This is a genomic window from Candidatus Obscuribacterales bacterium, from assembly GCA_019744775.1.
In the GTDB taxonomy this organism is placed as follows: domain Bacteria; phylum Cyanobacteriota; class Vampirovibrionia; order Obscuribacterales; family Obscuribacteraceae; genus SBAT01.
The window spans coordinates 576,715-634,385 of the sequence record JAIETZ010000004.1; the positions used below are offsets into that span (position 1 = coordinate 576,715).

A 57,671-nucleotide genomic window follows, 5' to 3' on the forward strand; every position below is an offset into this window, starting at 1 on the left:
AGCCTTGATGAGAACATTTGCTTCAGGATAGAACATGGCAACAGTGCCTGATCTTATTTGTCCAACAACTACTTCGATGTTGTCCATTTCACCAGCCTCGCCTACGACTTTTATACGCTGGCCATCTTCAATATTTAGTTTCTCTGCGTCTTCTTTCGACATCAATATGCAATAACGGTGCGGCATACCGCGGTAGATATCGTACTCTTCGTAGACAACCGTATTGAACTGTCCTTCGGACCGTAAGGTGATAAGACGAAATTCGTCTTTGCCTTTTACTTTCGGCAAAGGAGTTTCATGCATAATTGCCTTACCATTTACCGTGTTGAACTGTGGTGTGTGAAAGAGTCTACCAGCGACAGTGAATTCTTTCTTTGTTGAATCCATCGTGGCAATTTCTTGCCAGCCTGGAACAACTTCGGCAATCAACTTTCTAATTTCGCTATGCGAGACAAAGCGCGACCAATCAACGGGATGTTTGTCCAATACACGGCTTGCCAGATCGCAGATTACTTGCGATTCGGCGCGCATCATGCCTTTTACATTCGGCTGTCCACCCTCGGACATGCGAACATAATTGAACATTGATTCTTGGGTTGTCGGTTGCGGTTCTTCATCGCGAGCCAACACAGGTAGAATTAGTGTTGTCTTGCCGCGTCCATGAAAGTGACCTGGATTCAACTTAGTTGAAAGATAAACAGTCGTGCCAATGTTCTGCATGGACTTAGTCGCCCAAGAAAGATTCGGATTTGATCCCCACAAATTACCGCCCAGGCAAATCAAAGTGGAAAGCTCTCCACGCTCAGCGGCTTCAATCATGCCATGAGTGTCATAGCCCACCGAATCAGGTGTCTTCATATTGTAGGCACGTTCCAACGCCTGCCGCATGCCTTCTTGCAGACCCGGTGTAAATCCAACTGAACCGACACCTTGCACATTTGAATGTCCGCGCAAAGGCAAAAGTCCGGCACCAGGGCGACCAACTTGTCCACATGCCAAAGCCAAATTACACAGAGCAAGAACATTATCCACGCCTGATTCGTGATGCGTTAGTCCCATTGCCCAGGCAAACATGGCTGATTTTGCTTGCGACAGCATTGAAGCGGTCTTTTCAATATATCTCTTTTCCACACCACTGCCATCAACAATTTCTTGCCAGGTCGTTGCGCGCGCCTGATTGAGAACAGTTTCAGATCCTTGTGTGTATTCGGCAAGATATTCTCTATTTACACAACCGCTTTCATCCAATGCCTTTAGAACACCGACCAGATAATGCACATCGCCACCGGCGTGTGGTTGAACATACAGACTGGCAATTTCTGAACCCAATAGAAATGATCGTACTTGCGAAGGGACATGGAATTTCTTGAGTCCTGTTTCGACAATGGGATTCACAACAACAATATGACCGCCGCGCTTACGCAAGTCCGACAATTGCGTCATGATACGCGGATGGTTGGAAGCTGGGTTGGAGCCGATAATCATAATGAAGTCAGCTTTGCTCACATCATCGAGACTAACTGTGGCCGTGCCTGTTCCAAAAGACATCTTTAATGCCACGCCGGAGGCTTGATGACAATAGAAAGAACAGTTCATTACGTGGTTGGTACCATAAGCACGCGCGAATGATTGCAAAAGGAAAGCTGCTTCGTTAGATGATCTGCCTGAGGCATAAAATGCTGTTTCGTTCGGCTTACTTTGTTTCAATGCTTGAGCAGCAATAGACATTGCCGTATCCCAATGCACCGGTTTGAAATGAGTAGCGCCTGGCTCAAGCAAAACAGGATAAATTAAACGTCCGGCATCCTCTGCTTGTTTGGGCGTGAGATTTTCCAGGTAGTGAATATCGTGTTTGTCAAAATAATCGGCATCAATTGCACCGATCATATCTGCGGCTTGCGCCTGCAGGCTCTTCTTGCAGACTTCAGGAAAATGTCCAGACTCATTTACCATACCGCCAAGTTGTCCGCCCATACCGACAGCACAAGTCTTACACGCATTGCGTGAGGTCATGCGTTTCCAGAGACGCCAGGGTCCAACTTGAATGGCTTTTTCGATACTGTATGCGACTGCCTGCCAGCCACCGCCGGCTTTTATCTTGCGAGGAGTCTTAACTACTTGAGTCATTAGCTTTTTTGGTTGGCCAAACGCCAAGCGTCCTTTTGAAGTTCTTTCAATTTCTTCAAATCATCATAGATTGGCAAAAGCTGCTTGCCGATATCCAAATTTACGTAGGTCGGTCCTTGAGTAACTGGAATTAATTTTTGATAGTGCGCGGTAATGTCATTGCTAAGCGCTTTCATTTGGCGCCACTTCGGGGCAAGCAAAGTCTTTTTGTCAGCGGGAATTTGCGTCGCATCAATCTCAGCGGCCAACATAGGCACAACTTGACTGAATTGCCACATGTACAACTTAACCCATTTTGCACGCGGCGGCAAAAGCGGACCAACATTCATACCACCAGTCGGCATTGGTATGGCAGGCACCACAATCGGACCAATAACATCAGGCTCTGCAACGGTTACATATTGCTGGCGTTCTATTTCGTTGATCATGTCGGTTGTTACACGATTCAATTCGTTGGTTACCTGATGCATGGCATGCAAGGCTGTCGAAACCGTCAAGGTAGAAGTCGCAACTTGTCCTGATAAAGCCGGCTTCGAACTGACCGCCTTTTGAGTCTTGCTAGGGACATCTGCGGCAAAAGCACTTGTCTGTGCCAATAGTAAAGCTGCCAATGCAACGCGAAACTTAGTCATGCTATACCTCTTGAGTCACTCGCCGAAAGCAAATATATGACTGCTAATTATGTCACATCGGTGTTTCCAAGAAGCGTTTTGTACTTAGTGGGGAATACCAAAAACAAAGTAAATGAGGCACATGACGCCTAAAACAATGGCTCCCGGGTGAAGCTCCTTAGCGCGTCCAGTCAGTATCTTGAGTGCCGGGTAGAGCACTAGTCCGGCAGTCAGACCATTGGCAATATTGTAAGTAAACAACATCATCGCAATTGTCATAAACGCAGGCACAGTCTCGGTCAAATCATCGAGATCAACATTACGCACAGAGGACAGCATAAGCACCCCTACTGCCATCAACGCCGGGCAATACGCGTAGCGCAGGTGCTGCAACGGCTCAATAATCGGCAAGAAAAATAATGACAAGGCAAATAGAAGTGCAATCACTAAAGCGGCAAGTCCGGTGCGAGCACCTTCTTTTATCCCTGCTGCAGACTCAATGTAAGCACCAGATGTCGACGAACCGAGAAGCGCTGAAAAAATGCAAGAACAGGCATCGACTGTCATTGGTTTTTCAATTTCCGGAAAATTACCTTTTTCATCCAGCATTTTTCCAGCGGAACCTACACCAACTAGCGTTCCCAAAGTGTCAAGAAAACCCATAAGAAACAAAGTCAAAAGTATCGGCATAAAGCTGAGCTTTAAAACACCGGCAATATCCAACTTGAGAAAAATAGGACTTAAATCGTAATCCTGCGCAAGAGCCGTCAACGACAAAACTCCCCACTTTTCAGGGATGTATCCTTGCCCACACGCATAACCTAACAAAGCAGTAACAACAATTCCGATTAGAATTGCTCCGTGCACGCGGCGGCTAAGCAACGTAGTCATCAACAAAAATCCAAAGATTGCCAAAAGTACTTGCGGATCATGAAGATTACCAATTTTCAAAGGAGCATCAGGTGCTTTCAACAAACCTGCTGCATCGACTGCCATGGTGGCTGAAGGCATTCCGGTGACAAAACTAGTTACAAGTCCTGTTTCATACATGCCGACTAAAGTAAGAAACAAACCGATGCCGACAGCAAAACTTGCTTTCATGCTTGTTGATATGGAATTAGCGAGCCAGGATCTCAATCCAACCAAGGACATTGTCAAAAACATCAGTCCGCCAATAAAGACGGCGCCAAGTCGCAATTGCCAACCAATACCCAAAGCGGCCATACCAAAGGCAATGAAAGCATTTTCTCCCATGTAGGGAGCAACAGCTATTGGTCTATTGGCGTAAATCCCCATTAGAAAGCAGCCGAAAACAGCAGTGAGAATTGTCGCTACCGTACTTGCTCCCACAGGGATACCGGCAAAGCTCAAGATTGCCGGATTCACCACTATGATGTAGGCCATAGTGACAAATGTTGTCACTCCGCCAAGTATTTCCGTTTGTACATCGCTTCCCCGTTCGCTGATTTTAAAAAAGCGATCGAGAAAACTAGTTGAGGACGCCTTTACTTCAGCCATTGCTTGTCTCTCATATAGTTATTGATGTACGCACCATTCTTTTCACGGAAGCGCACAGACAAATGCACATCCTCCAACGTGCGAGCAACAGCAGATTCAATTGTCGGATTTTTATGTGCGGCAAAGAAAAGACGCAAATCTTTTTCATCAATTGCAGTATCCAACGACCGGCAACCACCGGCAATATGATCAAGAGCCATAGGTGGGCACTTGCTTACAATTTCAGGCCAATGCAATTTGATATAGGACCAAGCAAGACGCTTGGCGCTGTCGTTAGAGAGCATCGTAGACCAGAGGCGCGGTCTATCTTGTGTATGGACTTGGTTTGAATTTGTCAGCACAAGAGTCTTCTGAATCAACTCCGGTTTCTGGAAAAGACCAAGTGTCATCAAGCACATCTCTTCTGACTCTGGAGTTTTGGCCGTTTGCCAGAGCTTCTTCACTTGTTCATATTCAGCAAGCGAACCGTTATACGAAACAATCTTCAAGACTACTCTAACCAGATTTGGAGCAATACTTGTTCTATCTGCTCTGTACTTCGCAAAAAGCGCTTTAGCTTCGGCAATTGTTGGTTGATGTTGTCCATATGTGCCCAGTGCTACTAAAACACTGGCGCGAGCATCTTGAACAAGATCAGATTCTCCTGCTTGCGCCTGCCAACCAAGTCTATCCTTCTGAGGCAATAGCAAATTTTGTACATATTGCTGATAGCTGGGACGTACTTGCGGCGTAATGTAGTTTCGCAAATATGAAATGCGCGATACCAATTGAGGAATAACAAACGGATCATTCTCGTTTTTGCACAAGAGCGTCAAACGCAACGCATCGGACACAGGCTGTCTTAATGACAGTGTCAACGCTGAAGAGTCACTCAGCAAACAGTAGCGCTCATTAGCCGTCAATTCCGTATACAAGGCCGGTTCGACCTTCTTCAATAGTTCAGAACTGTAAGACACGCGAAAGAAGCCTTGCGCATCGGCATTCACAAATACAGGAGCATTACTGCTTGGACAAGCTACATCCTTCTGCATTTGATCAAGCATTTCCATGGAAGTCTTGCCTTCGCTCTGAAGCCACTTGAGGGCAATAGGAACCATCCACTTAGTGACCGGTACTTGCACCGTCGTATCTGTTAGATAACGCTGTTGGCTCAAGTGAAGATCTTTGCCATTGTTTGCGCTAGAAGCCGAAATCAACGGATAACCTGGTTGATAGATCCAAGTGTGCATCATTTCCGGAATAGGCTTAGAAGAAGTTGTGGCAATTGCCCACCAGAGGTCTTCTGTTGTGGCTGTTCTAAAAGCATGGGTCTTCATATAAAGATGAACGCCACGCTGAAAAACATCAGGACCAACGTAACGCTCAAGCATACGCAGAACGGCAGAGCCTTTTACGTAAGTAATGTCATCAAACATTTCGAGTGCCTGCTCAGGACTCTTTACGTTTGCATGTATGGCTCGCGTCGACTTCAAAGCATCCGTCCACAGAGCATTACGACCAAATCCATCCCAGAGACGCCAGTCAGGACGCAAGTAATCCACTGCCTTGGTACCGAACCAAGAAGCAAATGCTTCATTTAGCCAAATATCATCCCACCAGCTTGTTGTAACTAAATCACCAAACCACTGGTGAGCCATTTCATGTGCGATGACCTCAGCTACAACTTGCTTGCCTTGAGTTGATGCGGTTTTTTCATCAACTAACAGAACACTTTCCTTGAAAGTAATGGCGCCAAGGTTTTCCATTGCTCCCGGACCAAAATCCGGAACAGCAATTAGATCCAACTTTTGTGCTGGGTAAGCAACTCCAAAGTACTTGTTCATGTAGGGCAAAAGCTTTGCCGCTATATCCAAGGCATAAGCGCCCATTGCCTCTTTGCCTTTTATAGCCCAGATACGAATAGGAGTATCATCGACTGTTTTTACCTCGGTAGAAGCAAAATTGCCTACAACAAGAGCAACGAGATAAGAAGATATCTTTGGAGTTTTGGCAAAAATAATAGTCTTTTTGTGTTTTACCTGGTCAACTTCTTCTTTGAAAATCGGGCTGTTTGAAATTGCCGTGAGATTTTGATCGATTATCGCAGTTATGTCATAAGTAGCCTTGAGAGCAGGCTCGTCAAAACAAGGAAACATTCGACGGGCATCGGTTGGTTCCATTTGCGTACAAGCAACTGACTGCTTAACGCCTTTGTCGTCCTTGTACGAAGCCAGGAAAAACCCTCTCAACTTGTCGTCGAATTTTCCATTGAAAGACAAATCAAGTTCATATGTTCCAGGCACAAGAATTTCAGCAGCAACCAATTTGACTTGCTCTGCAGCCGGCAAAGAAGTTATACGAACCGCTATAGGCTTTATCTCTCTTCCTTTGCGATGCTCGTGAAACTCTTTAGACTTGCGAATAATGGTGGCACTTTTGATATTTAGACCAGCCGAATTGAGGATAATTTCGCGCCTGGAATCAAGCACATGAATCTGAATCGTTTCAGAGCCTGAAAAAACTCCACCAACCAAATCAGGTTCAACAGTTAACTTGTAGTTATTCGGCACCACACTTTTTGACAGTCTTGTCGTTTGCGCAGGCGCTGGTGTTACAGCTTGTGCACTATCTGCACCGACAACGACCAGAGACGCAACACTTATGACTATGGTCAGCGCAGTTGCGATTGCTTTGTACATGCCAAGACTCTCCTTACAAGTGCGTCTCACTAGAGACCGCCGAAGGTGAATATTCTACTATGCGGTATGCTTTGTACGTGCATTGCATGCGCCCGCAAACCCATTCAATGCGCCCCCACATTTCATACAGGTTCATGAGCTCGGTTGCAAAAGGCACATGTCATGTCAAAAGCATTGAGGCGTTAAGCCTCTATGATGCCGAGCGTGGCAAAGAGATTCAGGCACGTATTTACTACCCGGAAGAAGGTAGTAATTTTCCGGCTATTGTCTTTTCCCATGGCGCCGGCGCTTCCCGCAACGAATACCTGGCTTTAACTCACGCATGGGCAAGTCATGGCTTTGTTGTCATTCAACCGACGCATGAAGACTCGCTTTTACTCAAGGAGAGTCTTGGTCAAACGACAAATTTGCCGGCCATTATCGCCGCAGCCAGAACCGACTATAAAGGATGGATAAGTCGCTGCCGGGATCTATCCTTTTCAATAGACTCCCTCGCGCAGCTTAATGCAGAGCATCCACTTCTCAAAGGAAAAATTGACGCATCCAATATAGGAATAGCCGGGCACTCCTATGGCGCCTACACAGCGATGCTGTTAACCGGCGCCGAACTAACACCTATCGAAGACTATCCATTCGGTAGCTTAGTTGATAAACGCATCAATTCCGCCTTGATATTGTCACCGCCCGGTAGCGGTCAACAAGGTTTGACCAAAGAGTCGTTTAAGTCTCTTAGACTTCCCTCTATGTTCATGACCGGCTCGCGAGACAAGGGACTAAGCGGACAGCCGGCTGAATGGCGAACGGAACCGTTTAATTTATGTGTTCCCGGAGACAAATATTTGGTTTTTATAGAAGGCGCGACTCACTTTACCTTCGCAGCCGGGAGAGCGACTTTGGTAACAAGCACTCCCGGACATAGTGCAACCACATCAGGTGGCACTCACTATCCGCCTCGACTGGTAAGCAAGTTTGATCAAAGAGCCATTTTAGGTCACATCAAGCATGCGAGCTGTGCCTTTTGGGCAGCTTACCTTCAAAAAGATCCCGCTGCCAAAGCTTATCTTGTATCAAACAAGCTTTTCGAAGAAAGCCACCAACTGGCCACAATCAAGTCCCGATAAGGGTTCCAAGCTGAAAACAGCTAGATTAATTCCTCACTTTTTACCAAAACCCGCTAACTAAGCGGTATAGCGGATTCTTGGCAGCAGTGTTAAGATATATGAAGAGAGCTAAATACTCTTAAACAGTGAATCCCATACAAGGTAGCCCTCTTAAAAAGGGCAACAAAGTAAATGAAAAACATCGACCTCATTGCCACAGTTCTCTTGGTAGTAGCCGGGCTCAACATGGGTATGGTTACCTTCTTTAACTACGATATGCTCGCGCAGCTCGTAGGAACAAGCGGAACCATGCATCAGGTCCTCGCTGGCGCAGTAGGGTTATCAGCACTCTATTACGTCGTCAACTGGGCCAAGGCCAAATTCTGCAAGAGCAGCTAGTGAACGAATAACAATCGAGAAAAGGTAGGCAATGGTGCTGCCTAAAGCAGCACCGGAGCTGGTAGCCATTTGCCTCGTCCTGTGTCAGAATCATTGACACGAGATTTCTCATAGGACGATATTCTCATGGGTAAAAGGCACCGAGTTTCACACAAACTCAACTCGGATTTGGAAGGGCGCATAGAACCGGGTGCTCCACCTGGAACGCTAACGCAAGATCCTCACGCTGTAAAAACCAAAATTGATGTCATCGCTTACGGACCAGATCAGTTCTTAGAGCAAGAACTTGACGATCTATCGATTATCGCCAATCTATTAAACAATTACCCGGTTGTCTGGATTAATGTTGACGGACTGTCTGCCATTGACAAGATTCAAGAAATTGCCCACATGTTTCAACTGCATCCACTAGCAGTAGAAGACGTGGTTAATTGCCAGCAACGACCTAAAGTTGAAATTTATGGCAAGAGCCAATTCATCGTTACAAGAATGATTAGCCTAAATGCTCATTTGCAAATCGAACAACTGAGCATGTTCCTTGGCAAGAACTACATCATAAGCTTTCAGGAAATTCCAGGCGATTGCCTAAACCCTTTGCGCGATAGGTTGCGCAAAGGATATGGGCATATGCGCAGCCAGGGCACGGATCAACTAGCTTACGGAATTTTGGATGCAGTCGTTGATGGTTATTTTCCAGTGCTTGAAACTTACGGCGAACGCTTGGAAGATCTCGAAGACGAGATATTAAGCAATCCCAGCCGGCACACCATTAATCTAATGCACGATCTCAAACGCAACTTATTGCTCATTCGTCGAGCGGTTTGGCCAATGCGCGAAACAATAAATGAACTAATTCGCGATGAATCTCCACTAATTACCAACGACACGCGCGTGTACCTACGCGACACCTACGATCACGTAGTCCGGGTGATGGACTTTATCGAAACCTATAGAGAACTTTGCTCCGACTTAATGGATGTCTATTTGTCCAGCGTAAGTAATCGCACAAACGAAGTAATGAAGGTATTAACCATCATTGCAACTATTTTCATTCCCCCTACCTTTATCGCCGGTATTTATGGAATGAACTTTCATACCGAAACTTCACCATGGAATATGCCGGAGTTGAGCTGGTATTTCGGTTATCCATTTTCACTACTTTTGATGTTTTTAGTTACCGTCGCCATGCTGACTTATCTGGTTAAACGCGGCTGGCTGGGACAAGCAATTAAAGCACCAATGGAAGAAGCGAAAGAAAAAGACATTCACCCGGAACATAGCACGTGACCAAAGCATGATCACAGATAAAGATCCTATTGTGGTTGAAAAATATAATTCAGAATGGCCACGACAATACGAATCCGAGGCGACGCTGCTCAAACAAGCGCTCGGCGGCACAATCGTCGACATTCAGCACATAGGTAGCACCGCTGTTCCCGGACTTTCCGCCAATCCTATTATTGACATTCAAATAGCCGTCAGCAGCTCGACTAATGCCAAAGACTATGGCGAAAAACTTACCGCCCTTGGCTATGAAAGGGCATATGATGAACAAAACTCTGCGAACTTTTTTTGTAAAGGCTCTCTCAACGCACATACACATCATTTGTACATAGTCGAGACCGGCAGCGACGAAGAAACAAGAAGGATAGTGCTAAGAGACTACCTACGCGCAAATGAGCGCGGCGCGAAAGAATATGAAACACTAAAAATTGCTATGGCAGAGAAATTCAAAGAAGATCGCAGTGCTTACGTAGATGCCAAAACTGCATTCATTACACTAGCTCTCTGCATGTTTATCAAACAATAGTTAGTCAGGCACAAATTCGTCCAATTGCTTGGCTTCTGCTTCACGCCCCATAAATCTCAGAACTTTGGCATAGTCTTCTAGAAACCTGCGCACTTGCGGGTAAAACTTAAACTTGAATCTGTTTATTAATTGAAACATATAAGAATAGTAGCGCTCAAGGTAAGCCGCCTTGCGTTTGTTAAGCGGCGTCTGCACCGAGAGCAATTCTTGCAGAAGACAAAATTCGTCATAGGCAATATCTCGCGGGCTTGAAGCATCACCGGCAAACGAAGTTGACTGAGGGCGCTTTTCAGCAGTTACGCGCTTTAAGAGATCATAGCCATTTTCCAAATGGTTACTTGTAACCACAAACGATGTACCCGGCGCCTTGAAACGCATAGAGTAGATCTTGCCTAACATGCCAGGATCCGGATCCGCATCGGCAATTGTCTCGTCTACTTCCTGCAATACATCCCACTGAATTTTCCTATCATTGAATTCAACGCCTTCATCACTGACTTTGAAATGCCCCCAGGACCCTTTCCATTCTCTTGGCTCAGTTTTCAATTTCTCTATAAGACGAGACTCTCCTGTAAGTGGATTAATATCGAAGTTGCACCGAGCGGGTATTTTCGAAAACATTGATGCGGTAACAAGAAAGAATCGTTTCGCAACGGCTAAGTCGAGCTTGAAATTAGCATTATTCCTGTCCCGCACAATAAGAACTTTTGCTTGCGGTTCATCCACCTGAGCAATTTCGTCCCATGAGAATTCAACTGGTCGTTTACCCACAGAACAGAACACCACACCCCAATCATTAAGGACTAATGCCGATTTTTCTCCTACTTGCTCAATCACTTGCAATTTTGTTTTGCCTGGAGCGCTTAAGTGTCTGTTCGCGATTGATTGTGCTTTTCGCGAGGATATTTCACCAAAGGCCAAACTACACGCCAGAAAAATCATCAAAAACAATGCAACAGGGACAATCAGCACAAGCATGAAAGGCAGAAGCAAGCCAACAAGCAGGCACGAAAAGAGCATGGCAAACATGCCACCGAGAATAAGATTTTTCAACGAGACTTCAGCAACCGTCTCATAGTGCAAATAATCGGTTAAATTGATGTCCATATCACTCTTACTGAAGATATTGCCACTTCATTGCGGGACTGAGTTTATAGAATTTACCGGCCGTGAGAATAACAGAGCCTGCTCTAAAGCTATCTTTGGGATCTGCACTGCAACCAGAGCACCAACTACCGTCCGGACGAAAGCGGTACTCAACACCGCTAATCTTGACGTAAGTTTCACCGGCAACAGGAAAGCCATTTTTCCTTTTACCGCCAATAACAGCACTGGCACCTGCTCCATGCAACTGTTGAGAAATTTGCGCTGCAAGAGCCTTAGGTACCGGTATCTCATCTTGCCGCGGTGGACCCGGCACTTCTGCCTCCAGAATCTGAGCCCTGTCAGGAATTGGCACAGGAACTGAAACACCCATAATTGGTGCATTTTTATCACCAGACTCCCAATCATGACCGCCAAATTTAAATGTTGCAGGAGGAGCCTTAGGATCAGGCTGAGCAATTTGAGCATCAGCATAAGCAGAAGTCGAGCTGCTGTCTATCGTTACTTGTGCAGGATAGTGTCCTGTAGAGGTGCTAGGCTGAGAGCGACGAGGCACACTCGATGGACTATCTGTAACTTCATCCACGGTATCAACGGTTGCGTCAACAGCTTCTTTAGTAATATGTCCAGCCCCACGCACTGTTTCTTCAACGGCATCTCTCAAGCCGCGAAAAAAGCCTTGAGCAAAAGCCGATTGAGAATTTGCCTGAAATATCAGACATATTAACGCCAATAATGCCAGATTTTTTTGCGCCATTTTTATAGTCTAGCAAATTCTGTCGTTCAAGCGACCACAAAGCGCGCAGAGCTACCGCTGCGTCCAGGGATGACTTCCAGGCGTGCGTCTATTCGTTCCTTTAGTTCAGGAACATGGGAAATAATACCGACAAGTCTGCCACCTTGTTGAAGGTCTATTAGAGCTCGCAGCGCCAGATCAAGAGATTCAGGATCAAGACTGCCAAAGCCTTCATCAACAAATATGGTTTCTAGATAAACACCACCGGCATAAGACTGAACAACATCGGCTAATCCCAACGCCATGGAAAGAGAAGCGATGAAACTTTCTCCACCGGAAAGTGTAGCTACTGGTCTAGTTGTGCCGGTATACGTGTCGTACACTTCTAAATCCAGTCCGCCGGCAGTTCGTTTGTCCGCACGTGTAGTCATTCGCTGCAACTGATAGCGACCTTTACTCATGATTCGCAAACGCTGCGACGAGGCAATTAGGACATCATCCAGCAAAGCGCCCAAAACAAATCTTTGGAAAGTAACACCAAAGGCATTGCGACCTGACGCTACTTCGGCCAAGCGGCCAACAATGCCGTAACGAGATTCAAGTGTTTCAATTTCCTTCAAGACTCTTGATAGTTCATTCAACCAGACCTGAATTTGTTTCAGCTGTTCGCTCAATGACGCTTCTTCACGCACGGCTTTTTCTGTTTCATCTTTTGCGGCTAGGTAGTTAGCTTCAAAGATTTGAATATCAGGACGCTGCAAATTGGCTGCGGACGCCTGTGCTCTCTTAAGACGATCTACGGCTGCTGCTAAATCCGTTTGATATTTTGTCGTCTCACTATCTAGACGTGCAATGTCTTCAGAAGATCTCCTAGCTGCTTTGAATTCTTGCAAGTTCTGGAAACCTGCTTCTTTCATAGCGGACAAGAACTCTTGTTTTTGTACCTGCAGTCGGCTGTCAGCCAATACCTGAGATTCTTTGGATTTCTCCAAAGTTGCCTTTGCCGCCACATAAAACTCGGATGCTCGCTTAGCGCTATCCTGAGCTTTATCAAAATTAGCTTTCAGATTTTCGCAACGTAATTGTGCCTCATGCTTGGCGTTTTGAACTGCCTGAGCATCTGCATATTCATCAGGTATTTGGCTTTGACGCTCCGCTAGAACGGCGCGTGCTTTTTCAAAGGCTGCTTTGCTTTCAAGAAGTAGAGCATCAAGATTGGCAAATTCTGTTTGCTCCTTTTCGAGATCTGCCTTCAGCTTAACCAACTGAGATTGCGTTTGTACTAGTCGAGATTCAGAAGAAGATGCAGACTCGTAAGCTTGTTTTGCTGACTCGAGCTTTTCGACAAGCTGCTGCAAATTGGTGAAGCCCAGGTCTCCCAGGCGTTTATTTAAAGAATCCTTTTCCGCTTCCAATTTCGCAACGACTGCGGATTGCTTTTGATAGTCCGCTGAAACTTCACTAAAAGTGCCTTCCAATTGTTTAATTTCTTCGCGTTTTGCCTTGAGTGAAGACTCAGACAAATTACCTGCTGCCTTAGCAGGATGAGGGTGTTCGATAGAACCACACACAAGGCAAGGCGAGCCATCAATTAACTTCAAAGCAAGCACTGCTGCTTGTCCATTGGTAAATTCGTCTTCGAGAGTTACCAATTCACCCCTTGCTTGCTCAAGACGACTGGTCACAGCCGTCAAACACGAATGGGATTCATCGACATCTTGCTTCTTGGTTTTATACTCCGCCTGAAGTTGTTCGATTCTCTTCTGGTCGGCGTACGACTGCTCGAGATTTTTGAAACTGACTTTTAAAGCGTCAACTTTGACTACTTCAACTTGAAGTCCTAAAACTTGCTGTTGCAGGTTGTCGACCTCGACTTGTAATTCCGATTGCCGTCTTTTACTTACCTGGCGCTTTTCATCTGCCTGCTTATACTGTTTTTCTGTCGTCAGCGCGTTTTGCTTGGCCGATTCCAGGTCCTTGGCTTTGGACACTAGCTCAGTTAGAAAAACAAGCTTTTTGGCCGCCTCATCGCGCTCGCCCTGTTTAGCACTTTCTTTTTCTAGAACCTGGCGCTGTTCTTGAGCACTCCTTTCTGCAACAGTTGCTAATTCTTCTGCCTGCAGCAGTTGGAACTTGGCTTGCTCTAGTTCCTCTGCGCGTTGCTTCAACGTTGTCTCAGCCGAGGTCAATGTCTGGGCGCGACGAGCTTGCGTCAGTTCTGTTTGTTTATCCGTGAATGACTGCTTCTGTTCGTTTAGAAGAGCAAATGCAGTCGCGGCTTGCGCCACCTCATCGAGCTTCTGAAGTGTTTCCCTCGCCTCAATCAGTAATTTTTGAGTTTTACTTTCGTTAGACTTGCATTCAGCTACTCTTGTTTGGATTTGCTCGGCTAGAAGCATCGTTGATTGCTTCTTTTCCTCTACTTGTTCGAGACAGGTTGCCCCGGCTTGTTCAAGTATCAATTCCTGACGAGCCTTTTTATCCTTAATCTGGTCACCAACACCACTAGCCTTTTCCTTTAGGGCTTCTTCAATGCGACGATATATCTCGGTCTTAAACAAAGCTTCCAGAATTGCTTCTCGCTCATTGGAATTTGCCATGATCAGCTGGCGAAACTTACCTTGTGGCAGAAGCACCACCTGACGAAATTGATTGCTCTTAAAACCAAGAAGCTGCTCTATTCTCTCAGTGACATCGCTCGGCTTAGAGGCAAGCACAACAGGTTGTGCACTTAATTTCCACAAGGTAGCCTGACCTTTAGTTGTGACTGTGGCATTGCCTCGACGCGCGGCTCGTTCTTGCTCAGGACTTCTTGTTACCCTATATCTGTCTTGACCGAGCATGAATTCAAAAGTCACTTCGGTCTGAATACTCTGCTCAGCGTGATCACTGCGCATTTGCTTGCTCTTGCGCTCTTCACCACTAGAATCCCCGAACAACGCAAAGCAAATTGCATCGAGAATACTAGTCTTGCCCGCCCCTGTTGGTCCATGAATCAAAAAGAAATTGCGCCCTTTGAGATTTGCAAAGTCCAGCGTCTCTTCACCAGCGTAAGGACCAAAGGCTTTCATGGTGAGGCGAATTGGCTTCATGCAATTACCTCACGATCGCTGCCCATCATTTCTTGTACGACAGACTTATAGGCATTTTGTTCATCCTCTGATAAGTCTTCAGTTGTTACCTGAGAGAAGAAGGAAGCAAACAACTGAGCGTCGTCAATCTTGCGATGATCAGCTTGATTGCCCACCACCTTTCCATCTATCGTGAGCATTGGGCGTTCGATATGCAGAACATTGGGATAAACTTCACGCAGCTTGCCCATCGCATCCAGAATTGCCTGCTTATCGTTAAGAGTAACCATCAGATAGTCGTTCTTACCGCTATCCGATTTTGCCTTCGCAATTATTTCAGAAAGCTCTCCTTCAACACGGCGAACATCTCGACGCGGCAAAAGACTCACCTTCTCAAGCTTAACTTCGCCTCTGTCATCCATCTCGACTATGTTAATTACTTTCTTGTGCTCGGCTTCCGAGAACGAGTACTTCATCAATGAACCAGAATATTGGACATGGTCAAAGCCGGCTTTTTGCGGCCTGTGCAAATGACCTAAAGCTACATAGTTGAAATCGGAAAACAGCGAAGCATCAACCATACCCGTGCCACCCACTGAAAGTGGTCTTTCTGATTCTGATTCTTCGCCGCCAGCTACAAAGGCGTGCGTCATGAGAATTGATCTTCTTCCAGCAGGGTGATGCTTTTTCGTTTCATCTACCAGCAGTTTAAAAATGCCGTTGTGATCTTGCACTTCTTGGTCAAAAACCTGACGAACAACTGGTGGTTCTGCATAAGGCAAGCAATACAAATTCAACGCGCCGTATTTGTCTTCCAGTTGAACTGGTTCAATTCCCTGGCTTAGAGGACCAAAGACATGCAGTCCCCTTTCAGCCATCACACGCGAACCAAAACCAAGACGCTCAGGACTATCGTGATTACCAGCAATCATTACGACAGGCACTTTGAGTTTCAGGGTAATCGACGACAAAACTTCATCAAGTAATGCCACAGCTTCAGGCGGCGGTACAGCTCTGTCATAAATGTCACCAGCAATTAGAACTGCATCGGGCTTTGTATCAGCAACCAAATCCACAAACTGACGCAAGGCATGCTCCTGATCATCTGTCAGGTGCACGCCGTGGAAAATCCGACCGAGATGCCAATCGGAAGTGTGGATAAGGCGCATAAAACAACTTGCCTCCCTGGTAGAAAAGATACCAGAGAGGCTCGTTGATTTATTGAAGCAATTGTTAGGTTAATTACGAACGCCCAACAACTCAACGTCGAAGATTAATGTTGAGTTTGGAGGAATCGCGCCCGGTACGCCTCTGTCACCATAAGCGAGACTTGGCGGAATTATTAGCTTGCGCTTACTGCCGACATGCATGCTGCCGACACCTTCATCCCATCCTTTGATGACTTGTCCAGCACCCAGGCGGAATTCAAATGGCTGACCGCGGTCGACAGAGCTATCAAACTTCTGCCCATCTCTTAACCAACCCGTGTAGTGCACTACGACGGTTTGTCCGCGGCGTGGTTGCTCGCCTTTACCGACTACTAGGTCTTGATACTGAAGTCCTGATTGAGTGGTTGTAGCACCCTGGGGGACTTGGCTTATTTGTTCGTTCAAGTTATTTGGCCTCGCGAAAGTTGCAGCAGTTCCGGAAATTAGTCCGAGCGCTACGGCAATAGTTACAAAAGTTGTAAGTGGACGATTTTTCATGGTTGACTTGCTCGCATTAGTTACGATACTGGGTTCATTATAGCGAAAGGCTTGAAGCATGATCCGACTAATGGTTGTTGACGACCATGAACCAACTCGCCAAGCGGCGGTAAAAGAAATTGCCCTGGAAGGGACAGTTGAAGTCATTGCTCAAGCTGAGACCTCGGACGAGGCTTACAAAGTTGCTCAACAACAATTGCCGGATGTCGTACTTCTAGACCTTCATTTACCCGGGCTTGTGCAAGTCCCCGACCTAATCAAGAGGTTGGTTGCGCTCAAGAATTGTAAAGTGATCATGTTTGCCAGCGAAGGCAAAGCTGCCGAAGTGCAGGATCTTTTAGATTGCGGCGCGGTTGGCTATGTTTTAAAAACAGATCAGCCTGCGCTTATTCGTATGGCAATTATTATGGCGATGCGTGGATCAAAAACAGTAATTTCGCCATCGTTGCCACGGCATATAACGCACTTAACTCACGAGGAACGAGCCATACTTAGGCATCTAACTCTTCATAGTGGATTGAAGAAGGCTGCTCAGAGAATTGGTATAACGCAAGAAGCTTTGGATGAAGCGATCAATCATCTACTTGGAAAAATTGAGTTAGAAGATCCAGAACAACTGGTTAAGTGGGCGAAGAAGCACGGGTTTTAAATTTCAATAGGCATTTAACGTCAAATCCACATCGCGAATCCAAGCAAGGATGCCGCCTTCAAGATTTCTGACGTGGGCAAAGTTGTGTTGAGTGAGAAGTTCGGCTGCTTTGGCTGAGCGTGCTCCACTTTTGCAGTAGACAACAATGTCAGCTTGCTTATCCAACTCATTGAGACGATTTTGAAGCTCTGCTATTGGAATGTTGATTGAATTTTCCAGTCGGCAGATAGCTACTTCTTCAGGTGTTCTCACATCAAGCAAGACAAGCTTGTCGCCTGACTTGATTTGACTATGGAGATCACTGGCACTAACGGTGTTGGTGCTACAGGTAACAACAATATCTTGAAGCTTAGTAATTGTCGGATTGCTGCCACAGATTTTGCAGTCTGGATCTCTGGGCACCCGCAATTTGTCGAACTTCATTGAAAGGGCATCGTACAAGAGCAAACTTCCCCTTAGAGTTTCGCCTTTGTTCAAAACAATTTTCAAGGCTTCGGTTGCTTGAACGCATCCGATTAAACCAGCCATTACTCCTAAGACACCACCCTCTGCGCAATTCGGCACAGCATCTTGTGGTGGGGGCGTCGGAAAGATACATCTATAGCAAGGACCGCCATCGTGAACGAATACACTAGCTTGTCCTTCGAAACGATAAATTGATCCGTATACATTTGGTTTATTGGTTAGCACACAGGCATCATTGACTAAATATCTAGTTGCAAAATTATCTGTGCCGTCGATAATTACGTCATATTGATTGAAAAGTTCGATAGCATTTTCACTCGACAGTTTGAAATCGTGCTCGACCAATTCAATTTCCGGATTTAATTGCTGCGCATGTTCAGACGCTCGCTTAACTTTTGATTCTCCGACATCAGAGTTACGATAAATGATTTGTCTTTGTAAATTTGATAAGTCAACTTTGTCAAAATCAACAATGCCAATTTTGCCAACTCCAGCTGCTGCCAAATACAGAATCACTGGTGAGCCAAGTCCACCGGCACCCACTACAAGAATACGAGCCGATTTAAACCGTTCTTGTCCCTCGGTACCAAGTTCCGGCAAGAGCAAATGTCTGCTATATCGAAGTAATTCAGATTTACTCAATGAATCCGCCACATCAACCTCCGCTTAACGCGCAAATTATATGGATTTCTTCACTGCCCTTAAGAGCAGTATTTATTGATTTGATTTGCTCTCTGTTCACATAGAGCTTTATGTGCTCTCGAATTCCACCTTGTTCATCGATCATACGAAAGCGAATACCTGGATATGTTTTATCCAGGTTCGACAATGCATTGTCCACTGATGAACCGTCAGCTTGGACTTCGCTTTTATTGCCCGTATAAGACCGAAGGGGACTTGGAATATGTACGAGCATTTTTAGTCCTCGTACTCCAAAACGCGAACACAGTAAATCTCCGGCAAATAACTAACCAAGCATTTCCAAGATTCGCCCTCGTCAATACTTGCCCAGACTTCACCCTGGCTGGTGCCAAAATAAAGTCCAATTGTTGAAGCATTATCGTTAGTCATTGCCTGTCTTTTAACTGTGAAGAAAGCGTTCTTCGCCGGCAGTCCTTTATCTAAACGCTGCCATGATTCTCCAGCATCTCGAGTTCTATAAACTGACGGCTTACCATCAGGACTTGTACGGGGCCAGACTTCAGTCCCATCCATCGGAAATACCCAAGCTGTTTCCGGGTCGTGCGGATGGACAACCATTGGAAATCCAATGTCGCCAATTTCTTTCGGCATATTTTTACCAATGCGAATCCATTCATTGGATGGTCTATCAATACGGTAAATTCCACAGTGATTTTGTTGATAAAGACGATCGTGCTTGGCCGGATGCAAAACCACGCAATGAGGATCGTGCCCAAACTCGGCATTTGGATCAGGCATGAAGTCCGCCTGAATCCCTCTATTTAAAGGCTGCCATTTCTTGCCTTGGTCAGTCGTTTCAAAAACCCCGCCGACGGACACACATGCGTACATGTGATCTTTATTGCTCGGATTTATGTTTATCGAGTGAAGCATTTGCCCGCCTGGTGTTGCACCTTGAGCAAACCAGTCTGCATATTTTGGATTGTCGTTAAACCCTTCAAGCGGAGTCCAGTTGGCTCCACGATCATCGCTTACAAAAATACCTGGTGGTGACGTACCGGCATACCAACGTTCCGGTTCATCGTTATGCCCTGGCGAAATCCAAAATACGTTGTCGACTACTTTTCCATCTTCGCCAGCTTTGGCAAACGCCGGTGGTTTGGTTGACTCTGTCCAATTAGCACCACGATCTGCTGAATGATAAACAGTCGGACCCAGATGTCCGGTCTTAGCGGCCATCACCATTCTATTTTTGTCTCGGCTATCCGGTGCAACGTGATAAATGATATGTCCCAAAAATTGCGGTCCGGAGAAATTCCACTTTTCTCTTCGTTCGTCACTAGAAAGAACAAATAGTCCTTTTCTTGTACCGACAAAAACCGATATCTTAGCCATCAGCAACTCCTAACGACAACCAATTTACTTTACAGTGACACCAATCATATTGCCGGCCAAATTTAGCCCAATCAATAAGCCGCCCAAAATGACGGCAATTAGTTCCTTGCCGGTAAATGTCTGACGAACAATTAGTTCTGGTGACTCAACCGATCGCCAATAATTATTTAGCCACGATTGCACGAAGGCTAAAGGAACACCGGCAGCGAAACACAACATGTATAAAATTCCAGGCAACCTTTGCAGAAAAAGTATTCCAATAAGTAACCCCATTACCAAACCGGATGCAATAAGGGGGTGTTGTTTTGAATACGATTTTTCGGAAGGGTTAAGTTCAGCAATACTCTTCACCTGCGCAACTGCAAAATAGATATTCAAGAACGGTACGAATAATCCCATCGTGCGCAACAAAGGACTAATGTCAAAAAATGGCTCCAAACTCGGATTATTTTGACGCTCGTTAATTGCCTCAGCCTTTAGATCGCGCCAGTTTTTAAAAAACCAATAAATAGGATAAGCGCCGCACGTCAGGATGGACAAAACTACGACATGCCAAAGAGGCTGTTGCCGTGATAGCGCCGGCTCAACAACCGTACTTTCTTGCTCAATCTCTAAAGACACTTACAACCGCCCTCTTTATGAGGCAACTAATCTTGATTACAAAGCGATAGCCACTTATGATATCAGTTACATAGATTACCTATTTGGAACTCAGTAGTTTTTCACTGCCGAGCGCCGAGCGAATATCTTGAGGACTTAAAACCATGGTCAATTCACTAACCCTTATCGGCCGCGCCGGGCGTGACCCGGAAATGCGCTACTTTGAATCAGGTCGCGTCAAAACTTCTTTCAGCTTGGCAGTCAACAGACCCACCAAGGAAAAAGAAACCGACTGGTTTGACATCGAGCTTTGGGGTCGCCAAGCAGAAGTTGCTGGTGAATATGTCCGCAAAGGAAGCTTAATCGCTATCGAAGGACGTCTCGATTTCAATCGCTGGACAGGCGATGATGGCGTCAAGCACGTCAAACCAATCGTCAACGCCAACAACCTACGCCTACTTGGCTCCAAGAAAGACAGCGATGGCGGCGGCTCCATGTCCAACGAACAATTCTCGTAGCCGGATTTAGGAACGTATTGTAGGGGCGCATTGCATGCGCCCGATGGTCTTAAAGGGGAGGGAGGCAGATTTGTGTCTGCCTCCCTTTGGGTTTGCGTCAGGAAAAACTTTGTAGAGACCTAGTATCGACGCATGCTATTTAGCGCGCGAGAGATTTCCCACCGTATCTGGCGAATTTCGTTATTGAGTCTCATTCTTTCTCTGAACGATACTCCGCGTACTCTTAGTCGAATCTCCAATTGAGACAGCTTGCGCTGCAATTTATCGACAAGCGCTTGTTGTCTGCGGTTATAACGTTCGTTTGGATTGTTCCAAATACCATTCGTGCGATATGTTGGCTGCCCGGAAAGCGATGTGCTGTTGAAGGGTGTGTATTGCGAATATTGCGCCTGAGCAGGCATTGCCATGCCAATCATAGCCACCGCTAATAATGCAATTTTCTTCATATCGTTTCTCCCTATGAACGTCTCACAAGTTAGTAGAAGTTGGCCACGCCAGAATGTTCCCCGACCTATTAAGTTCTCCTAAATTTGAACAGAATATGAATTTCTCACGAACAATCTATATATGATCAACGGATACGAATCCGGCAGGAGACAACCCGTGAACATTGGGGTTCTTGATTACCTAATCATTGGCATCTACTTTGTCTTTGTTTTAGGGATAGGCTACGCCCTGAAAAAACAGATGGTCCACAGTGAGGACTTCTTTTTATCAGGACGCTCCATTCCAAGCTGGATTACCGGACTTGCTTTTATTTCAGCCAACTTAGGCGCCATTGAAGTAATGGGTATGGCGGCAAACGGCGCCGAATACGGAATCATGACCACCCACTTCTATTGGGTAGGTGCTATTCCGGCAATGGTTTTCCTTGCCGTATTTATGATGCCTTTTTACTACGGTTCGCGCATTCGCAGTGTGCCTGAATATTTGAAGCTTCGCTTTAATGAACCGACACGCGCTTTCAACGCACTTTCGTTTGCCGTCATGACTGTATTCATGTCTGGTATCAACATGTACGCGATGGCACTTGTATTCAAACTACTTTTGAATTGGTCGATGACTGCATCAATTCTTGTCTCCGCCGCCGTTGTTCTTGCCTATACAATTCTTGGCGGTCTAACTTCATCTATCTACAACGAAGTCTTGCAATTCTTCCTCGTCCTTTTCGGACTTCTTCCTCTGCCGTTAATTGCTTTGGCAAACATTGGCGGATGGGACGCCATGATGCAAAAGCTCCCACCCGGCTTTGGTCACATGTGGGCACAGACGGCTACTGCCAATAACCCAATGGGTGTCGACTGGATAGGTATTGTTTCGGGACTTGGCTTTGTATTGTCTTTCGGCTACTGGTGTACGGACTTCCTTGTAATTCAGAGAGCTTTTGCTGCGAAAAACCTGAACGCGGCTCAGCGCACGCCACTAATTGCCGCATTTCCAAAAATCTTTTTCCCAGCAATCACTATCTTGCCAGGCATGCTGGCATTGCTTGTGATACCACAATTGGGCAGCAATACAACAAACTATTCCTACAACATGACCATGCCTTTGCTTCTGGCAAAGTACTATCCATCAGGAATGTTGGGTATCGGGCTTACAGCCATGCTCGCTAGCTTCATGTCCGGAATGGCCGGCAACATCACCGCCTTCAACACCGTGTGGACTTACGATATTTATCAGAGCTACATTGCACCAAACAAAAGCGATGACCACTATCTTTGGATCGGTCGGGCGGCCACTGCCATAGGCATTGTAGTGAGCGTTCTCACAGCCTATTTAGTCATGGGCTTCCCCAGCATCATGGACTACATGCAGATGATTTTCTCCTTCTTCAATGCACCTTTATTCGCCACATTCCTTTTAGGCATGTTCTGGAAACGAGCGACTCCGTGGGCGGCATTCTGGGGCTTAGTTGCCGGAACAACCGGAGCTATCATCCACTGGTACATTACTTACATCGGACTACATACTTATCCATCTGTTATGGCAGGCAACTTCTGGCGTTCAACCTATGCCTGGCTAATTTGCTTCATCATCACTATCGTCTTGTCTTTCTTCACCAAACCGAAGCCTCTAGATCAATTAAAGGGCTTAGTTTGGGGTGTAACTGATGCAGTTATTGCTGAACCACTGCCCTGGTACAAACAACCCAAAATACTTGCCGCAATAGTGCTAACTGCCACCATTGCCCTCAACATCTACTTCTTCTAAGGAGCCAACAATGCTGGATCTACGGTTAATAATTGGCGCCATCTTCATCATCTTTGGCACGCTGTTGGTCATATTCGGCTATGCGAGTCCGACAACCACTGAAATCGGCGCGAGCTCCATCAACCTGAACATCACGTGGGGCTCAGTCATGGGTCTATTCGGAATTGTGATGTGCATGCTTGCGAAAATCAAACCAGATACACAATAGGTTGAACTACTCACGAAGTACCCGTTTTCTTTGCAAGCAACTTATCAATTTTGTTTTCGATTACGTCCAATTGAGTTTTGCTCCGCGTACCTTTTGTCTCTTGAGCTACGCGCTCGCTTACCCATTGTCGAATCATTGGACCAAGAGGTAGTTTCCGCTCTTTAGCCAGATCAAGAACCGCCGCCATCAACTCGGGCTCAACGCGAAATTCTATCTTGCCACGATCCAAAATTCGCTGCCGCGCTTCTTGTTCGATCTTCTTCATTTTTGCGAGGCTTTCCGGTCTCATAGTCCTACCTGCTTTCTGGAATACACTCCAGCTTCTTGCCCGTGAAAAATCCAGTCATCGTGTCCTTCTGGATATAGCTCAACTCCTATTTCCCATAGGTTGCCCCCGTCCTTGTCCCAACCTACATACATCACCTGCTCATGGCCCGGTTCACTATCATGCAATTGGTACCACAATCCATAATTCAGAACATGGTCTGCAATCTTCTCAGTACACCCATGATCATAGAAGCTCTTTCTATATTTCATCTTACCATTCCGTCCGACGAATGTCTGACAACTCCGGCGAGTCGACAGGAAAATTTAATCCCCGCTTGACGCCTATAACTATAAGACGAAAAAAGGGGGTAAAAAGTTCAAGCCAAGTGATTAAATCAGCGACAAGGGCGCATGCAATGCGCCCCTACGAAGACAATGAGCTGCGCTTTCTCATCAATAGAAAGTAAAGGACGCCAGCGCTAAAGAGTCCGACAAACCAACTGTAATCATAGAATATGCGCAAGGTGAGCACAATTGCGCCGACCCAGGCAAGTGCGCAGCCCGCAATTGTTGCTAATACCGCTTTCCAATTCCAGCCGTTGGTGTACCAGTAAGAGCCTTGTGTCAAATATAAATCAGGTAGATCTAAATGCTTTTTGCGAATTATCCAATAGTCGACGATCATCACGCCGGCAATTGCACCAAGTCCACCTGAATAGCCCAGCAACCAGGAGAAAATGTACGCATTGGGGTCAGCAATTAATTGCCAGGGCTGCATCAGCAAAGCCAAAATGCCAGTAATAACGGCGCCCTTCTTAAAGGAGATTGAGCGTGGAAAGATATTTGATAAATCATTAGCAGGTGATACCAAATTGGCGGCCACATTTACAGATAGCGTCGCGAGCATGATAGTAAACATGGCGATTGCCACAACGGCTGGCTGCGAAAACTGACCAACAAGAGTGACCGGATCCCAAAGCTCTGTCAATTTCATATGCGGGTAGAGAATCATACCAACGCTTGTGGACACAATGCCCATGGCAGTAAACGCGGTCATGGATAGTGGCAATGCTGCAGCTTGTCCAATTAACTGATCTTTTTGACTCTTACTAAAGCGTGTGAAGTCAGGCATGTTCAACGATAGTGTTGACCACGAGCCGATCATTGCAGTAAGAGACGGAATGAAAACCGGTAGGAAACTTGCAACAGTTAAGTATTTGCCCTTCTCAGAAATCAAGGAACCCAATCCACCGGCTTGCCAAACCAGGCAGCCGACCATCAGTGCAGCCAATGAAAAGACAAGAGGTGCTGCCAGGCTTTCAAATTTCTTTAGAAACTCCATGCCACCAAATATGACTAATATGTTGAGTGCCCAAAACACAATAAACGAAAGCCATTCAGTCGGTGAATGTCCAGCAATTGGTGCGCCCATTAGAGTTGGCCATGATGGAATGAGAGCTTTCATTAGCGTGAATAATGCCTGCCCACCAATCCAGGCATTAATGCCAAACCAACCACAGGCGACAATAGCGCGCATCAATGCCGGTAGGTTGGAACCTCTTATTCCATAGGATGCACGCACAAATACCGGAAAAGGGATGCCATACTTTGCGCCTGGATGAGAGTTAAGAACAATTGGAATGAGAACGATGCAATTGCCGATTAAAACCGTCAACAATGCTTGCCACCAATTCATTCCATTCGCAATCAATCCTGCTGCCATCATATAAGTTGGGATATTGCAGGCCATGCCCGCCCACAGGGCAGCGAAATTTGTCCATGTCCACTTGCGTCTTTCAAATGGAATTGGCGCTAAGTCCTTATTGAAGACGGCACTTTGTGCAATAAGTGAGTCATCAGCTATATCAAAGCGACCATCGTCGCAGACTACATTTTTACTTATTTGCATTTCGGACTAAGTCCAAGAAGTAATTGCGGCAGTCGACTGTACGTGGATGAATGACTGCTTTATCAGAGATGAGCATCTGCAGTCCCAGATCCAATGCAACAAGCATTGCCTTGTTCAAATTGACTTTTCCGTCAAGATCCAAGGCATCCAGAATTGGTTTGCGATAATTGTCCGGGCGGCTTTCCTCCAGACAGTCTGCCAGAAATGTAACTTTGGAAAGATCAGACATTGGGACATTTCCAAGCGTGTGCTCAGTTATTGCATCCAAGACGTCTTTATTTGTAAGTCCCAACTCCTCACGACAGACGTAAGCAGCGACAGGTCCATGTATAAGACGTCCTTGTTGTCTATCGACAGGATGCAATTCCATACCAAATTTGTCGGCCATTGCTACCAGTTCTTTATCTTTGACGTGCTTGCAAGCATCATGTAGCCAGCCGGATAACTCTGCCAAAAACGGATCAACGCCACAAGCACTGGCTATCCGTTTTGCAAATTTGGCCACGCCTTCGATATGGGCAAAGCGTTTTTCAGATACGCGCGGTTCAACATACTGGCGAGCAGCCATAAGTGTAAGTGACTCGGGAATTCCTTCGTATTTCGGCATCTAAGTTTAAACCGCAGTTGTTTCTGCTTTGCTGTCAGTTAGCTTGTAATATCCATGAGCGTGCAAAATATCATAGACAGCAGGGGGCACCATGTAGCGCACGGTCTTGCCATTGTGTACGCGCGCCCGAATTTGCGAACTCGAGACTTGCACTAAGGGACAGCGAATAAGTTCAATTTCTGCAGGCGCGACTATTTTTCTGCCAGGTCCGCCATTAGCTAATTCTTCTACCAAATGAGAGTAAGACTCAACACGCGGAGCAACAAGAATTCGACAGGTCTCAAAAATTTCGTTAGCTTTATGCCACAGTTTCAATTGGGCAATGTTGTCGCCACCGACAATGAGATTTAGTCTGATATCCGGTCCATACATCTTGCGCACAGCATCCAGCGTATCAATCATGTATGACGGACCTGGTCTATCAAGTTCTATGCGAGAAGCTTCGAATTTGTCATTGCCGGCAACTGCCGCTTTAACCATTTCATAGCGCTCTTCGGCATCTAAATCAACATCCTTGCGATGCGGCGGGCGGGCGCAGGTTATGAACAAGACTTTGTCCAATTGAAAATGTTCACGGGCAAACTCAGCGATGAGCAAATGCCCCCAGTGAATGGGGTTGAATGTGCCGCCAAATACGCCTATCTCTTTCATTTAGATTGCCACTTTTGACGAGTGTACATACGCGGTAGCCTGATTCTCAACTGAGACGCCAGTTCATAAGTTATGGTATCCAACTTGTTAGCCCAGTCAGCCAAGTAGAGGCGTCTTTCAGAACCGTCTTCTGAACCAATGAGAGTTATAACATCACCAACGCAAACTTGATCAACATCCGTCACATCAAAAAGCATTTGATCCATACTTATCAGTCCGACCTGCTTTACTTGCCGACCAAAGAGCAATCCATTTATTTGATTGGACAGCTTTCTTTCAATGCCGTCGGCATAACCAATAGGAAGTGAAGCCAACTTAGTTTTGCGCTTGGCCGTCCAGGTAAATCCATAACCGATTGATTCGCCGGCTTCAATTTCTTTCAATTGATTTATTCGTCCACGAACGGACATTGCCGGACGAACAACATCAGAGACTTTTTTTGCTTCCAATCCGTAAATGTATAGGCCGACACGCACAAGATCGTAGTGCGTCTCCGGGTGCAGCCTGGCAGCTTCACCGGAGGCCAGATGAACAATCTCGGGCAATTTTTCACAAGCAATTAGTTCGGATATTACTGCTTGAAATAACTTATTTTGTCTTTCGGTGGAACTAGGGTCGGCAGCTTCGGCTAAATGACTGTAGAGTCCAATTAGGTTCAACTCGTCGTACTTGGAGATAGTTTCAACAGCTGTCTTCACTTCGCTGGCAGCCAATCCCAAACGATGCATTCCAGTGTCAACTTTCAAATGAATACCGGCTTTTTTTCCTAAAGCTTTTGCCTCTGCAGCTATTTCAGCAATTTGTGAGACAGAACTAACAGTCAATGAAAGCCCTGATTCAAGCGCTGTTCTTATCGCCCAAACAGGACATGGACCCAATACCAAAACCGGAACTTTGGCTCCGGCTGCCAACAATTGGCAACCCTCATCAACCGAAGCAACACCAAATGCGTCCACACCGGAGGCCTGCAAAACTGGAGTCAATTCCAGAGCGCCATGCCCGTAAGCATCGCCTTTTACAACGGCCATTAACTGCGTGCCGGATTTGAGCCAGCTCTTTATTTGGCTCAAGTTGTATTCAATTGCATTGAGGTCAATTTCGACCCAGGCATCGCGCCGAACCGAAATCTGGCTTGGCTGTGAAGATGTCAGCATTAGCAATTTCTCGAAATCGGAAAATCAATTCCAGGCTTGTCCTAACAGGAGTTTATGCTAGCATTGCAGGCAGCCATATCACTTGAGATTTCTAGCAGATATGGACTATCTGGTGTAAAAACAGGCACCAGGAGTTAAATACCGTTTAAGCACAAACGGTAGATGGCATCCAGCAGCAGGCATCCCGAGACTAAAATTTCCTAGGAGTATTTGAGCCTTGAATAAAGCCGAATTAGTCGACATCGTAGCCAAAGAAGCCGAGACGACCAAAAAAGACGCCGAACAGGTGATCAATAAGATGATGGATACCATCGTCAGAGAAGTTTCCCGCGGTGAGAAAGTCACCTTGGTAGGCTTCGGTACATTTGAATTGCGCCAGCGTAAAGCACGCACCGGTCGCAATCCAAAAACCAACGAACCGTTGCACATTCCAGCTAAGCGCGTACCAGGATTTCGCGTAGGCAAAGAATTCAGCGAAGCTGTAAATAAGAAGAAATAGCGGAGTCACGAACTTGGAACCACCAAAAGTTGCGGTAATCGGTTGCGGAAACTGGGGTAAAAACCTAGTCCGCAATTTTCACCAGCAAGGCGCACTTGCCACAGTCTGTGATGCGGATGCAAAACGACTTGAAATGGTGCGTCGCGAGCATCCTGGTATCACTGTCACACAAAATTTTGACAGTGTACTAGCTGACAAAAACGTCAGTGCAATCGTGGTGGCAACACCATCCGATAGTCACTTTCCAATTGCCAGGCAAGCACTTTTGGCAGGCAAGCATGTGTACGTGGAAAAACCACTTGCACGCGATGTATCCCACGCAAGAGAACTGGATGATTTAGCAACAAAGAACAACCTTATTCTCATGGTTGGACACCTGTTGCTTTACCATCCTGCAGTTAATTGCTTAAAGCAACTAATTGCCTCTGGTGAATTGGGTGATTTGCGTTTTGTTCGCTCGGACAGAATGAATTTCAATACTTCTAGGCGCGACTGGTCGGTTTTGTGGGATTTAGCGCCGCACGATATTTCCATGATGAGTTACTTGCTTGATTGTGAGAACACGGAAGTTCAACGTGTGGGCGGTTGGGATACACAAAGCGATGACATTGTTGATGTTGCTTATCTCGATTTAGCATTTCCATTCAATGGAAAAATTATTCCTGGTCAAATTCGCAATTCGTGGATCGATCCACAAAAGCTTGTGCGTTTGACAGTAAACGGAACACTTAAGACTGCCGTTTTGAATGATGCTCAAGTAGAAAACAAACTCTCACTGCACAGTCAGACGCCGGAAGGTCGCATGATTGTCGAGTATCCTTCGTATCCCGATATCGAACCCTTGCATTTGGAGTGCGAGCACTTCCTCAAGTGTTTGATGACCGGTGAGCGCCCACGTACAGATGCGAACAACGCATATCAAGTTGTGCGCATCCTTGCTGATGTGGAAAAACGCTTAACTAAGCGTCCTTCGCAAAAGCAGCCGGCGGCCATTACATAATCGAATCATTTCGATTTTGTTGAGGTTGTGGTGTAGTCCGCACCTATTGGCGCTATAATCTGAACTGCAATCTGCCAGATGCGGGAGTAATTCAGTGGTAGAATGTCTCCTTGCCAAGGAGAATGTCGCGAGTTCGAGCCTCGTCTCCCGCTCCATTTTTTATCCGACACATAGAACATAGGTCGTCTTTGACCTGTGTTTTTCGGCTTTTTTGAAGCTAGCCTGCAATTGGCTGGGTTGGCGCCCCAGTCAAGAGATTCGGGCACAGCTTCTCTTTATATGAAAAAATTCTCTGCTATATTAACTAATGGAAGTTCGGGGTTTGGGCTTGGCGCGGAGGCGCAAAAATGACTGAAGAGAAGAAAGCCGAAGAAGTAAAAACCGGCTCTGCGGATACAGTCAAGATGTCTGCCGATCAAATCATTAAGCGCAGATCGCGCTGGCAGAGTAGTTTAGCGGCTTTGCGCTATATAGACGGCATTACTAAAGACCACGAAGTAAAACTCCGCGACACAGACAGAGCGACCAGCTTGGCGCTATTAGTAGTCTGCGTGTTCGCATGTATTTCCATGTTTGTTCCGCAGCTTTCTTCGCACCGCATCCCCTTGGTCGGTGCTGCCGACGTACTTTTGGGATTGACCCTTTTAACCCACGTTGCCAATAGATTTGGAATTTTAACCACCCTGACGCCCAGACAAGCAGTGCTGGTCTGGCAGTTGATGATGGGCTCCAGTCTCATCGGTGTTTTCATGGCCATCAATCTTGGCATCGTCATTTGCCTAGTCATCGCAAAGACACAGATCGTAATTCCCAGGTAATAATGGGGCATTGAGCCCTCTTGGCGTGCTAAAATTGCCGGATTGAAGTCGCGGCGATATCTTGTCTTGCTTAGGTCTTACCTGAGCAGCTCGAAAGCCTCACCGACAATAAGGTCGCTCTATGCGACCGCAGTTTTTGAACTCAGATAAAGGAAGTAGAAGAATGAAGGTTAGCCTGGAAAAGAAGGGTCAAAATGTCGTTTCTTTGGCCGTTGAAATTGAAGCCGATCGCGCGCAGAAAGCCTACGATCAAGCTTGCCGCCAATTAAGTCAAAAGGTTAATATTCCTGGCTTCCGCAAAGGCAAGGCCCCCAAGAACGTCATCGAAAAGACTTTGGGTCCGGACTACATTAAGCGCGAAACCCTAGAGCACTTAATTCCTCAACTCATCGGCAGCGCCATAACCGAGAAAGAACTCGATGTTATCACCGAGCCGGAAGTTGACAGCCTCAATTTTGAATTAGGTCAACCACTTTCTTTTACCGCCCAATTTGAAGTTCGCCCGGAAGTAACTCTGGGCAACTATAAGGGTGTTTCCGTTGAAGTTGGCGAAGCAACCATGAAGGACGAAGCATTAGAGACAGTACTCAAGCAACTAGCTGAGTCCAAGGCTACGCTTAAGGAAATTCCGGACCGCAAAATCGCCATGGGCGACACTGTCATCATCGACTTTGAATGTCACTACGACGGCAAACCTATTGAAGGCGGCAAAGCCGAAGGCTTAATGCTCGAGATGGGCGAAGGCAATTTCTTTGAAGGCTTCTGCGAGCAACTAGTTGGCGCCGAACCAAACAAAGAAAAAGATGTCAACGTCACCTTCCCGGAAAATTACCGCAACAAAGACCTCGCTGGAAAAGCAGCCATTTTCAAGGTGACAGTAAAAGGTCTTCGCGAAAAGACTTTGCCTGACATCAATGATGAATTGGCAAAAGCCATCGGCATGGAGTCACTCGACAAGCTCAAGGAAGCGATTAACGAGCGCCTTACCGCAGAAGTCAAAGAAGAAAATGACGCTCGCGCACAAAAGGCAGTTGTTGAAAAAGTTGTCGAAGGTGCCAAAGTAGACTTGCCGGACACAATGATTGAACGCGAGACAAACATGCTCGTGCAGCAGAATCGTCAAGCTCTTGAACGCGCCGGTCAGTCATGGGAAGAGTTTGAAAAATCAGACGGCTTCAAAACCATGAAAGAGGAGAAAGACAAAGAAGCTCGCCAGCGCATTGCAACGAGCCTCGTTTTGGGTGCCATCGTGCGCGCCGAGAAATTAATCGTCGAAGACAAGGACCTATATCCACACTTCGCGGAACTAGCGCAGATGTACAACGTCCCATTAGAGAAGGTGGTCGGTAACGCTGAAATTCGCCGCAAGGTGATGGAAGAAACCTTGGCTTCCAAGGTTGTGGAGTTCCTGATGGACTCGGCGGAAATTAAATATGTTGCCGAGAAGGAGTCTGACAAGCAAAAAGTCTTGGCTAAGTAGTGCCTGTCACCAATATAATATTGACAGAAACTTTTAAGGTAGTATTGTGGCCGTAGAGACGGCAATACCCTTTTCCAAATAGCTAAGCGCAAGAGGTAGTTCTAAATGAGGCAATTTCAAACACCGTCCTATAAACAGTTGTACGAGATCTGGAGTGCATCCGGAATTGATCCGATGTCCTACTATCCGCCAACCGTTATCGAAACAACTGCTCGTGGTGAACGTGCCTTCGATATTTTCTCCCGCTTGTTGCGTGAGCGTATTGTTTTCCTCGGCACCCCGGTTGATGACACTGTTGCCAACTTAATAGTTGCGCAGTTGCTTCTCCTGGAAGGTGAAGATCCGGAAAAGGACATTCGTTTATACATTAACTCCCCAGGTGGATCAGTTACTGCGGGCTTGGCAATTTATGACACCATGCAGCACATCCGCTCGGAAGTTTCCACAATCTGTCTCGGACAAGCTGCTTCAATGGGCGCATTCCTTTTAGCTGGTGGCACAAAAGGTAAGCGTCTTGCATTACCGCACTCCCGCATCCTTATTCACCAACCATTAGGTGGTGCTCAAGGACAAGCGACAGATGTCGAGATTCAAGCTCGCGAAATTATCCGCATCAAGCGTCAGCTGAATGAGCTTATGGCTCATCACACCGGTCAATCCGTAAAACAGATTGAAAAGGATACTGATCGCGATAACATCATGACCGCCCAAGAAGCCAAAGAATATGGTTTAGTGGACGATGTAATTCTCAAACTTGACCAACCAAATTTGGCTGCTGTCTAGAAAGTAGGAGTCCTTAATGGCTAAGCAATCAGATAATCGACTTAAGTGCTCGTTCTGTGGTAAGAGCCAGGACCAGGTCAAAAAGCTAATTGCTGGACCTGGTGTCTATATTTGCGATGAGTGCGTTGATCTTTGCAATGAAATCCTCGACGAGGAATTAATTGAGGGCACACCGCATCCGGCGCCAACTGACAGCCCGGCACCACAACTGGTTGATGTGCCGAAGCCATTGGAGATAAAGGCATTTCTTGATCAACACATTGTCGGTCAGACAATGGCCAAGAAAATACTTTCCGTAGCGGTGTACAACCACTACAAGCGCATAAGTCACAACGCTGAATTATCTGATCAAGTTGAAATTCAAAAGTCCAACATTCTTTTGGTTGGACCAACTGGTTCCGGTAAAACACTTCTGGCACAAACACTAGCCAAACTTTTGGATGTGCCGTTTGCTGTTGCCGATGCCACCACTTTGACAGAAGCAGGCTACGTTGGCGAAGACGTGGAAAATATTCTTCTGCGCCTTTATCAAGCGGCAGATTACGATATCAAGAAAGCCGAGCGCGGAATTATCTACATCGATGAAATCGATAAGATTTCCCGCAAGTCGGAAAACACATCTATTACCAGAGATGTGTCCGGTGAAGGCGTACAGCAAGCGTTGCTTAAGATGATCGAAGGCACGGTCGCTAACGTTCCGCCACAAGGTGGTCGTAAGCACCCGCACCAAGAATTCATCCAAATCAACACCGCCAACATTCTATTTATATGTGGTGGAGCATTCGTCGGTCTGGATAAGATTGTCGAATCACGTGTCTCTACCAACCGCAATATAGGATTTGGTTCAACAGCTCCGGCAACAGCTCGCGAGCGCGAAGAGCGCGCCAGCAAAATTCTCAAGGATCTCATTCCAGACGATCTCTTGAAGTTTGGTTTGATTCCGGAATTTGTCGGACGTATGCCTGTTGTAGCAGTGCTTGAAGCGCTTGATGTAGAAGCTCTCGTACGCATCCTAATTGAGCCGAAAAATGCCATCCTCAAGCAATATCAGCAGCTATTGGCCCTTGATGGTGTTGAACTTAAGTTCGACGACGCAGCAAGTAAAGCACTTGCTGAAGAAGCCATCAAGCGTAAGACAGGCGCTCGTGCCTTGCGTGCCATTGTTGAAGAGATCATGCTCGATATAATGTATGAAGTACCTTCACGCAATGATATTAAGTGCATTGAAATCACCAAAGAACTGGTTGAGAAACGCTCATCGGCCGAACTCCTGGAGCTTAAGCCTAAGTTGAAAGGCGAAATAGCTTAGTCCTAAGTCAAAACTATGCCTGATATAAACGAACAGACATTTCCTTTGATACCACTGAGAGATGTGGTTGTTTTCCCGCAAATGGTGACACCATTATTTGTCTCCAGGCAGAAGTCTATTGCTGGTTTGGAACAGGCACTGATGCGCGATGACAGGCTTATTGTGCTTGTCGCACAAAAAGATCCAGAGTGCGAAGAGCCGCAAGAAAAAGATCTCTATACTGTAGGCACTCTTGCCGAAGTTATGCAAATGCTCAAGTTACCTGACGGCACCGTAAAAGTGCTGGTTGAAGGTTCTTGCCGCGTGCAATTGAACAAGCTTACTGTCGGCGAGACTAATCTTGAAGCTAAGGTCAGCGAACAAAAGGAAATTGACAGCGAAGATCAACTGACAAAGACACTTATTCGAGTATCCGTAAATAAGTTTGAGCAATACGTCAAAGCCACGAAAAAAATAAATCCCGAGTCGCTTTTAGCAGTCTCTGGAATAGGACAACCAGGTCGCCTGGCAGACATTATCGCCACCTACTTGAGCCTTGATGTCGCTGAAAGACAAAAATGCTTGGAGATGGTTGACGCCACCGAGCGTCTTGAATACATAAGCCAATTGCTTTCACGAGAATTGGAATTAGCTCAACTCGAGCAGCAAATTCACGATCGCGTGCGCTTCAATTTGGAAAAAACCCAGAGAGAATACTTCTTGCGCGAAAAGCTCAAAATAATTCAAGATGAGTTGAGCAATGAAGGCGGCGAACTAAACGAGATAGCCGAATACAAACAAAAGATTGCCAGCGCACAGATGCCAGCCCAGGCCGAAGAAAAAGCCAATAAGGAATTAGGCCGCCTGGAAAAAATGATGCCGCAAACTGCCGAAGCATCGGTAATTCGCACATATCTCGACACGCTTGTCAGCTTGCCCTGGTCTAAGTCATCGGCTGATGTCCTGGATTTAAAACGTGCGGAAAAAATCCTCGATGAAGATCATTCCGGACTGGAAAAGGTCAAAGAGAGAATTCTTGAATATTTGGCTGTTCGTAAATTGTCCAACAAACCACAAAGCACAATTCTTTGCTTGGTAGGTCCGCCGGGTGTGGGCAAAACAAGTCTTGTTAAGTCAATAGCTCGCGCTATGAATAGAGAATTCTCTCGCATAAGCCTTGGCGGCATAAGCGACGAAGCGGAAATTCGCGGACATAGACGCACTTATATCGGTGCCATGCCGGGCAGAATTTTGCAGGCTATTAAACATGCCGACACAAAAAACCCTGTAATTCTTCTCGATGAAATCGAAAAGATGACGCGTTCTTATATGGGTGATCCGACAGCTGCCATGCTGGAAGTTTTAGATCCGGATCAAAACGACACATTTACCGATCATTATCTGGATGCGCCATTTAGCCTGCGCGAAGTAATTTTCGTAGCCACTGCAAACGCTTTGGATTATGTGCCGAGACCTCTTTTAGACAGACTGGAAGTTATTCGCTTGTCCGGTTATACAGAAGAAGAAAAGGTACAAATTGCCGAGCAGCACATTATTCCTAAGACGCTGGAGAAGCACGGACTAGCAGGTAAGCAATTGAAGTTTGCTACTCCGGCCATTCGCAAAATCGTCCAAGAATACACGCGCGAAGCAGGCGTTCGCAACTTAGAACGGGCCATTGCGACAATCTGCCGCAAAGTGGCCACAGAGATAGTAAAACGCAAAGAATCTTCTGTGCGCATCATTCCGCAAAACGTTAGCAAGTACTTGGGCGCCGCTAAAATCCTGAGAGACAAGGAGACACCCGGCCCACAAGTGGGAATAGTAAATGGTCTTGCCTGGACGGAAACCGGTGGTGAAACACTGTCAATTGAAGTAAACACGATGCCCGGCAAAGGCAAATTGCAATTAACAGGACAATTGGGCGATGTAATGAAAGAGTCTGCCCAGGCTGCTTTCAGTTATATTCGTAGTCACGCAGACAGATTAGGCATTGACGACAATTTCCAAGACAACCTGGATATTCACATCCACATTCCAGAAGGTGCAATTCCTAAAGACGGACCGTCTGCCGGTATCGCCATTGCCCTGGCACTTATTTCTGCAATTACAAAACAACCAGTTAGAGCAAGTCTGGCTATGACCGGCGAAATCACCTTGCGTGGTCGAGTGCTGGCAATAGGCGGACTTAAAGAAAAGGTCCTGGCTGCAGTTAGACAAGGCATTAAGACAGTGCTTTTCCCGGCAAGCAACACAAAAGACCTGGAAGATATCCCTGACTATGTAACCGACAAGATTGAACTTATTCCAGTATCGCATCTAGATGAAGTTCTATCTGTTGCCTTTCGCAAGAGCAACACGAAGAGTAAAAAGAGCAAGTCACGCGCCAATGTCCGCTCAAGCTCACGACGATTAGCGTCTAATTCCCAACACTAAGGGATTGTGGCGGTATTTGGTTTAACGTAGGTAATTGGAAATTCCTGCTGAGCAACAAATTCCATCGGCTGAGTAGTCTGAGGAATAAACGGTATTGGCACGGGCATTGTTAATTGGACATGCGTCTTAACTCTGACGGTACCTTGATACGGTCCGCCAAATGGTCCAGGATCAGCAATTGAAGCAGGATTTGTGGTTACATCGCTCGCACTAACGGTTGGTCCTTTTATATAACCCTGCGTGCGGTTAGTAGCCTGCGCTACACCGCTGGCACGCTGGTAGGCTTCTGTCGGCGGTCCGGCGGCGGCTGCACGAGCAGCGTCTCTGCAAGCAGCGTCGTTGACCTGCATGGCAGCAATGAGAAATGCCAAATCAACCAAGCCCAAGATAATCGGCACAAGAATAATCAATCCGGCACACAGCTCAATCATTGACTGTCCGGCTTTTCTAGACCTGTTTATGAGACGCATACTCAAGCTATAAGTCCTACAGAACCTAGTTATTAATGTACCCGTCAGGTGTCATACCTAACGGGCCTAAGGTGTCGGCGCCACCGAGATTAAATAGCCCCAGATGTCATTATCGACGCTGAAAGGCAAACCCTTATAATGAGAGGAACTTAACAGTCCTTCGTGCTTTACATCTGCAGGAGTCAGTCTATGTTTGGTAAGGATAACGGTGGCGGAAATTCCGGCGAATCGGAAAACATACAAAGCCCTGCAAATGCACAGTCATCAACTAAGAACGTCTGGCTACAGAGAGGAATTCTCGGTGCAATTTTGCTGGCAACAGGCATTTACTTATTCCAGCAGGTTTATGTATTTGCGCCAGACGAGGGTAATCTAGGCGGCCCGGTAAAGGGATTGACGCCCAACCAGCTCAGAAAGTTTTACGCAACCAGAGTAGTTTTCAAAAAAGAATTTACACCCGAAGAAGGACTAGGTCCTCTGTTTAACGGCAAAAGCTGTTTTGAATGTCACGGACAACCAACAGAACGAGTGGGCGGTGAAGGAAGAGACGTTGTTTCAACAGGTGTTGTAAGAATTGGCAGAAGAATTGCTCAACGACCCAAAGCAAAACAGCCTCTAAAAGATGTAATTACAGGTCTTGGTCAGGACGATGTGGACATTATGCTTTTCCAGGGCGGTCCGGCTCTGGAAAGAAAATCCATTACTTCCGAATTCGTCAACAAATATCCGCCTGATTGTCAGATTGAAATTGGTTCGGTTCCTTCAGGAGCAGAGCTTATTTCGCTTAGACATGCACCACCGCTTTTTGGATTTGGTTTGATTGAAGCTATTCCGGATCCCGATATCGTGCAGAACGTTTTCAAAGAATTGAAGACCAATCCGCAACTAGCCGGACGCGCGCTTTCGCAAATCGATCCTTTGACTTATCGCCCGCGTATCAGTCGTTTTGGTTGGAAAAATCAAAACTCGACTTTGCTTACTTTCACACAAGAAGCATTGAACGTGGAAATGGGAATAACCACTTTCTTTCAGGAAAACGAAAAATCAGCAACCGGTATTTCCAATTTTCCGAAGTGCATTTATAAGTACTTGCCCTCTGAGCCTAATGACAAAGGGCACGTGATGGCTCAGCTGGCCTATCACCAAGCGCTCTTGGCTCCACCTGATAGAGGACCGATAACCGAAGAAGTAAAACGTGGTGAAAAGATATTTGAACAACTTCAGTGCGCGGTTTGCCATTTACCGGAAATGTCTACAGCTCCTATTGTTTATGTAGTTGATCCCGATAGTCCAGGGCCTGAGCTGAAGCATATGGAAATTCAGGCTCTGGAAAGCAAGCCGGTTAAAGCATTTTCCGATTTCCTTGTACACCAGATGGGAGTTAAACTTGCCGATGGGCTGCCGCAAGGTGGAGCCCAAGGCGGCGAATGGCGCACAACTCCTTTGTGGGGTCTGCGATTCAAGAAATTCCTTCTCCATGACGGACGCACTTCGGATATAAACGAAGCCATTTTGGCGCACGGCGGACAAGCAGAGCAAGTGGTAAAAAACTACGAAGCTCTACCTGAAAAGGAAAAATCTGATCTGTTAGCATTTCTCAAATCCTTGTGAGCAACATGAATCAACTGAAATACATTTGTTTGGCTGCATGTCTTAGTATCTCCTGCGTGCTACCGGCTCTCAGCGTCGATATAAATGAACAAGCAAAAAAACTTGTCGAGGCTGGCAAGCTACAAGAAGCTCTTGCTCTTGAACAGGATGTCGCTCGCAAAGAACCTAACTCAGCGACACCTCACCTGGCAATGACAGCCATTTACCAGGCAATGGGTATGAGCAATAAGGCATTGGAAGAAGCTGAGCTGGCAGTGAAACTCAGCCCATCAAGCGGCAACGCTCACTACAATTTGGCAACTGTCTATTACAGCCGCAAGCAATTAGGTCCAGCTTTGGCTCAATACCAAAAGGCTGTCAGCTTGGGTAAGGGCGATGTGAATGCCCAGCGTGCGGTAGCACAGTGTCTTTTAGAGTCAGGTCGTATACCTGAAGCACTATCACGATTGGAATCTCTGAGCAAAAGATATCCTGCCGATAAGGACATTTGGCTGAATCTCGGTCGCGCCTACTTACTTTATGGAGACGCCACAGCAGCAGGAGCAGCTGCCGAGAAGGCAGTAGACTTGGCACCGGATTTCTATCCGGCGCTCATACTAAAAGCTGACGTCAAATTGTCATCTGCGCAGTTCAGCGACGCGCGCGATCTGGCAATGAAGGCATTGTCTATCAATCCCCAGTATCCGGTTGCTTATCTGGTTTTAGGTCAATTGGCCAGCTACAACATCGATAAGCCAAATGAAGCTAAGACGGTTATTCTGCAAGCAAAGAAATTCGTCAAGAACGCGCCGGAAGTATTTTTCATACTAGGCGGCGGTTTTGCCCGCGTTGCCGCCACAAAAACTGTCGCACAAGATCCAAGACTCTCACGTCAATGGTGGGACGTTGCAGAACTTGCTCTAAAGACTGCAGCAGATCAGGCTCCTCATCAGTTAGAACCCAATATGCTTATCGCCAAACTTTTACTAGATAAAAGACGTCCTGTCGAAGCGTTGCCCTACGCTGAGCGCGCTTATGCTATTGCTCCCGACAACAAGCAAGTGCAACAGGTCTACAAGGCAGCTTCTGTTGCCAGATACGACTTAATCGGAAATTTCATGAATTGGTGGCAAACAACTTTCCAAAAGCAGTAATTGCTCTAGTTAGTTGACTAGTTTGTTAGTCCTTCGGGATGTTCAACATACGAAGTTGACTTAAAAGTCATTGGTGACGACACACCTATAATTGGAATTGGTCCTAGAGCTGTGAATGGGATCCACGGTGCAATCTGGAATGTACACTCCGACTCGTATTCGTAGAAGAATTTACTGGTATCAACCGTGCCACTGAAAGCAGACTTGGTGCCACCTTGAACTGCCACCTGATAAACAACAAGCTTCAAAGCACTGCTGTTTTTAGGCGTCAAATTACAAAAGTCGGCAAAACGCATGCTCGTAGGGCCACCAGGACAATCGCTACCATTTAGTACGCAATTGGCCGCTTTGTCGGCATTGGATTTCGCTGCCGTTAAGGAAATTGACGGTGCCGCTGCTCGAGCAGTGACGTTTGCCACAAGCCCTGCTGTCGCAAAAGCTGCCATATACGTCGTTAAATCAATGAGTCCAAATACGAAGATGAAAATGAGCGGTATTGTGGCGGCAAATTCCGCCATTTGTGCGCCACCACGCTGACCACGCCGCCTTTTCGCCTTGAAATAATGAATTATCGGCAAGTTCGGACCCTCTTGAGCGACTACTCAATACTTATACCCAAAAGGAACTGGCGCTAGATTAAGCCGGCTGGAGGACCTTACGGGGGAAAGTCTTCAAAAGGTTATACTGCGTGTCACGCTGAGCTGCATCATGACCGGCAGCGTGAATTGCTTCAATCATCTGCTTGAGACTTACATCGAAGTAAGTTCCAGCAGCAGAAACAACGTTTTCTTCCATCATAGTCCCGCCGAAATCATTTGCGCCGAAAGCAAATGCTGCTTGTCCCAAGCCCAATCCCTGTGTGACCCAGGATGTCTGCACGTTAGGAATATTGTCGGCAACCAATCTACCGATAGCAACCATTCGCAGGTATTCAACTGCAGTTGTTTCGTGAGTCATTTTGCGGGCCATCGGCGTTCCGCCTGGCTGGAATGACCATGTGATAAAAGCTGTGAAACCATTTGTTTTATCTTGCAAATCACGCAGTTTGATCAAGTGCTCAATGCGCTCTTCAATTGTCTCCACAGTGCCATACATCATCGTTGCCGATGTCTTAAGACCCATTTTCTGAGCACATTCCATTACTTCCAACCAGCGAGCAGCCGGCATCTTCAACGGGCTTATTGCGTCCTTAACACGCTCAACAAGAATTTCTGCACCACCACCGGGGATGGATGACAAACCAGCAGCAATAAGTCTTTCGAGAGTTTTTTCCAATGACAGATTGCTCACACGCGTGATGTGATCAATTTCCGATGGTGACAAAGCATGCAAAGTCAGATTTGGAAAATCACGGCGAATGGTACCAAGCAATTCTTCGTAGTACTCAATGCCTAATTCCGGATTATGTCCACCTTGCAAAAGGAGTTGTGTGCCACCAAGAGCAATCAACTCTTTAATCTTTTCTTTGATTTGCTCGTAGGGAAGAACATAAGCCTTGTTGGAACCAGGTGCCGCATAGAAAGCGCAAAATTGGCAATAGGCATTACAAACATTGGTGTAATTGACATTGCGGTCAATAACAAAAGTAATCGGCTCATCGTCTTTGTGAAAGCGACGCTTCACTTCATTAGCAGCCCACGCTAAATCGAGCAAACTTGCTTCTCTGTAAATACGAGCCGCTTCAGCTACCGTTAAACGGCGCCCTGTAGCTGCTTCTTTCAGAAGAGTTGTAACCATGTTTATGTCCTTATTTGTCCTGACAAGATTGTAGCCTTGGAAAGCGTCTTAACCGGCAATCCTCATAAGCTTTTAAGTTAAGCTTTTAAATAACTTATGCGTCAAGCTGACGTATGTAGCAAAATATAACCATGGTCAAATACAAAGATTACTATCAAACTCTTGGCGTCTCGCGCACCGCAACAGAGAAAGAAATCAAGAGCGCCTATCGTAAGCTGGCGCGGCAATATCACCCGGATACTCATCAGGGCAAAGGCAAAGCCGAAGCTGAAGAGAAATTCAAAGAACTCACCGAAGCCTACGAAGTTCTGAAGGACGCTGAAAAGCGCAAGCGTTACGACATGCTGGGTGCCAACTGGAAAGCAGGCGCCGATTTTACACCTCCGCCTGACATGGGTGGGTTCACTTTCGATTTCGGTCGCATGGGCGGAATGGGTGGAATGGGAGGCATGGGCGGTGGCGCACAGTTTTCCGACTTCTTCGATATCCTTTTTGGACAAGCAATGGCCGGTCAAGCCGGACGTGCTCGTGGTGGCGCCGGTGGTACCACCGGTGGACCATTTGGATTCGGCGGCGCACAGGAAGCGGATTTTGGCACGCCGAGAAGGCAAAGCGCCGATCAAGAAGCCGACGTTGAATTGAGTATCGAAGAAATTGCCAGCGGCACGATGCGTAAAATTCAAATAACCGAACCTGGCGGCAAGACACGCACACTCGAAGTCAAAATACCAAAAGGAGTGCGCGCGGGCTCCAAAGTGAGAATGGCAGGCGAGGGCGGCATGGGATCGCAAGGTAAGCGCGGCGACCTTTACTTAAAAGTAAAAGTGAAACCACACCCATACTACAAACTCGAAGGTGACAACTTAATTACGGAAGTGCAAATAACCGCACCAAAAGCTGTTCTCGGCGGTGAAGCTCATGTAACAACACTGGATGGTTCGGTCACTGTAACAATTCCACCGTTTAGTCAAAGCGGCAAATTGTTGCGCCTTAAGGGCAAAGGACTTCCGCAACTAAAAACAGCAACAAGAGGCGACCATCTTATTCGCATTAAGGTGGCATTACCGACAGAATTAACAAGCGAAGAAAAAGAACATTGGCAGGCGCTCGATAAGCTTGGCGCAAAGAGTGCTGCTGGGGTTTAATTAGCCGCCGGACCCACTGGAGCTAGGTCCAGCTTGACGCTGCCCATCACCTTGCGGCACTTGCTGAATAGGTGCCTGGATTGCACTGTATTTAGCGGCGTTAGTAAATGCAGTAAGTGCTTGTGTAGTATCACCAAGCTTTTGCAATACGACTGCTAAGTTGCGCTGAATTTCCGGATCTGTTGGCGCGGCTTTACGCGCTTCAATAAGTAGTTGACGTGATTCACGCAATTGACCCATGTATAGGTAAAGCCTGGCTAGACGAACGCGCACGGATGGATCTTCAGGGCGATCCTGACGCTCTCGAATTAATTGAAAGAGTGCTCGATCAAGGGATCCCCAAGTCTCTTTCATTTTTCTTACGTCTTTGGGTAATCCCATTACTTGTTGTTCGATTGAGTCAGCCAAAACATACTCGGCTAATCCCTCTCTGTATTGGTCAATGGATGCCAATGCTAGAGCCCTTTGTCGTCTAGCCTCAAAATTATTCGGATCAGATTTAAGCGCCGCGCCGAATTCGGCAACAGCCTCACTTACTCGTCCTGTTTTCAAATAAATATTTGCCAGATCAACTCTAGGTTTTGACCAGTCAGGATAAGCGTTAATGATCATGCTCAATTGCACTTCAGCAGGTTGGAACTGATTGTCTTCAATCAACTTGGAAGCTAGATTCAATCGCGCATATCTGCTATTGGGCGCTAGCGCAACTGATCTCTTTAAGAAACGAAAGCCTTCTTCCTTGTCAGAAATCTCTGTAAGCACATTACCGACGCAAATCATCGCAATTGGATCTAGTGGTTTTGTCTTAGCCAAAGCGTGGGCTTTGGTTACAGCTAAATCCATTTTGCCTTCGGCCAACAAAATGCTTGGCTCCATTGTGTCGGCTTGTCGCAAAATTTCCGGCGAATCCAGCGTTGCAGATTTCGCTGACTTAGTTTCTCTTTCGTCTGAGAGTTTAGCTTCCGGCTGGGCAATCGTCATGTAAAAGGCAAGACACATCACAGCGCCAAAGACGACCTGCCAACTGACAGCACTCTTAAAAACGGAACCTAGTTGTAGCGACTCAGCTCTTGCCAAAGACACCACTCCCGAAACAGTCCTGACGAAGCTTTCTTAAGCATAGCGCAAAGTAGTCGGAAGCCGCCTTGGATGATACGTAATGATCAAGTTGTTGTTTCGTTTTATCAGCAAGATCGAGCAAGCTTTTGAGATAGGAGGCATAGGCCGGCATTTTAATTGCAGCATCTTTGAAGGTTTCAATTTCCTTCGCCACTACCTGGTCAATAATGTCGGCCAGCGGCAGTTCCACTTCGTCGCTTATTGCCTGTGCCGACTTTGCCCAATTGAGCCCGGTCCAAACACGGCGGGATTTGGGATCATTAATCGGCAATGCGCCGATAAATTTTTGCATCTGTTGAGCTTGTTCGAGAGTCAGACTACCTAAAGCAGTGCCGCTATCCGGCTGATTCATTAAGTTAAGAACCTGACAGCGACTGACTATTGTCGGTAATACGTCCTCAAAATGATCTGCAAATAGCACAAATACCGTACTAGCCGGTGGCTCTTCAATTGTCTTAAGCAGCGCATTGGCAGCTGGTCTGTGCAGAATTTCCTCAGACGCATCAGGAATAACAACCACTCTGAAGTAGTCGGACGTTTTGGTGAGCTCGGAAGCCAAAATCCTGGCCTTTTCTACAGCTATCTTGCCGGATTTAGTATCTTCGCCTGCAAGTTGAACAAAAGCCTGTGGATGCTCATTTTTGAGTATCCATGAGCAGTTTTGACAAAGCTTGTGAGTATCTTCGCCGGATGTATCGAACAGACCATAGCGAAAGGCGCATGAGCCGAGCTTTTCCTTGTCATGCGCATGGCAATTCAGATAACAAGCAAGCTGCCTGCTTAACTGCCACTTATCCTCCCTGGCACGACCGCTCAGAAGATAGGCGTGTGCCAATTTCCCACGGCTCACGGCTGCCTTAAGGACAGTTGCCACGAGACGCTGACCATGCCAGAGTGACTGACTGAAAATTTCCATGACCCAAGTGTACGAGCTGCAGGCTGCAAATTAAGTAAAAAAGCTTAATGCCCTGAAAAGCCCTATTCCTTTGACATCAACAGGTTCCTGACCTAGACTATCTGAGGTCTAAAAAGACCAGTAATTTGATGCCCAGCGCACGGCTTTCAGCCGATATGCTGACAAAGGCAGGGATAAAAGCTGGTGTTTTTTAGACTGAAGAGAACTAAACACAGAGGCAACAGCTTTGGCAAACGTAATAGTCGTTGGCGCACAATTTGGTGACGAGGGTAAGGCTAAGGTCACGGACCTTCTTTCTCGGAACGCCGACATAGTAGTCCGTTATCAGGGTGGCGCAAATGCCGGTCACACCGTTGTTGTTGACGGCGACACATTTAAGTTCCACTTGATTCCTTCAGGAATTTTGTACAAAGGAAAGACCTGCGTTTTGGGACCAGGCATGGTCATTGATCCCAAAGCATTCGTCAAAGAAGTAAAAGGACTGACTGACCGGGGACTCGATGATTCCGGTTTGAAGGTGTCCAACACTGCTCATGTCACAATGCCTTATCACCTTGCCATTGACGCAGCCGATGAAGAGTCTCGCGGTGATCACAAGATCGGCACCACCAAGCGCGGCATTGGACCAACTTACGCCGACAAATGTGCTCGTTCGGGAATTCGCGTTGAAGACCTGCTCGACAAAGATATCTTGCGCAGCAAACTCGAATGGCTTGTTCCAAAGAAAAACGTCATTCTTGAACGCATGTACAATTTGCCACCATTTGATATTGATGCCGTTTACAACGAGTACCTCGAGTACGGTAAACAAATGGCAAAATACGTCTGCGACACATCAGCCATTATTTTCAATGCCGTTCAAGAGCGTAAAAATATTTTGTTTGAAGGCGCCCAAGGTACTCTGCTAGATCTCGATCACGGCAGCTATCCATACGTTACAAGTTCCAACCCATCAGCGGGCGGTGCCTGTACCGGTGCCGGTATTGGACCAACAATTATCGACAGAGTAATTGGCGTATCCAAAGCCTTCATGACTCGCGTAGGTGAAGGTCCTTTCCCAACTGAACAAGAAGGCAAGATTGGTGAGGCTTTGCGTCAAGTAGGCAAAGCTTGGGCAGAAGTCGGTGTTACAACCGGTCGCCCGAGACGTTGCGGATGGTTCGATACGGTAATCGGACGCTATGCAGTGCGCATCAACGGCTTGGATTGTTTGGCAATTACAAAGCTGGATGTCCTCGACGAATTTGATGAGATTCAAGTTTGCGTGGGCTACCGCGACAAGCAATCGGGACAAGTATTGAAGAATATTTCTTCATTAGCCGGTGCTTTCAGACATGCTGAGCCTATCTACGAAACATTCAAAGGTTGGAAAGAATCGACAAGCGAATGTCGCAGCTTCAAGGATTTGCCGAAGCAAGCTCAGCGCTATCTCGATTTCATCGCCAGCGAATTGGAAGTTCCAGTTGCAATAGTTAGCGTTGGACCAATGCGTGATCAAACAATCATCATTGAAGATCCAATTCACGGACCGAAGCGCGTACTTACACACGTAAATAACTAGTCCGGAAAGCGAAACTTCAAGAACAAAAAAACGGATGGATTTTATTCCATCCGTTTTTGGTTTTTAGACAAGCGCTTTTACTTATTGCGGCGCTTTGCTTTTCTGGAAGCTGTTGTACCAGAACCTTCTGCACCTTCGCTGCCGTCGCACAATGTTTCTTCTAAGTGCTCCAAGCGCTCGTTCAATTCTTCCAAATCTTCACGAGTCATCAAGCCGAACTCTTTGATTGCTTTCTTTATAGAAGCTGTGATTTGTACTTCAAGAGTTCCTTTACGCTTGTTTACTTCTTCAGTAAACGACTTAAGGCTCTTTTCAATTGATTCTGTTTTGTCTTTGCCCTTAATTTCCAGGTCATCCATCAATTCATGACCAACCTTGATCAAATCCTCAAGAGCTTCATTCAAAGCTGATTTGACTCTTTCCACATTTGTAGAAGCGCCGACTCCTGTTAGGACTGCCTTTTTGAGAAGTTTTGTTCTTTCGCTCATGGTCCTACCTCTTGTGTAAAAATGCTTTTGTGATTTTAGACTCTCAATTTTCACCCGTGAGTTACCAACAGGTAAAATCTGACCGACTATTTGCTCCTTTGTACTTTGCCGGAGCAATTACTGCATTAAAATTACCCTTACTGTAAACGAGTTGATCTGACAACTCGGAGCAAATTCTCTCAGGAAGCGCAACCAAGCGTTTGGCGAAGCTTAATAAACAAGGAGAACCCCGTGTCGAAACCGAAACAATGGCGTCTAGCAATGTCCGCATTGTTATCATCACTTGTCTTGCTTAGCTCTTTCGGAGCAAATCAAGCGCAAGCACAATCTGATGACAATCGAAAACCAAAATTAGTCGTAATGATTGTTGCCGACCAACTTTCCTACGATTACTTAGCCAGGTATCGTGACAAGTTTGGCGCCGGTGGTCTTCGCTACCTGATTGACAACGGAGCAAACTTTACAAATTGTCGTTTTCGCCAGCTGACAAGCCACACCGCATGTGGTGACACAATCATTTCAACAGGAGCCTATCCGTGGGCAACAGGAATTATTGCCGATGATTGGTTTGACAGACGCAAAGGCAAGGAAGTATCAGCCACTGCCGACGATCAAGCAACAATAGTCGGTGGACAAGGACTTGGTGCATCGGCCAAAGCAATGCTGGGCACCACAATTGGCGATCAAATGAAACTCGCCACCAACGGTAGATCAAGAGTTGTCACCGTTTCTATCGGAGAGCGTCCGGCAGTATTTTTAGCCGGTCGTTTGGCTGATGAAGCTTACTGGTGGGACACGCGTAGCGGCAGTTTCGTCACGTCGAGTCAGTACAGCCGCAGCCTTCCTTCATGGGCGCAATCTTTCAACAATCAGCGCTTTGCCGATAAATATTTCGGACAGACCTGGCAGCGTCTCTTAAATGAGACACAATATTCTGCTTCCAGCCGCGATGACTACACCTACGAAAAACCACTTCCAGGTGACGGCAAACAATTCCCACATGTAATTACAGGTGGTGCAACTGGTCCTTCGGAAAAGTTCTACTCAACTTTTGCTATGACACCATTTGCTAATCAGATGGTTTCAGATTTCGCCAAAGAAGCAATTGATAAAGAAGGACTCGGTCAACGTCCCGATCCGGATCTAATCGCTATCAACTTCGGTGCCGGTGAAGGTCTTGGCGAACACTTTGGTCCTTACAGCCAAGAAGTGCAAGATCTCGTGCTCCGCCTAGATCAGACTCTGGCAAATTTGTTCCAAACCATTGACCAAAAGGTCGGTCTGGATAAGTGCTTAATTGTTCTCACAGCAGATCACGGCATTGCACCGATACCTGAATTCCTCAAGGAGAAAGGGCTTGATGCAGGACGTATTGACCCTAAAGCCTTCAAGACATTGGTTGATTCGGCACTTGATGCCAAATTAGGCGCCGATGATTGGGTTGAATCGTTTGTGCCACCAAATGTCTACTTGAACCTGAACGCAATTGACAGACAGAAATATCGCCAACCCGATGTTGAAGCTGTGGCAGCTAAAATTGCTCGCTCCGTGCCCGGTGTTGGTGATGTCTACACAGCAGTGCAGTTTTTCATGAACCAAGTACCATCAGGCCCATTAGCAGATGCCGTTCGCAAGAACTACTTCTGGGGACGCTCCGGCGAATTAGTTGTTATAACCAAGCCAGGCTGGATCTTCTCGTCTGAACAAAACGGAACTGAGAAAGGTTCGCCATATGCCTATGACACTCAAGTACCGCTCATCATAAGCGGTTTTGGTATCAAAGGCGGAAGCTATGCCACTACTGCCTCACCGGCAGACATTGCGCCAACGGTGGCAGCAATACTCGGCATAGATCAACCATCACTTGCTGAAGGTCGTGCATTGTCCGAGTCTCTTGGACAAATGTTTGGACCACCAAAACCAAGATCTTTGGCTAATCAGCAGTAGAACACTTAGAGCATAGAGGGAAACGAAATGTCCGAGAAGCAGAGCAAGAGCTGCCAAGAGCAGGTCGCAGCGGCGCGAACAGCGAACTGCGAGCAGCCAAGCGCAGGCGAGGCTTCGCGAGCCGGAGCGTTATTAGTCCTAGTTGATGGCAGCGCGCTGGCATTTCGTTCCTTCTATGCTCTTTTTACATCCGGATTAAGAAAGGCAGACGGAACAGCAACCTGGGCGGTATACGGCTTCCTTAACTCAATATTTGATCTATTAGAGACACGCAAACCGGACATGGTTGCTGTCTGCTTCGACTTGGCAGAACCAACTTTTAGACACAAAGAATACGAAGACTACAAAGCAAACAGAGCTGAAATGCCTGATGATTTGGCCACACAGTGGCCGATGATCAAAGAGGCAGTGGAATACTTAGACATTCCTATTCTTGAAAAACCCGGCTTTGAAGCTGACGACATCATCGGCACATTGGCTCGCATTGCCGAGCAAAAGAAAATGAATGTGCAAATTCTTACAGGCGACCAAGATGCTTTTCAATTGCTTGATGGACACATTCAAGTATTGATGCCTGGCAAAAATGGTCTTGCTACTTTTGGTCGCGGAGAAGTTTTTGAAAAACTTTCTGTATGGCCAGAACAAATTGTCGACTATAAAGCCCTCTGCGGCGACTCTTCGGACAACATTCCTGGCGTGCGTGGAATAGGACCCAAGACAGCAGTTCAACTTTTAACTGAATTCCAGACATTGGAAAATGTCTATGCAAATATCGACAAGATAAAGTCCAAATCAGTACAGCAAAAACTAATAGACGGCAAGGATAGCGCCTTTGCCAGCCAAAACCTGGCAACTATTCGCTTAGATGTCGATATAGACATTGACTTTGAAAAGCTCAAAGTCACTATGCCTAAAGTTGAGACTTTGGCAAATGGTCTAAAAGAATTCGAATTCAAAAACATGCTGAAGCGCCTGCCAAAAATTTTGGCATCATTCAATAACGGCGTAGAACCTGTAATTGATGAATCCCTTTTGACCATGGGCACTGTGCAAACCAAACCTGCTAAAACAAATGGCGACGCAGCATCAGTCGCACCTCAAGGACAGCAACTCACGTTGGGAGTTGTGTCAACAGATGCCCCTGAACCAATAATAGTAACGACGGAGTCTCAGTTAGAAGATCTCATAAAGCAATTAAGCAAACAAGAAGTAATAAGTGTTGATTTAGAAACAACAGGACTTGCTTCACTAGACACGCAAATTGTCGGATATGCATTTGCCTGGGCAGATGAAGCACGCATGAAAGACTGCCGCGTTTCAAGCTCCAAGGAAAATTGGGATATTCAAACAGCCTATGTGCCCGTTCGCCACTTCGGCTCTCATCAGCTGCCGCAAGAATTGGTTTCAGCCAAACTCAAACCAATTCTTGAAGATCAAAAGATCGGCAAAGTTGCTCAAAATGCCAAATACGAAATGAATGTCTTGTCTTTGGATGGTATTAAGTTTGGACCTGTATGTTTCGATCCATTGCTTGCCAGCTATATTGTCGACCCTGATGAAAAGCACGGGCTAAAAGACCAAGCTGAGCGAATCCTTGGACATCAGATGGTAAAAATAGCCGAGCTAATAGGCACCGGCAAAAAGCAATTGACGATGGAGCAAGTGCCGATATCACAAGCTGCACCGTATGCTGCCGATGACGCCCGGATGACCTTGGAACTGGCGCGCTATTACAGTGCCACTCTCAATCCAACTCAGTTCAAATTGCTGACGGAAATGGATATGCCATTGGCGGCAGTACTGGCAAAAATGGAACAGAATGGTGTTGCCCTGGACTTAGGTTATCTAGGTCTATTCTCCATGGAATTAACGCAAGACTTATCGCGTTTAGAACTGGAAATTTTTGAAGATGCCGGACATTCTTTCAACATCAATTCTCCACAGCAATTACAAAAAGTCCTTTTTGAAGAGCTTAAACTGCCGGCTAAGTCAAAAACGAAATCCGGTTATTCAACTGATGCCAGCGTTCTTGAATCACTAAAAAACGAACACCCCATCATCAGTAAGTTGATGGACTTCAGGCAAATGTCTAAATTGCGCTCAACTTACGTTGATGCTTTGCCGCGTCAGGTAAGCCCGCGCGATAAACGCCTGCATGGAGATTTCAATCAAACAGGAACAAGCACTGGGCGCCTGTCCAGCTCTAATCCAAATTTGCAGAATATTCCCATCCGCACGGAACTAGGCCGTCGAATTCGACGTGCATTCATTCCGGCAAGTGACTCAAATGTTTTGATATCGGCTGACTACAGCCAAATTGAGTTGCGATTACTTGCACACATGTGCGGAGATGAAATACTTCTTGATGCCTTCAAAAAGGACGAAGACATTCATTCACGTACTGCCGCAGAAATCTTCGATAAGGAAATAAATGCCGTTGATTCGGACATGCGTCGAGTCGGCAAAACAATCAACTTCTCGCTCATCTATCAGCAGGGAGCTTACTCAACAGGCTTAGATCTCGGCGTTACAACGAAAGAAGCTCAAGCATTTATCGACAAGTACTTCAGCCGTTATCCCAAAGTACGCAAATATCTAACGGACTCAATTGAAGACGCTCGCAGCAAAGGCTATGCAGAAACAATCTGGGGTCGCAAACGTTATTTCCGTAATCTCAACGACAGAAATGACATGATCCGCAAAGCTGAAGAACGTGCCGCCTGCAATGCACCTCTGCAAGGAAGCGCTGCCGACCTTATGAAGTTAGCGATGATTGATCTCGACAAAGAGCTGACGAAACGCCAGCTCAAAACGAAGCTCATTCTTCAAGTACACGACGAACTCGTCCTTGATGTGCCCAAAGACGAAGTCGATGAAGTAACCAAGATTGTTCGCGAAGCCATGTCGGTAAAGACAATCAACGGCGAAAAATTCCGAGTGCCTTTAAAGGTAGATATCCGTTCCGGTAAAAATTGGATGGAAGCTAAATAAGGCTAAGAGGATTTTTTGCCTGACTTTCTGCCTTTTGACGATTTGCGCCCTTTAGTTGATTTCCGTCCTTTGCGAACGTAAGCTTTTGCTGGTGGCTTTTTAGCCCTTTTGCTGTCTTTGCCGGTGCCCAGTCTTCTGCGAGTTCTTGCTGCAGACTTACCAACTGACTTACGTGATTTCTTCTTAGCAGCTGCCGATTTCCTTCTGCCTGACCCTGACTTTTCTCCCCTGCCGAATTCCTCATTTACAGTGGCCCGAGCTATACCCTTAGCCCTTTTCTCGCTCATCCCCTTTTTCTTATAATCTTCGGCAATGTGGTCTGCCTGTCTTTCCTGCTTATCTGTGTATTTGGTCTTGCTTCCTCTAGGCATTTGTCACATCCTATTTAACGTATGTTGGCAGATGAAAAACCCTATCCCTAGGTTCCCGATCATTAAGAACCGAGAAACCAAGCCCCACGCTCATTTTGGGGCGAAAGATTAAATTGTCAAGAAGTACGTTTAATCTTTTCTTTATAGTGGTAAATAAGGAAATAAGGGTCTGTCTCGGCGAGTTTAATAGCGGGCAGACTGTTGCGTTCAGACACAACAGTCAAAGGGAGTATTGGCAGATGCAGGAAGGTAAGCGGGTCACAGCATCGGCATTAAGTAGCCAGGAAACGGAAAAAGCACAAGTCAGAACACAAGAAACAACACCGGACATTACAATCCGCGCGTTGCGAGTGCGCTACATTGTGGCAGGTAATCCCAACACACCAAAAGAAGTGTTGGCAAAACTTGCATTTGATGAATTGGAAAACATTCGCAGGCGCGTGGCAGAAAATCCGCGCACACCTGTTGAATCACTATCTGCACTAGCACACGACGGCAAAGCCGACGTGCGCTTAGCTGTTGCGGAAAATCCCAACGTACCGGAGCATTTGCTTGAGCAATTAGCTTTTGATGAAGATGCCGATGTACGTTATGGCGTAGCAGAAAATCCCTATATCCCAGCGCAAATACTTGAGCGCTTGTCCGAAGACGACAATCCATATGTAGCATTTCGCGCTCGCAAGACTTTGTCACTTCTGTAACTTAAATTTTCCTCTGTATGGGCGCATTGCATGCGCCCGTATCATTTGGCAGCATTAAGTTTGCTGTGCTTCCTGCCATAGAAGAAGTAGATTAGAAGTCCTAGCGGACAAGTGACTGCATAGACTTTCAACACCAACGGATTGAGGTTGAAAGCAAGAATTGTGCAACCGAGCGCACCTAGTACGCCAACGAGCGGGCTGACTATTTTCAAACGCATTGCGCCTATGCAAACACAGATAAAGGCAACCAGTGTTCCTAAAACCATGATGTCTGAAACATCTTCGAATGGGACAAAACCTGCGCACAGTCCAACGATTGCTCCGTTCAAGAGAATTCCGAAACTTGGATTGCCTTTGTGCACTTTCTTAAATATCGGCGGAAGTAGACCATCTTCAGCCATGTTGCGGAAGATTCTTGGTCCGCCCATACAAAGTACGAGCAATACGTTGAAGATACCCAATACAGCTCCGACTGCGATTAATGTACCAGCCCAGCCTTCGCCGGAAGCAATAAGCAATGAAGCAAGCGGTGCAGAGGCTTCGCTGCCTTTAAATAATGGATTGATGTGTCCGTCTAAAAATACCGGCGCTAGTCCAACAGCGATGGCCATAACGACCACATAGAGCAAAGCAACCAGCCCGATACACAAATAAGTAGAGACTTTTGTATCTCTCAAACTTCTTGATTCACGAGCAAATGTATAAAGAGCGTCAAATCCGACGTAAGGGAAAACAGCAATTGCTGCACCTTGCAAAACACCTTGCCACCCAAGTGGAGCAAATGGCTGCCAGAGAGCCAAGTTGATGTGCTTGAGTCCAGCGCCTATGAATACTACAAGCAAGGCACACTTCAAACATACAAGCAAGAAATTCAATTTGGCGGATTTACTTACCCCACCAAATATCAAGATCATTGTCACCACCGCAACAACACCCATGGCGACGACGTTGCAACCAAATTCAAAATGGTCACCTGTATGCACGGGTCCCATCAAATAAGGAGGTAATGTGTACTTGAGCGCTTTTTGTAGGTACGCACTCCAGCCTATGGCGACAGCAGATGCACCAAAGCTGTATTCAAGGAACAAACCGAAAGCGACGATCCAAGCAATTATTTCGCCTATTGAGTGATAGACATATGAATAAGCGGAGACCCCTTGCGGAACGACGCGTGAAAAACGTTCGTAGCAAATTCCAACAAACAAGAAAACTAAACCGGTAATTACAAATGACAAAATTCCTGCCGGACCAGCTTTTTCTGCAATGCGTCCAGGCATTACGAAAATTCCGGCGCCGATTGTCGCGCCAATTCCCAAAGCCGTCAGCATCAACCAACCTAAATGTTTAGGTGTGTCATCCGCTGAAAGTCCTGGCGGTTGGGCCGGAATTCTTCTCATTAACGATGATGTCATTGCCGATTTCCTATGTAATGCTCCGGCTTCGTTTCACTTCGCCTTCGCTTGCCATCCGACTGTAGCGCTTCGCTCGACTGCGACCTGCTCACCGCAGCTCTTGTCTCACTTCTCGTGGGGCTTTGCCGCTCCGCATCTCCGGCTTGTTCGTAAAAATGCTAGCATAGCTAGGCATTAGGAACTGTTTTGGAAGAGGATTTTCAATGAAGATTCAAAGAGCGGCTGTTATTGGCGCAGGCACAATGGGGGCTGGCATTGCCCAGGTTTTATCGCAAGCCGGAATTGAAGTTATCCTCAAGGATGTTAAGCAAGAGTTTATCGACAAAGGAATAATGCGCATCAAACGAATGTACGAATCCCGCGTCAAAAAAGAAGTTTTGACCCAAGCCGAAGCTGATTACTTATTGGGGTTGATCAAAGGAACAACAAGCTTCAATGCTTTCAAAGATGTTGATTTGGTTATTGAGGCAGCCCTGGAAGAAATAAATGTCAAGCTGGATATATTCAAACAGCTCGATGCCATTTGCCCAAGTCATGCAATTTTGGCAAGCAACACCTCAGCACTTTCAGTTTCTGAAATTGCCGCTTGCACAAAGAGACCTGAGAAAGTCGTCGGCATGCACTTTTTCAACCCAGCGCAAACAATGAAACTTGTAGAAGTTATTCCCGGTTTGAAAACATCCAAAGACACAGTTGCTGCGGTATCTGATCTTTGTCGCGAATTGAAAAAGATCCCGGTTACCGTTCAAGAATGTCCGGGTTTCCTCGTCAACAGATTGCTATTTCCCTATTTAAATGAAGCACTGTATGTTGCCGAAGAAGGCATTGCATCGCTTGATGAAGTGGACAGACTTGTTGTCGAATTTGGTATGCCAATGGGTCCTTATACATTGTTGGATATGACCGGCATTGATATTTGTGCCAACGTCAACAATTTCCTCTACGACCAATACGGTCCACGTTTTGAACCGGCGCAGTTGATCAACAAATTAGTTGCATCGGGCTTCAAGGGACAAAAGAGTGGAGCAGGCTTCTTCATTCATGATCCAAATCAAGTTCCGAAAAAAGACGAGCCTAAAAAGGTAAATCCGGAATTGGCAAAAATTCTCAAGTCAATCAACGAGAATAAAAAGCCGGTTGCTGACCCACGTCCATTTGATGTTTATCGCGTCATTCTTCCTATGTTCAATGAAGCAATTTACGCCATTCAAGAACAAGTCGTGGTTCCCGGCGATGTTGATGTAGCTATGCAATGGGGCTGCGGCATGACCAAGGGGCTTCTAACAATTGCCGAGCACAAGGGACTGGAGTGGTGCCTCAAGGAGCTTAAGTCATACGAGAAAATCCATGGCGAAAGATTCCGTCCAGCCTGGCTCTTGAGCAAGTTGGTCAATGCCGGTATTCATGATTTCACACAACTCAATGCCACACCAGCCGCGGTGCGCTAATGCTGTTTCGTTGGGTTGCCACTTTTCTCATTATCTGGTTTATCTACCACGTTAGATCAGTATTCCCACCGTTTATCGTCGGCGGCATACTTGCATACTTGTTATTACCGCTTGTGCAGAACTTATCGACGTCCTTAAAGATAAAACCAACTCAAGCAGTTGCCATCGTCTATCTTCTAGGCGCAGTTGTTCTCATCATATCCGGATGGTTCTTCCTGCCGCTCTTGTCCGAACAGTGTGTTGCTCTGGCTATGCACCGTCAAGAAATTATCACCAACATCGTTAGGCAAGCAGCCGAAACATTCAGCCTGCAATTAGATGTGGACACAACGGCCAATCAAATTATTGCCAATATTGAAGAAAGCTTCGGCAAACCAGAAGAGATAGTGCATATTGGCGGTCTTTTGTCTCACGGCTTGCTGGGAATTCTTGTTTGTGTTGTATCTTCCATCTACTTCATCATCGATAAAGAACGCGTCGGTAATTTTGCTATACGTTTTCTGCCTGCAGATAAGCGAGAGCAAGTTGTGAATTTGTCCGGGCAGATAAACCAAATGATGAGCAATTACGTAAAAGGACAATTGATGCTTATCATCATCATGTCCAGCATTGCTTGGGTATTTCTGCACTTTGTTATTCATCTAAAATACGCGCTTGTAATTGCTTTGATAAGCGGCTTTTTGGAAATCATCCCAGTACTTGGTCCTATCATTGCCACGACAATTGCCGCTCTTGTCGGACTGGCTCAATTTGGCGTGATGGCAGCATTAGGTATAATTGGTTACTATACTCTTGCTCGTTGGTTTGAAGACTACGTCATTGTGCCGAAGATAATTGGGCACGCAGTCGAGCTTCATCCACTTATCGTTATTTTTGCTGTTTTATGCGGTGAAGTAATGGCAGGAGCCCTGGGCATGCTAATTGCTATTCCTGTAGCTGCCTGCTTCAAACTAATTCTTGAGTCAATAACACATCCGGCAAAACTAGCCCAGGATGCTCGCGAGTCTAGCTAATCTCTTAGTCCTAAGAACAAGAGAAGACCAATTGTTAGGGTATAAGCTATAGCACCCATCATCAAATGTTGTGGTTTCAGCCTGTTGGCTTTCATAAGCCAACAGAAAGTACTGCAGCTAAGAAGAGCGACTATTCCGGTTAAAGTGGTGCCATTATCGAGGTGCCAGTCGGTAAAGGCCATGCCAAAGGCAACAGGAATACAGCTCTGAAATACAAGCGCCCCTGTAATATTACCCAAAGCAAGAGTGTCCTTGCCACTACGCGACCAGAGGAAACTATTTATTTTCTCCGGCAGTTCAGTGGCAATGGGAGCAAGTATTAGAGAAAGCAAAACAGCCGGTGTGCCCAGTCCAACAGCTAATTTTTCAACATAATTGACGAATAAATAGGCACCACCGGTGATACCAAGTATACCGGCTACGACTTGCGGAATTATTACAGTTAAACGCTCTGGTTTCTCTTGCAATATCTTGGCAAAGTGAAGGTGTTCCGGGGCAGCTCCAACCTCACCTTCATGCCTGAAAGTTTTATATATGTATACCCCATATATCAGCAAAAGTCCGGCAGCGAGAAATGCGCGAATCTCGTGAGGCAGATGAAATATGCTCGCAGCAATTGCAATTGAGTAGGAGAGGATAAAGAAGGCAAAATCACGTGTGATTATAGTGCTGTTGGCCTTTACGTGATTTTCTCGACGCCCTTTCTTGGCATAGGACCAGATAGTAAAACCACAAAGCGCTAAGGTCAGAGTAGACAGCATGAAAGGAGCGCCCGCAATAGCTCCTATGCCAACTTCTTCGCCGTGACGGGTATTAAAGAAAGCCACCGAGACAAAGGGAATAAGCGTTTCAGGCATGGCTGTTCCGACAGCGGCAAAAACGCTGCCAACAACACCCTCACTGACATTCAGACGCTGCCCGAGCCACTCAATTCCATTAGTAAATACCTCGGCCGAAACGAGGATTATGACGAGGGCAATAATTAGGAAAGCCGTCTCTAGTAACATTTGCCCACTAATTCACGTTGCACCAATCGACTTATGTTAACATGCCTTGGTTGTAGGACTATGCGGGGGCATTATGCTGACAGCGGAAACAGTTGAGCATGTGGCAAAGCTGGCCAGACTGGCATTGACCGAGGACGAGAAGAAGCTTTACGCAGAGCAGC

At 46.4% G+C, this 57,671-nt stretch carries 53 protein-coding genes and 1 tRNA gene (2 of these 54 only partly in view); 26 read left to right on the plus strand and 28 right to left on the minus strand.

All coding sequences use genetic code 11. The annotated features are described in order from the left end of the window. The 4 genes from K2Y22_11975 to K2Y22_11990 all read right to left on the minus strand — a co-directional run. A protein-coding gene (locus tag K2Y22_11975; protein ID MBX9879168.1) for an FdhF/YdeP family oxidoreductase crosses the window boundary here: on the minus strand, nucleotides 1-2,127 show its 5' portion. 63 nt of this gene lie to the left of the window's left edge; 2,127 of the gene's 2,190 nt are visible here — the first part of the coding sequence; its start codon is at nucleotides 2,125-2,127; its stop codon lies off the left edge, out of view. Further along, nucleotides 2,127-2,759 carry a hypothetical protein gene (locus K2Y22_11980; protein ID MBX9879169.1) on the minus strand — a complete coding sequence of 211 codons (633 nt, stop codon included), beginning with the start codon at nucleotides 2,757-2,759 and terminating at the stop codon, nucleotides 2,127-2,129. Before K2Y22_11980 ends, K2Y22_11975 begins: the two co-directional genes overlap by 1 nt. Before the next feature lie 84 nt (nucleotides 2,760-2,843). Further along, complete coding sequence (locus K2Y22_11985) at nucleotides 2,844-4,256, minus strand: NCS2 family permease (protein ID MBX9879170.1); 1,413 nt, start codon at nucleotides 4,254-4,256, stop codon at nucleotides 2,844-2,846. Then, nucleotides 4,244-6,934 carry a M1 family metallopeptidase gene (locus K2Y22_11990; protein ID MBX9879171.1) on the minus strand — a complete coding sequence of 897 codons (2,691 nt, stop codon included), beginning with the start codon at nucleotides 6,932-6,934 and terminating at the stop codon, nucleotides 4,244-4,246. Before K2Y22_11990 ends, K2Y22_11985 begins: the two co-directional genes overlap by 13 nt. Before the next feature lie 134 nt (nucleotides 6,935-7,068). Between K2Y22_11990 and K2Y22_11995 the strand changes: the two genes are divergently transcribed. From K2Y22_11995 to K2Y22_12010, 4 genes are all read left to right on the plus strand, one after another. Then, a complete protein-coding gene (locus K2Y22_11995) occupies nucleotides 7,069-8,055 on the plus strand; it encodes a hypothetical protein (protein MBX9879172.1) in 987 nt (328 codons plus the stop codon). Between the two features lie 171 nt (nucleotides 8,056-8,226). Beyond that, the gene (locus K2Y22_12000) at nucleotides 8,227-8,433 is read left to right on the plus strand and encodes a DUF378 domain-containing protein (protein MBX9879173.1); all 207 of its coding nucleotides are present in this window, start codon (nucleotides 8,227-8,229) and stop codon (nucleotides 8,431-8,433) included. A gap of 126 nt (nucleotides 8,434-8,559) precedes the next feature. Further along, nucleotides 8,560-9,720: a magnesium/cobalt transporter CorA gene (corA, locus tag K2Y22_12005; GenBank protein MBX9879174.1), complete on the plus strand. Its 1,161-nt coding sequence runs from the start codon at nucleotides 8,560-8,562 to the stop codon at nucleotides 9,718-9,720. A gap of 7 nt (nucleotides 9,721-9,727) precedes the next feature. Then, a complete protein-coding gene (locus K2Y22_12010) occupies nucleotides 9,728-10,243 on the plus strand; it encodes a GrpB family protein (GenBank protein MBX9879175.1) in 516 nt (171 codons plus the stop codon). Here K2Y22_12010 and K2Y22_12015 read toward each other — a convergent pair whose 3' ends face one another. The 5 genes from K2Y22_12015 to K2Y22_12035 all read right to left on the minus strand — a co-directional run bounded on the left by K2Y22_12015 (nucleotide 10,244) and on the right by K2Y22_12035 (nucleotide 16,860). Further along, entirely contained in the window at nucleotides 10,244-11,350 is a 1,107-nt protein-coding gene (locus tag K2Y22_12015) for a hypothetical protein (GenBank protein MBX9879176.1), read from the minus strand. Nucleotides 11,351-11,357: 7 nt separating this feature from the next. Then, on the minus strand, nucleotides 11,358-12,104 hold the full coding sequence (locus K2Y22_12020) for a hypothetical protein (protein ID MBX9879177.1): 747 nt from the start codon (nucleotides 12,102-12,104) through the stop codon (nucleotides 11,358-11,360). Between the two features lie 26 nt (nucleotides 12,105-12,130). Further along, nucleotides 12,131-15,175, minus strand: a complete 3,045-nt coding sequence (locus K2Y22_12025; GenBank protein ID MBX9879178.1) for an SMC family ATPase — start codon at nucleotides 15,173-15,175, stop codon at nucleotides 12,131-12,133. Next, nucleotides 15,172-16,323, minus strand: coding sequence for an exonuclease SbcCD subunit D (locus K2Y22_12030; GenBank protein ID MBX9879179.1), 1,152 nt, complete (start codon nucleotides 16,321-16,323; stop codon nucleotides 15,172-15,174). The genes K2Y22_12025 and K2Y22_12030 overlap by 4 nt, the downstream gene beginning before the upstream one ends. Before the next feature lie 69 nt (nucleotides 16,324-16,392). Further along, nucleotides 16,393-16,860, minus strand: coding sequence for an FKBP-type peptidyl-prolyl cis-trans isomerase (locus K2Y22_12035; protein MBX9879180.1), 468 nt, complete (start codon nucleotides 16,858-16,860; stop codon nucleotides 16,393-16,395). Nucleotides 16,861-16,918: 58 nt separating this feature from the next. Between K2Y22_12035 and K2Y22_12040 the strand changes: the two genes are divergently transcribed. After that, nucleotides 16,919-17,509 carry a response regulator transcription factor gene (locus K2Y22_12040; protein MBX9879181.1) on the plus strand — a complete coding sequence of 197 codons (591 nt, stop codon included), beginning with the start codon at nucleotides 16,919-16,921 and terminating at the stop codon, nucleotides 17,507-17,509. 3 nt (nucleotides 17,510-17,512) lie between these two features. On the opposite strand, the gene moeB is transcribed toward K2Y22_12040, so the two are convergent. From moeB to K2Y22_12060, 4 genes are read right to left on the minus strand one after another with little or no spacing between them, the layout of a single operon-like run. Then, nucleotides 17,513-18,628: a molybdopterin-synthase adenylyltransferase MoeB gene (moeB, locus tag K2Y22_12045; protein MBX9879182.1), complete on the minus strand. Its 1,116-nt coding sequence runs from the start codon at nucleotides 18,626-18,628 to the stop codon at nucleotides 17,513-17,515. A gap of 1 nt (nucleotide 18,629) precedes the next feature. Further along, nucleotides 18,630-18,890: a MoaD/ThiS family protein gene (locus K2Y22_12050; GenBank protein MBX9879183.1), complete on the minus strand. Its 261-nt coding sequence runs from the start codon at nucleotides 18,888-18,890 to the stop codon at nucleotides 18,630-18,632. Nucleotides 18,891-18,892: 2 nt separating this feature from the next. Further along, nucleotides 18,893-20,011 carry a hypothetical protein gene (locus tag K2Y22_12055; protein ID MBX9879184.1) on the minus strand — a complete coding sequence of 373 codons (1,119 nt, stop codon included), beginning with the start codon at nucleotides 20,009-20,011 and terminating at the stop codon, nucleotides 18,893-18,895. Between the two features lie 24 nt (nucleotides 20,012-20,035). Further along, entirely contained in the window at nucleotides 20,036-20,632 is a 597-nt protein-coding gene (locus tag K2Y22_12060) for a DUF4234 domain-containing protein (GenBank protein ID MBX9879185.1), read from the minus strand. Between the two features lie 143 nt (nucleotides 20,633-20,775). Between K2Y22_12060 and ssb the strand changes: the two genes are divergently transcribed. Then, nucleotides 20,776-21,129 (plus strand): single-stranded DNA-binding protein, encoded by a 354-nt coding sequence (gene ssb / locus K2Y22_12065; protein ID MBX9879186.1) that lies wholly within the window; start codon nucleotides 20,776-20,778, stop codon nucleotides 21,127-21,129. A 119-nt stretch (nucleotides 21,130-21,248) separates the two neighbouring features. On the opposite strand, the gene K2Y22_12070 is transcribed toward ssb, so the two are convergent. After that, entirely contained in the window at nucleotides 21,249-21,575 is a 327-nt protein-coding gene (locus K2Y22_12070) for a hypothetical protein (GenBank protein ID MBX9879187.1), read from the minus strand. Nucleotides 21,576-21,732: 157 nt separating this feature from the next. Here K2Y22_12070 and K2Y22_12075 point away from each other — a divergent pair, with 157 nt between their 5' ends. Together K2Y22_12075 and K2Y22_12080 are read left to right on the plus strand one after the other, a co-directional pair. After that, nucleotides 21,733-23,340 carry a sodium:solute symporter family protein gene (locus tag K2Y22_12075; protein ID MBX9879188.1) on the plus strand — a complete coding sequence of 536 codons (1,608 nt, stop codon included), beginning with the start codon at nucleotides 21,733-21,735 and terminating at the stop codon, nucleotides 23,338-23,340. Nucleotides 23,341-23,350: 10 nt separating this feature from the next. Continuing rightward, on the plus strand, nucleotides 23,351-23,548 hold the full coding sequence (locus tag K2Y22_12080) for a hypothetical protein (protein MBX9879189.1): 198 nt from the start codon (nucleotides 23,351-23,353) through the stop codon (nucleotides 23,546-23,548). 10 nt (nucleotides 23,549-23,558) lie between these two features. Here K2Y22_12080 and K2Y22_12085 read toward each other — a convergent pair whose 3' ends face one another. The 5 genes from K2Y22_12085 to alr all read right to left on the minus strand — a co-directional run bounded on the left by K2Y22_12085 (nucleotide 23,559) and on the right by alr (nucleotide 28,136). After that, on the minus strand, nucleotides 23,559-23,813 hold the full coding sequence (locus tag K2Y22_12085) for a hypothetical protein (protein MBX9879190.1): 255 nt from the start codon (nucleotides 23,811-23,813) through the stop codon (nucleotides 23,559-23,561). A 426-nt stretch (nucleotides 23,814-24,239) separates the two neighbouring features. Then, nucleotides 24,240-25,724, minus strand: coding sequence for an NCS1 family nucleobase:cation symporter-1 (locus K2Y22_12090; protein MBX9879191.1), 1,485 nt, complete (start codon nucleotides 25,722-25,724; stop codon nucleotides 24,240-24,242). Beyond that, nucleotides 25,711-26,331, minus strand: a complete 621-nt coding sequence (gene yqeK, locus K2Y22_12095) for a bis(5'-nucleosyl)-tetraphosphatase (symmetrical) YqeK (protein ID MBX9879192.1) — start codon at nucleotides 26,329-26,331, stop codon at nucleotides 25,711-25,713. The genes K2Y22_12090 and yqeK overlap by 14 nt, the downstream gene beginning before the upstream one ends. A gap of 6 nt (nucleotides 26,332-26,337) precedes the next feature. Beyond that, a complete protein-coding gene (gene nadD, locus K2Y22_12100; GenBank protein MBX9879193.1) occupies nucleotides 26,338-26,982 on the minus strand; it encodes a nicotinate-nucleotide adenylyltransferase in 645 nt (214 codons plus the stop codon). Beyond that, a complete protein-coding gene (gene alr / locus K2Y22_12105) occupies nucleotides 26,979-28,136 on the minus strand; it encodes an alanine racemase (GenBank protein ID MBX9879194.1) in 1,158 nt (385 codons plus the stop codon). Before alr ends, nadD begins: the two co-directional genes overlap by 4 nt. A gap of 217 nt (nucleotides 28,137-28,353) precedes the next feature. Between alr and K2Y22_12110 the strand changes: the two genes are divergently transcribed. From K2Y22_12110 to lon, 8 genes are all read left to right on the plus strand, one after another. After that, entirely contained in the window at nucleotides 28,354-28,635 is a 282-nt protein-coding gene (locus K2Y22_12110) for an HU family DNA-binding protein (GenBank protein ID MBX9879195.1), read from the plus strand. A gap of 13 nt (nucleotides 28,636-28,648) precedes the next feature. After that, nucleotides 28,649-29,635: a Gfo/Idh/MocA family oxidoreductase gene (locus K2Y22_12115; protein ID MBX9879196.1), complete on the plus strand. Its 987-nt coding sequence runs from the start codon at nucleotides 28,649-28,651 to the stop codon at nucleotides 29,633-29,635. 80 nt (nucleotides 29,636-29,715) lie between these two features. Continuing rightward, a tRNA-Gly gene (locus K2Y22_12120) sits at nucleotides 29,716-29,790 on the plus strand. A 192-nt stretch (nucleotides 29,791-29,982) separates the two neighbouring features. After that, the gene (locus K2Y22_12125) at nucleotides 29,983-30,453 is read left to right on the plus strand and encodes a hypothetical protein (protein ID MBX9879197.1); all 471 of its coding nucleotides are present in this window, start codon (nucleotides 29,983-29,985) and stop codon (nucleotides 30,451-30,453) included. 163 nt (nucleotides 30,454-30,616) lie between these two features. Continuing rightward, a complete protein-coding gene (gene tig / locus K2Y22_12130) occupies nucleotides 30,617-31,933 on the plus strand; it encodes a trigger factor (protein ID MBX9879198.1) in 1,317 nt (438 codons plus the stop codon). Between the two features lie 174 nt (nucleotides 31,934-32,107). Next, nucleotides 32,108-32,716: an ATP-dependent Clp endopeptidase proteolytic subunit ClpP gene (gene clpP / locus K2Y22_12135; protein MBX9879199.1), complete on the plus strand. Its 609-nt coding sequence runs from the start codon at nucleotides 32,108-32,110 to the stop codon at nucleotides 32,714-32,716. Between the two features lie 16 nt (nucleotides 32,717-32,732). Then, nucleotides 32,733-34,025, plus strand: coding sequence for an ATP-dependent protease ATP-binding subunit ClpX (gene clpX / locus K2Y22_12140; protein MBX9879200.1), 1,293 nt, complete (start codon nucleotides 32,733-32,735; stop codon nucleotides 34,023-34,025). A gap of 15 nt (nucleotides 34,026-34,040) precedes the next feature. Continuing rightward, nucleotides 34,041-36,440: an endopeptidase La gene (gene lon / locus K2Y22_12145; GenBank protein ID MBX9879201.1), complete on the plus strand. Its 2,400-nt coding sequence runs from the start codon at nucleotides 34,041-34,043 to the stop codon at nucleotides 36,438-36,440. Here lon and K2Y22_12150 read toward each other — a convergent pair. Then, complete coding sequence (locus tag K2Y22_12150; GenBank protein MBX9879202.1) at nucleotides 36,437-36,910, minus strand: hypothetical protein; 474 nt, start codon at nucleotides 36,908-36,910, stop codon at nucleotides 36,437-36,439. The genes lon and K2Y22_12150 overlap by 4 nt on opposite strands. A 189-nt stretch (nucleotides 36,911-37,099) precedes the next feature. Here K2Y22_12150 and K2Y22_12155 point away from each other — a divergent pair, with 189 nt between their 5' ends. Both K2Y22_12155 and K2Y22_12160 read left to right on the plus strand, forming a co-directional pair. After that, nucleotides 37,100-38,521, plus strand: coding sequence for a hypothetical protein (locus K2Y22_12155; GenBank protein MBX9879203.1), 1,422 nt, complete (start codon nucleotides 37,100-37,102; stop codon nucleotides 38,519-38,521). Nucleotides 38,522-38,526: 5 nt separating this feature from the next. Next, nucleotides 38,527-39,654: a tetratricopeptide repeat protein gene (locus tag K2Y22_12160; protein ID MBX9879204.1), complete on the plus strand. Its 1,128-nt coding sequence runs from the start codon at nucleotides 38,527-38,529 to the stop codon at nucleotides 39,652-39,654. A gap of 17 nt (nucleotides 39,655-39,671) precedes the next feature. On the opposite strand, the gene K2Y22_12165 is transcribed toward K2Y22_12160, so the two are convergent. Further along, a complete protein-coding gene (locus K2Y22_12165) occupies nucleotides 39,672-40,232 on the minus strand; it encodes a hypothetical protein (GenBank protein MBX9879205.1) in 561 nt (186 codons plus the stop codon). A gap of 58 nt (nucleotides 40,233-40,290) precedes the next feature. Further along, nucleotides 40,291-41,391, minus strand: a complete 1,101-nt coding sequence (mqnC, locus tag K2Y22_12170) for a dehypoxanthine futalosine cyclase (GenBank protein MBX9879206.1) — start codon at nucleotides 41,389-41,391, stop codon at nucleotides 40,291-40,293. Between the two features lie 131 nt (nucleotides 41,392-41,522). Here mqnC and K2Y22_12175 point away from each other — a divergent pair, with 131 nt between their 5' ends. Continuing rightward, nucleotides 41,523-42,536, plus strand: coding sequence for a J domain-containing protein (locus K2Y22_12175; protein ID MBX9879207.1), 1,014 nt, complete (start codon nucleotides 41,523-41,525; stop codon nucleotides 42,534-42,536). Here K2Y22_12175 and K2Y22_12180 read toward each other — a convergent pair whose 3' ends face one another. Then, nucleotides 42,537-43,613 carry a tetratricopeptide repeat protein gene (locus K2Y22_12180; protein MBX9879208.1) on the minus strand — a complete coding sequence of 359 codons (1,077 nt, stop codon included), beginning with the start codon at nucleotides 43,611-43,613 and terminating at the stop codon, nucleotides 42,537-42,539. Then, nucleotides 43,600-44,571, minus strand: a complete 972-nt coding sequence (locus tag K2Y22_12185; GenBank protein ID MBX9879209.1) for a hypothetical protein — start codon at nucleotides 44,569-44,571, stop codon at nucleotides 43,600-43,602. Before K2Y22_12185 ends, K2Y22_12180 begins: the two co-directional genes overlap by 14 nt. 226 nt (nucleotides 44,572-44,797) lie before the next feature. Here K2Y22_12185 and K2Y22_12190 point away from each other — a divergent pair, with 226 nt between their 5' ends. After that, complete coding sequence (locus K2Y22_12190) at nucleotides 44,798-46,132, plus strand: adenylosuccinate synthase (protein ID MBX9879210.1); 1,335 nt, start codon at nucleotides 44,798-44,800, stop codon at nucleotides 46,130-46,132. A gap of 77 nt (nucleotides 46,133-46,209) precedes the next feature. On the opposite strand, the gene K2Y22_12195 is transcribed toward K2Y22_12190, so the two are convergent. Beyond that, a complete protein-coding gene (locus K2Y22_12195) occupies nucleotides 46,210-46,620 on the minus strand; it encodes a phasin family protein (GenBank protein ID MBX9879211.1) in 411 nt (136 codons plus the stop codon). A gap of 231 nt (nucleotides 46,621-46,851) precedes the next feature. Between K2Y22_12195 and K2Y22_12200 the strand changes: the two genes are divergently transcribed. Both K2Y22_12200 and polA read left to right on the plus strand, forming a co-directional pair. Then, nucleotides 46,852-48,567 (plus strand): alkaline phosphatase family protein, encoded by a 1,716-nt coding sequence (locus tag K2Y22_12200; protein MBX9879212.1) that lies wholly within the window; start codon nucleotides 46,852-46,854, stop codon nucleotides 48,565-48,567. Between the two features lie 27 nt (nucleotides 48,568-48,594). Then, entirely contained in the window at nucleotides 48,595-51,558 is a 2,964-nt protein-coding gene (polA, locus tag K2Y22_12205) for a DNA polymerase I (protein ID MBX9879213.1), read from the plus strand. Between the two features lie 2 nt (nucleotides 51,559-51,560). On the opposite strand, the gene K2Y22_12210 is transcribed toward polA, so the two are convergent. Then, nucleotides 51,561-51,929 carry a hypothetical protein gene (locus K2Y22_12210; protein ID MBX9879214.1) on the minus strand — a complete coding sequence of 123 codons (369 nt, stop codon included), beginning with the start codon at nucleotides 51,927-51,929 and terminating at the stop codon, nucleotides 51,561-51,563. A 239-nt stretch (nucleotides 51,930-52,168) separates the two neighbouring features. Here K2Y22_12210 and K2Y22_12215 point away from each other — a divergent pair, with 239 nt between their 5' ends. Continuing rightward, nucleotides 52,169-52,630: a hypothetical protein gene (locus tag K2Y22_12215; GenBank protein MBX9879215.1), complete on the plus strand. Its 462-nt coding sequence runs from the start codon at nucleotides 52,169-52,171 to the stop codon at nucleotides 52,628-52,630. Nucleotides 52,631-52,671: 41 nt separating this feature from the next. On the opposite strand, the gene K2Y22_12220 is transcribed toward K2Y22_12215, so the two are convergent. Next, nucleotides 52,672-54,042, minus strand: a complete 1,371-nt coding sequence (locus K2Y22_12220) for an amino acid permease (GenBank protein MBX9879216.1) — start codon at nucleotides 54,040-54,042, stop codon at nucleotides 52,672-52,674. 203 nt (nucleotides 54,043-54,245) lie between these two features. Here K2Y22_12220 and K2Y22_12225 point away from each other — a divergent pair, with 203 nt between their 5' ends. Both K2Y22_12225 and K2Y22_12230 read left to right on the plus strand, forming a co-directional pair. Next, nucleotides 54,246-55,490 (plus strand): 3-hydroxyacyl-CoA dehydrogenase, encoded by a 1,245-nt coding sequence (locus K2Y22_12225; GenBank protein MBX9879217.1) that lies wholly within the window; start codon nucleotides 54,246-54,248, stop codon nucleotides 55,488-55,490. Beyond that, entirely contained in the window at nucleotides 55,490-56,503 is a 1,014-nt protein-coding gene (locus K2Y22_12230) for an AI-2E family transporter (protein MBX9879218.1), read from the plus strand. The genes K2Y22_12225 and K2Y22_12230 overlap by 1 nt, the downstream gene beginning before the upstream one ends. Here the strand turns inward: K2Y22_12230 and K2Y22_12235 are convergent. Beyond that, a complete protein-coding gene (locus K2Y22_12235) occupies nucleotides 56,500-57,510 on the minus strand; it encodes a sodium:calcium antiporter (GenBank protein MBX9879219.1) in 1,011 nt (336 codons plus the stop codon). The genes K2Y22_12230 and K2Y22_12235 overlap by 4 nt on opposite strands. A 73-nt stretch (nucleotides 57,511-57,583) precedes the next feature. Between K2Y22_12235 and gatC the strand changes: the two genes are divergently transcribed. After that, nucleotides 57,584-57,671: the beginning of an Asp-tRNA(Asn)/Glu-tRNA(Gln) amidotransferase subunit GatC gene (gene gatC, locus K2Y22_12240; GenBank protein MBX9879220.1), read on the plus strand. 197 nt of this gene lie beyond the right edge of the window; the window shows 88 of its 285 coding nt (coding positions 1-88); it begins with the start codon at nucleotides 57,584-57,586; its stop codon lies beyond the right edge, outside the window.

Excerpts from the sequence above, each read along its gene's own strand:
- K2Y22_12085 (MBX9879190.1), bottom strand. The coding sequence starts at position 23,813 with ATGAAGAAGATCGAACAAGAAGCGCGGCAGCGAATTTTGGATCGTGGC.
- K2Y22_12155 (MBX9879203.1), top strand. The coding sequence starts at position 37,100 with ATGTTTGGTAAGGATAACGGTGGCGGAAATTCCGGCGAATCGGAAAAC.
- K2Y22_12220 (MBX9879216.1), bottom strand. The coding sequence starts at position 54,042 with ATGACATCATCGTTAATGAGAAGAATTCCGGCCCAACCGCCAGGACTT.
- alr (MBX9879194.1), bottom strand. The coding sequence starts at position 28,136 with ATGCTGACATCTTCACAGCCAAGCCAGATTTCGGTTCGGCGCGATGCC.
- K2Y22_12210 (MBX9879214.1), bottom strand. The coding sequence starts at position 51,929 with ATGCCTAGAGGAAGCAAGACCAAATACACAGATAAGCAGGAAAGACAG.
- K2Y22_12030 (MBX9879179.1), bottom strand. The coding sequence starts at position 16,323 with ATGCGCCTTATCCACACTTCCGATTGGCATCTCGGTCGGATTTTCCAC.
- K2Y22_12160 (MBX9879204.1), top strand. The coding sequence starts at position 38,527 with ATGAATCAACTGAAATACATTTGTTTGGCTGCATGTCTTAGTATCTCC.
- K2Y22_12150 (MBX9879202.1), bottom strand. The coding sequence starts at position 36,910 with ATGCGTCTCATAAACAGGTCTAGAAAAGCCGGACAGTCAATGATTGAG.
- K2Y22_11980 (MBX9879169.1), bottom strand. The coding sequence starts at position 2,759 with ATGACTAAGTTTCGCGTTGCATTGGCAGCTTTACTATTGGCACAGACA.
- K2Y22_11985 (MBX9879170.1), bottom strand. The coding sequence starts at position 4,256 with ATGGCTGAAGTAAAGGCGTCCTCAACTAGTTTTCTCGATCGCTTTTTT.
- K2Y22_12010 (MBX9879175.1), top strand. The coding sequence starts at position 9,728 with ATGATCACAGATAAAGATCCTATTGTGGTTGAAAAATATAATTCAGAA.
- clpX (MBX9879200.1), top strand. The coding sequence starts at position 32,733 with ATGGCTAAGCAATCAGATAATCGACTTAAGTGCTCGTTCTGTGGTAAG.
- K2Y22_11990 (MBX9879171.1), bottom strand. The coding sequence starts at position 6,934 with ATGTACAAAGCAATCGCAACTGCGCTGACCATAGTCATAAGTGTTGCG.
- K2Y22_12225 (MBX9879217.1), top strand. The coding sequence starts at position 54,246 with ATGAAGATTCAAAGAGCGGCTGTTATTGGCGCAGGCACAATGGGGGCT.
- polA (MBX9879213.1), top strand. The coding sequence starts at position 48,595 with ATGTCCGAGAAGCAGAGCAAGAGCTGCCAAGAGCAGGTCGCAGCGGCG.
- K2Y22_12230 (MBX9879218.1), top strand. The coding sequence starts at position 55,490 with ATGCTGTTTCGTTGGGTTGCCACTTTTCTCATTATCTGGTTTATCTAC.
- K2Y22_12000 (MBX9879173.1), top strand. The coding sequence starts at position 8,227 with ATGAAAAACATCGACCTCATTGCCACAGTTCTCTTGGTAGTAGCCGGG.
- K2Y22_12070 (MBX9879187.1), bottom strand. The coding sequence starts at position 21,575 with ATGAAGAAAATTGCATTATTAGCGGTGGCTATGATTGGCATGGCAATG.
- K2Y22_12040 (MBX9879181.1), top strand. The coding sequence starts at position 16,919 with ATGATCCGACTAATGGTTGTTGACGACCATGAACCAACTCGCCAAGCG.
- K2Y22_12090 (MBX9879191.1), bottom strand. The coding sequence starts at position 25,724 with ATGCAAATAAGTAAAAATGTAGTCTGCGACGATGGTCGCTTTGATATA.
- lon (MBX9879201.1), top strand. The coding sequence starts at position 34,041 with ATGCCTGATATAAACGAACAGACATTTCCTTTGATACCACTGAGAGAT.
- corA (MBX9879174.1), top strand. The coding sequence starts at position 8,560 with ATGGGTAAAAGGCACCGAGTTTCACACAAACTCAACTCGGATTTGGAA.
- mqnC (MBX9879206.1), bottom strand. The coding sequence starts at position 41,391 with ATGGTTACAACTCTTCTGAAAGAAGCAGCTACAGGGCGCCGTTTAACG.
- ssb (MBX9879186.1), top strand. The coding sequence starts at position 20,776 with ATGGTCAATTCACTAACCCTTATCGGCCGCGCCGGGCGTGACCCGGAA.
- K2Y22_12125 (MBX9879197.1), top strand. The coding sequence starts at position 29,983 with ATGACTGAAGAGAAGAAAGCCGAAGAAGTAAAAACCGGCTCTGCGGAT.
- K2Y22_12025 (MBX9879178.1), bottom strand. The coding sequence starts at position 15,175 with ATGAAGCCAATTCGCCTCACCATGAAAGCCTTTGGTCCTTACGCTGGT.
- K2Y22_12035 (MBX9879180.1), bottom strand. The coding sequence starts at position 16,860 with ATGAAAAATCGTCCACTTACAACTTTTGTAACTATTGCCGTAGCGCTC.
- K2Y22_11995 (MBX9879172.1), top strand. The coding sequence starts at position 7,069 with ATGAGCTCGGTTGCAAAAGGCACATGTCATGTCAAAAGCATTGAGGCG.
- K2Y22_12080 (MBX9879189.1), top strand. The coding sequence starts at position 23,351 with ATGCTGGATCTACGGTTAATAATTGGCGCCATCTTCATCATCTTTGGC.
- yqeK (MBX9879192.1), bottom strand. The coding sequence starts at position 26,331 with ATGCCGAAATACGAAGGAATTCCCGAGTCACTTACACTTATGGCTGCT.
- K2Y22_12015 (MBX9879176.1), bottom strand. The coding sequence starts at position 11,350 with ATGGACATCAATTTAACCGATTATTTGCACTATGAGACGGTTGCTGAA.
- K2Y22_12215 (MBX9879215.1), top strand. The coding sequence starts at position 52,169 with ATGCAGGAAGGTAAGCGGGTCACAGCATCGGCATTAAGTAGCCAGGAA.
- nadD (MBX9879193.1), bottom strand. The coding sequence starts at position 26,982 with ATGAAAGAGATAGGCGTATTTGGCGGCACATTCAACCCCATTCACTGG.
- K2Y22_12055 (MBX9879184.1), bottom strand. The coding sequence starts at position 20,011 with ATGGCTAAGATATCGGTTTTTGTCGGTACAAGAAAAGGACTATTTGTT.
- tig (MBX9879198.1), top strand. The coding sequence starts at position 30,617 with ATGAAGGTTAGCCTGGAAAAGAAGGGTCAAAATGTCGTTTCTTTGGCC.
- K2Y22_12195 (MBX9879211.1), bottom strand. The coding sequence starts at position 46,620 with ATGAGCGAAAGAACAAAACTTCTCAAAAAGGCAGTCCTAACAGGAGTC.
- K2Y22_12175 (MBX9879207.1), top strand. The coding sequence starts at position 41,523 with ATGGTCAAATACAAAGATTACTATCAAACTCTTGGCGTCTCGCGCACC.
- K2Y22_12185 (MBX9879209.1), bottom strand. The coding sequence starts at position 44,571 with ATGGAAATTTTCAGTCAGTCACTCTGGCATGGTCAGCGTCTCGTGGCA.
- K2Y22_12020 (MBX9879177.1), bottom strand. The coding sequence starts at position 12,104 with ATGGCGCAAAAAAATCTGGCATTATTGGCGTTAATATGTCTGATATTT.
- clpP (MBX9879199.1), top strand. The coding sequence starts at position 32,108 with ATGTCCTACTATCCGCCAACCGTTATCGAAACAACTGCTCGTGGTGAA.
- K2Y22_12050 (MBX9879183.1), bottom strand. The coding sequence starts at position 18,890 with ATGCTCGTACATATTCCAAGTCCCCTTCGGTCTTATACGGGCAATAAA.
- K2Y22_12235 (MBX9879219.1), bottom strand. The coding sequence starts at position 57,510 with ATGTTACTAGAGACGGCTTTCCTAATTATTGCCCTCGTCATAATCCTC.